General features: G+C 64.9%; 51 protein-coding genes, 1 tRNA gene and 1 pseudogene (1 of these 53 cut by a window edge). 30 read left to right on the top strand and 23 right to left on the bottom strand.

The genetic code is table 11. The features are described 5' to 3' along the window. Positions 1–219, top strand: partial view of a hypothetical protein gene (locus U1738_RS06735; RefSeq protein WP_332788282.1) — the 3' portion only. Its footprint begins 198 nt before the window's first position; only the last 219 of its 417 coding nucleotides appear in the window; its start codon lies off the left edge, out of view; it ends in the stop codon at positions 217–219. A 23-nt stretch (positions 220–242) separates the two neighbouring features. Here the strand turns inward: U1738_RS06735 and U1738_RS06730 are convergent, their stop codons facing one another. Then, positions 243–1,703, bottom strand: a complete 1,461-nt coding sequence (locus tag U1738_RS06730) for a PQQ-dependent sugar dehydrogenase (RefSeq protein WP_332788281.1) — start codon at positions 1,701–1,703, stop codon at positions 243–245. A gap of 233 nt (positions 1,704–1,936) precedes the next feature. On the opposite strand from U1738_RS06730, the gene U1738_RS06725 reads away from it, so the two are divergent. Beyond that, the gene (locus tag U1738_RS06725; RefSeq protein WP_332788560.1) at positions 1,937–3,748 is read left to right on the top strand and encodes a DUF885 domain-containing protein; all 1,812 of its coding nucleotides are present in this window, start codon (positions 1,937–1,939) and stop codon (positions 3,746–3,748) included. Between the two features lie 306 nt (positions 3,749–4,054). Here the strand turns inward: U1738_RS06725 and nusG are convergent, their stop codons facing one another. After that, positions 4,055–4,591: a transcription termination/antitermination protein NusG gene (gene nusG / locus U1738_RS06720; protein WP_055781586.1), complete on the bottom strand. Its 537-nt coding sequence runs from the start codon at positions 4,589–4,591 to the stop codon at positions 4,055–4,057. Between the two features lie 4 nt (positions 4,592–4,595). Next, positions 4,596–4,799: a preprotein translocase subunit SecE gene (gene secE, locus U1738_RS06715; protein WP_295666778.1), complete on the bottom strand. Its 204-nt coding sequence runs from the start codon at positions 4,797–4,799 to the stop codon at positions 4,596–4,598. 385 nt (positions 4,800–5,184) lie between these two features. On the opposite strand from secE, the gene U1738_RS06710 reads away from it, so the two are divergent. Further along, positions 5,185–6,741: a glycosyltransferase family protein gene (locus tag U1738_RS06710; RefSeq protein ID WP_332788280.1), complete on the top strand. Its 1,557-nt coding sequence runs from the start codon at positions 5,185–5,187 to the stop codon at positions 6,739–6,741. A gap of 36 nt (positions 6,742–6,777) precedes the next feature. Here U1738_RS06710 and U1738_RS06705 read toward each other — a convergent pair. Together U1738_RS06705 and U1738_RS06700 are read right to left on the bottom strand one after the other, a co-directional pair. Next, positions 6,778–6,854: transfer RNA gene (locus U1738_RS06705), tRNA-Trp, on the bottom strand. An 86-nt stretch (positions 6,855–6,940) separates the two neighbouring features. Next, positions 6,941–9,283 carry a family 20 glycosylhydrolase gene (locus U1738_RS06700; protein WP_332788279.1) on the bottom strand — a complete coding sequence of 781 codons (2,343 nt, stop codon included), beginning with the start codon at positions 9,281–9,283 and terminating at the stop codon, positions 6,941–6,943. Positions 9,284–9,481: 198 nt separating this feature from the next. Between U1738_RS06700 and U1738_RS06695 the strand changes: the two genes are divergently transcribed. Continuing rightward, positions 9,482–11,401 carry an alpha-L-fucosidase gene (locus U1738_RS06695; protein ID WP_332788278.1) on the top strand — a complete coding sequence of 640 codons (1,920 nt, stop codon included), beginning with the start codon at positions 9,482–9,484 and terminating at the stop codon, positions 11,399–11,401. A gap of 170 nt (positions 11,402–11,571) precedes the next feature. On the opposite strand, the gene U1738_RS06690 is transcribed toward U1738_RS06695, so the two are convergent. Both U1738_RS06690 and U1738_RS06685 read right to left on the bottom strand, forming a co-directional pair. After that, complete coding sequence (locus tag U1738_RS06690; RefSeq protein ID WP_332788277.1) at positions 11,572–14,592, bottom strand: TonB-dependent receptor domain-containing protein; 3,021 nt, start codon at positions 14,590–14,592, stop codon at positions 11,572–11,574. A gap of 260 nt (positions 14,593–14,852) precedes the next feature. After that, on the bottom strand, positions 14,853–16,121 hold the full coding sequence (locus U1738_RS06685; RefSeq protein WP_332788276.1) for an alanine racemase: 1,269 nt from the start codon (positions 16,119–16,121) through the stop codon (positions 14,853–14,855). A gap of 99 nt (positions 16,122–16,220) precedes the next feature. Between U1738_RS06685 and U1738_RS06680 the strand changes: the two genes are divergently transcribed. Genes U1738_RS06680 through U1738_RS06660 form a run of 5 tightly spaced genes read left to right on the top strand, consistent with a single transcriptional unit; the run spans position 16,221 to position 21,660 of the window. Then, positions 16,221–17,711, top strand: a complete 1,491-nt coding sequence (locus tag U1738_RS06680) for an N-acyl-D-amino-acid deacylase family protein (protein ID WP_332788275.1) — start codon at positions 16,221–16,223, stop codon at positions 17,709–17,711. Then, positions 17,708–18,121 (top strand): RidA family protein, encoded by a 414-nt coding sequence (locus U1738_RS06675; protein WP_332788274.1) that lies wholly within the window; start codon positions 17,708–17,710, stop codon positions 18,119–18,121. Before U1738_RS06680 ends, U1738_RS06675 begins: the two co-directional genes overlap by 4 nt. Before the next feature lie 4 nt (positions 18,122–18,125). Beyond that, complete coding sequence (locus U1738_RS06670) at positions 18,126–19,487, top strand: GntT/GntP/DsdX family permease (protein ID WP_332788273.1); 1,362 nt, start codon at positions 18,126–18,128, stop codon at positions 19,485–19,487. Further along, a complete protein-coding gene (locus tag U1738_RS06665) occupies positions 19,487–20,620 on the top strand; it encodes a lactonase family protein (protein ID WP_332788272.1) in 1,134 nt (377 codons plus the stop codon). Before U1738_RS06670 ends, U1738_RS06665 begins: the two co-directional genes overlap by 1 nt. Positions 20,621–20,622: 2 nt before the next feature. After that, a complete protein-coding gene (locus tag U1738_RS06660) occupies positions 20,623–21,660 on the top strand; it encodes a sugar kinase (protein WP_332788271.1) in 1,038 nt (345 codons plus the stop codon). Positions 21,661–21,662: 2 nt separating this feature from the next. Here U1738_RS06660 and U1738_RS06655 read toward each other — a convergent pair whose 3' ends face one another. Further along, entirely contained in the window at positions 21,663–24,020 is a 2,358-nt protein-coding gene (locus U1738_RS06655; RefSeq protein WP_332788270.1) for a putative bifunctional diguanylate cyclase/phosphodiesterase, read from the bottom strand. A 197-nt stretch (positions 24,021–24,217) separates the two neighbouring features. After that, on the bottom strand, positions 24,218–25,996 hold the full coding sequence (locus U1738_RS06650) for a fatty acyl-AMP ligase (RefSeq protein ID WP_332788269.1): 1,779 nt from the start codon (positions 25,994–25,996) through the stop codon (positions 24,218–24,220). Between the two features lie 108 nt (positions 25,997–26,104). Between U1738_RS06650 and U1738_RS06645 the strand changes: the two genes are divergently transcribed. From U1738_RS06645 to U1738_RS06635, 3 genes are all read left to right on the top strand, one after another. Beyond that, complete coding sequence (locus U1738_RS06645; RefSeq protein WP_332788268.1) at positions 26,105–26,668, top strand: regulatory protein RecX; 564 nt, start codon at positions 26,105–26,107, stop codon at positions 26,666–26,668. 67 nt (positions 26,669–26,735) lie between these two features. Next, positions 26,736–27,320 carry a cold-shock protein gene (locus U1738_RS06640; protein WP_443026988.1) on the top strand — a complete coding sequence of 195 codons (585 nt, stop codon included), beginning with the start codon at positions 26,736–26,738 and terminating at the stop codon, positions 27,318–27,320. 18 nt (positions 27,321–27,338) lie between these two features. Further along, the gene (locus U1738_RS06635) at positions 27,339–27,857 is read left to right on the top strand and encodes a DUF192 domain-containing protein (RefSeq protein ID WP_332788267.1); all 519 of its coding nucleotides are present in this window, start codon (positions 27,339–27,341) and stop codon (positions 27,855–27,857) included. 119 nt (positions 27,858–27,976) lie between these two features. On the opposite strand, the gene U1738_RS06630 is transcribed toward U1738_RS06635, so the two are convergent. Together U1738_RS06630 and U1738_RS06625 are read right to left on the bottom strand one after the other, a co-directional pair. Then, positions 27,977–28,156: a type II toxin-antitoxin system ParD family antitoxin gene (locus tag U1738_RS06630; protein ID WP_332788266.1), complete on the bottom strand. Its 180-nt coding sequence runs from the start codon at positions 28,154–28,156 to the stop codon at positions 27,977–27,979. Positions 28,157–28,184: 28 nt separating this feature from the next. Continuing rightward, entirely contained in the window at positions 28,185–28,319 is a 135-nt protein-coding gene (locus U1738_RS06625) for a hypothetical protein (protein WP_332788265.1), read from the bottom strand. 159 nt (positions 28,320–28,478) lie between these two features. Here U1738_RS06625 and U1738_RS06620 point away from each other — a divergent pair, with 159 nt between their 5' ends. Continuing rightward, complete coding sequence (locus tag U1738_RS06620) at positions 28,479–29,318, top strand: DUF535 family protein (RefSeq protein ID WP_332788264.1); 840 nt, start codon at positions 28,479–28,481, stop codon at positions 29,316–29,318. A 21-nt stretch (positions 29,319–29,339) separates the two neighbouring features. On the opposite strand, the gene U1738_RS06615 is transcribed toward U1738_RS06620, so the two are convergent. Beyond that, positions 29,340–30,095: an SAM-dependent methyltransferase gene (locus tag U1738_RS06615; protein ID WP_332788263.1), complete on the bottom strand. Its 756-nt coding sequence runs from the start codon at positions 30,093–30,095 to the stop codon at positions 29,340–29,342. A 120-nt stretch (positions 30,096–30,215) separates the two neighbouring features. Here U1738_RS06615 and U1738_RS06610 point away from each other — a divergent pair, with 120 nt between their 5' ends. Further along, entirely contained in the window at positions 30,216–30,608 is a 393-nt protein-coding gene (locus tag U1738_RS06610) for an NADH:ubiquinone oxidoreductase subunit NDUFA12 (RefSeq protein WP_332788262.1), read from the top strand. A 212-nt stretch (positions 30,609–30,820) separates the two neighbouring features. After that, positions 30,821–31,054 (top strand): annotated as a pseudogene (locus U1738_RS06605) (DUF2155 domain-containing protein); the annotation flags it as partial. A 35-nt stretch (positions 31,055–31,089) separates the two neighbouring features. On the opposite strand, the gene aat reads toward U1738_RS06605, so the two are convergent. From aat to U1738_RS06590, 3 genes are all read right to left on the bottom strand, one after another. Next, entirely contained in the window at positions 31,090–31,863 is a 774-nt protein-coding gene (gene aat / locus U1738_RS06600; RefSeq protein WP_332788261.1) for a leucyl/phenylalanyl-tRNA--protein transferase, read from the bottom strand. Beyond that, complete coding sequence (locus U1738_RS06595) at positions 31,860–32,573, bottom strand: ParA family protein (protein ID WP_332788260.1); 714 nt, start codon at positions 32,571–32,573, stop codon at positions 31,860–31,862. The genes aat and U1738_RS06595 overlap by 4 nt, the downstream gene beginning before the upstream one ends. A 118-nt stretch (positions 32,574–32,691) precedes the next feature. Beyond that, positions 32,692–33,081, bottom strand: a complete 390-nt coding sequence (locus U1738_RS06590) for a hypothetical protein (RefSeq protein ID WP_332788259.1) — start codon at positions 33,079–33,081, stop codon at positions 32,692–32,694. A 212-nt stretch (positions 33,082–33,293) separates the two neighbouring features. On the opposite strand from U1738_RS06590, the gene U1738_RS06585 reads away from it, so the two are divergent. After that, the gene (locus U1738_RS06585) at positions 33,294–33,707 is read left to right on the top strand and encodes an acyl-CoA thioesterase (RefSeq protein ID WP_332788258.1); all 414 of its coding nucleotides are present in this window, start codon (positions 33,294–33,296) and stop codon (positions 33,705–33,707) included. Between the two features lie 21 nt (positions 33,708–33,728). On the opposite strand, the gene U1738_RS06580 is transcribed toward U1738_RS06585, so the two are convergent. From U1738_RS06580 to U1738_RS06570, 3 genes are all read right to left on the bottom strand, one after another. Beyond that, positions 33,729–34,658 carry a helix-turn-helix domain-containing protein gene (locus tag U1738_RS06580; RefSeq protein WP_332788257.1) on the bottom strand — a complete coding sequence of 310 codons (930 nt, stop codon included), beginning with the start codon at positions 34,656–34,658 and terminating at the stop codon, positions 33,729–33,731. A gap of 151 nt (positions 34,659–34,809) precedes the next feature. After that, a complete protein-coding gene (locus U1738_RS06575; RefSeq protein WP_332788256.1) occupies positions 34,810–36,138 on the bottom strand; it encodes a DUF418 domain-containing protein in 1,329 nt (442 codons plus the stop codon). Between the two features lie 66 nt (positions 36,139–36,204). Further along, positions 36,205–36,693 (bottom strand): DNA-deoxyinosine glycosylase, encoded by a 489-nt coding sequence (locus tag U1738_RS06570; RefSeq protein ID WP_332788255.1) that lies wholly within the window; start codon positions 36,691–36,693, stop codon positions 36,205–36,207. A 45-nt stretch (positions 36,694–36,738) separates the two neighbouring features. Between U1738_RS06570 and U1738_RS06565 the strand changes: the two genes are divergently transcribed. Further along, the gene (locus tag U1738_RS06565) at positions 36,739–36,891 is read left to right on the top strand and encodes a hypothetical protein (RefSeq protein WP_332788254.1); all 153 of its coding nucleotides are present in this window, start codon (positions 36,739–36,741) and stop codon (positions 36,889–36,891) included. An 18-nt stretch (positions 36,892–36,909) separates the two neighbouring features. On the opposite strand, the gene U1738_RS06560 is transcribed toward U1738_RS06565, so the two are convergent. From U1738_RS06560 to U1738_RS06550, 3 genes are read right to left on the bottom strand one after another with little or no spacing between them, the layout of a single operon-like run. Further along, positions 36,910–37,416 carry a DUF1993 domain-containing protein gene (locus U1738_RS06560; protein ID WP_332788253.1) on the bottom strand — a complete coding sequence of 169 codons (507 nt, stop codon included), beginning with the start codon at positions 37,414–37,416 and terminating at the stop codon, positions 36,910–36,912. Positions 37,417–37,463: 47 nt separating this feature from the next. Next, positions 37,464–37,838 carry a type II toxin-antitoxin system VapC family toxin gene (locus U1738_RS06555; protein ID WP_332788252.1) on the bottom strand — a complete coding sequence of 125 codons (375 nt, stop codon included), beginning with the start codon at positions 37,836–37,838 and terminating at the stop codon, positions 37,464–37,466. A gap of 20 nt (positions 37,839–37,858) precedes the next feature. Continuing rightward, complete coding sequence (locus tag U1738_RS06550) at positions 37,859–38,125, bottom strand: type II toxin-antitoxin system VapB family antitoxin (protein WP_332788251.1); 267 nt, start codon at positions 38,123–38,125, stop codon at positions 37,859–37,861. A 113-nt stretch (positions 38,126–38,238) separates the two neighbouring features. Here U1738_RS06550 and U1738_RS06545 point away from each other — a divergent pair, with 113 nt between their 5' ends. Next, a complete protein-coding gene (locus tag U1738_RS06545) occupies positions 38,239–39,231 on the top strand; it encodes a cysteine synthase A (RefSeq protein WP_332788250.1) in 993 nt (330 codons plus the stop codon). 50 nt (positions 39,232–39,281) lie between these two features. Next, positions 39,282–39,590, top strand: coding sequence for a hypothetical protein (locus U1738_RS06540; RefSeq protein WP_332788249.1), 309 nt, complete (start codon positions 39,282–39,284; stop codon positions 39,588–39,590). A 44-nt stretch (positions 39,591–39,634) separates the two neighbouring features. Here the strand turns inward: U1738_RS06540 and U1738_RS06535 are convergent, their stop codons facing one another. Further along, positions 39,635–41,077, bottom strand: coding sequence for an SPASM domain-containing protein (locus tag U1738_RS06535; protein ID WP_332788248.1), 1,443 nt, complete (start codon positions 41,075–41,077; stop codon positions 39,635–39,637). A gap of 173 nt (positions 41,078–41,250) precedes the next feature. Then, the gene (locus tag U1738_RS06530; RefSeq protein ID WP_332788247.1) at positions 41,251–42,333 is read right to left on the bottom strand and encodes a glycine-rich domain-containing protein; all 1,083 of its coding nucleotides are present in this window, start codon (positions 42,331–42,333) and stop codon (positions 41,251–41,253) included. 548 nt (positions 42,334–42,881) lie between these two features. On the opposite strand from U1738_RS06530, the gene U1738_RS06525 reads away from it, so the two are divergent. The 11 genes from U1738_RS06525 (at position 42,882) to murC (ending at position 55,857) form a co-directional block, all read left to right on the top strand. Next, positions 42,882–43,382, top strand: a complete 501-nt coding sequence (locus U1738_RS06525; RefSeq protein ID WP_332788246.1) for a division/cell wall cluster transcriptional repressor MraZ — start codon at positions 42,882–42,884, stop codon at positions 43,380–43,382. Further along, on the top strand, positions 43,379–44,335 hold the full coding sequence (gene rsmH, locus U1738_RS06520; RefSeq protein ID WP_332788245.1) for a 16S rRNA (cytosine(1402)-N(4))-methyltransferase RsmH: 957 nt from the start codon (positions 43,379–43,381) through the stop codon (positions 44,333–44,335). The genes U1738_RS06525 and rsmH overlap by 4 nt, the downstream gene beginning before the upstream one ends. Further along, positions 44,332–44,955 carry a hypothetical protein gene (locus U1738_RS06515; protein WP_332788244.1) on the top strand — a complete coding sequence of 208 codons (624 nt, stop codon included), beginning with the start codon at positions 44,332–44,334 and terminating at the stop codon, positions 44,953–44,955. Before rsmH ends, U1738_RS06515 begins: the two co-directional genes overlap by 4 nt. Beyond that, the gene (locus tag U1738_RS06510; protein WP_443026987.1) at positions 44,952–46,691 is read left to right on the top strand and encodes a peptidoglycan D,D-transpeptidase FtsI family protein; all 1,740 of its coding nucleotides are present in this window, start codon (positions 44,952–44,954) and stop codon (positions 46,689–46,691) included. Before U1738_RS06515 ends, U1738_RS06510 begins: the two co-directional genes overlap by 4 nt. Continuing rightward, positions 46,688–48,103 (top strand): UDP-N-acetylmuramoyl-L-alanyl-D-glutamate--2,6-diaminopimelate ligase, encoded by a 1,416-nt coding sequence (locus tag U1738_RS06505; RefSeq protein WP_332788242.1) that lies wholly within the window; start codon positions 46,688–46,690, stop codon positions 48,101–48,103. Before U1738_RS06510 ends, U1738_RS06505 begins: the two co-directional genes overlap by 4 nt. Before the next feature lie 127 nt (positions 48,104–48,230). Continuing rightward, positions 48,231–49,607 carry a UDP-N-acetylmuramoyl-tripeptide--D-alanyl-D-alanine ligase gene (locus U1738_RS06500; protein WP_332788241.1) on the top strand — a complete coding sequence of 459 codons (1,377 nt, stop codon included), beginning with the start codon at positions 48,231–48,233 and terminating at the stop codon, positions 49,605–49,607. Next, positions 49,607–50,677: a phospho-N-acetylmuramoyl-pentapeptide-transferase gene (gene mraY / locus U1738_RS06495; protein ID WP_332788240.1), complete on the top strand. Its 1,071-nt coding sequence runs from the start codon at positions 49,607–49,609 to the stop codon at positions 50,675–50,677. The genes U1738_RS06500 and mraY overlap by 1 nt, the downstream gene beginning before the upstream one ends. Further along, complete coding sequence (gene murD, locus U1738_RS06490) at positions 50,674–52,071, top strand: UDP-N-acetylmuramoyl-L-alanine--D-glutamate ligase (RefSeq protein WP_332788239.1); 1,398 nt, start codon at positions 50,674–50,676, stop codon at positions 52,069–52,071. Before mraY ends, murD begins: the two co-directional genes overlap by 4 nt. After that, positions 52,068–53,297 carry an FtsW/RodA/SpoVE family cell cycle protein gene (locus U1738_RS06485; RefSeq protein WP_332788238.1) on the top strand — a complete coding sequence of 410 codons (1,230 nt, stop codon included), beginning with the start codon at positions 52,068–52,070 and terminating at the stop codon, positions 53,295–53,297. The genes murD and U1738_RS06485 overlap by 4 nt, the downstream gene beginning before the upstream one ends. Then, the gene (gene murG / locus U1738_RS06480) at positions 53,294–54,445 is read left to right on the top strand and encodes an undecaprenyldiphospho-muramoylpentapeptide beta-N-acetylglucosaminyltransferase (protein WP_332788237.1); all 1,152 of its coding nucleotides are present in this window, start codon (positions 53,294–53,296) and stop codon (positions 54,443–54,445) included. The genes U1738_RS06485 and murG overlap by 4 nt, the downstream gene beginning before the upstream one ends. Beyond that, a complete protein-coding gene (gene murC / locus U1738_RS06475; protein WP_332788236.1) occupies positions 54,442–55,857 on the top strand; it encodes a UDP-N-acetylmuramate--L-alanine ligase in 1,416 nt (471 codons plus the stop codon). The genes murG and murC overlap by 4 nt, the downstream gene beginning before the upstream one ends. Positions 55,858–56,077: the final 220 nt, after the last annotated feature.

Here is a 56,077-nt window from a genome sequence, read left to right as displayed (position 1 = left end):
AGCAGCGAGGCGCGATCCTATCGCATGGGCGAGATGTATCTCGAGCAAAAGCGGCGCGACCGCGAGGCGTTCGAGATCGCCGAGGCGGCGCGGGCGGGCGAGCGGGCGAACGGGGGCGCGCGATCCCCCCACGAACCGCCGCCGCCCGTCCTGCCGGCGCTGGACCAGGTGACGGGGTGGAGCAAGGCGGGCGGGCGACGGGGAGGGGGCGGGACTTGAGGGTGGCGGGTTGCCGTGTGCCGTCAGCTCGCGGTCGCCCGGAAGATGTCGCCATTGTCGCAAGCGATGTAGATCGCGCCCGTGGCGTCCTGCACCACCGATACGGGTTGTGTGATCGTGCCGCTCGCCGGGGTGAAATCCAGGTCGCGTCGTTCGAATACGCTCGTCGCCGCGGTGGTGCCGCGTTGCAGATTGGCGAGCGGGGCGGTGAAGATGGCACCGGTGCTGTCCAGGACCACGTACGTGCCAGCGAGCGACGCGTTGCCGCCCTGAAAGACCAGACCGCCAATGATCTGCTGCCCGGCAAATTGGCCGGTACCATGCGGATATTCCAGCACCGGCGGGACGAGACCGGCGGGCTCGCCCGCGACGACGATGCTGGTACCTTCCCGGAACGGCCAGCCGAGATTGTCGATCGTGCCAGCGACGAGCGGCAGCGTGCTGACCTCCTCGCGTTGCGATTGGCCGCGATCGGGCAGCAATAGTCCGCCGGTGTAGAAGGTTGCGCCGATCGGATAATGCAGCCCACGCGCAAGCACCGTCGGCACGATCGGGGGCGGAACGGCGGCACCGGAAAAGGCGTCGAAGCTTCCCGGCGAGAAAGACAGCAGCTTGCCGAACAGCGAGGTCGAGCTTTGTGCACTGCCGCTTGGATCATTGGTGCCGCCGGCGTCGCCGGTCGCTACATAGAGCAACCCGTCCGCGCCAAACCCCATCCAGCCGCCGATATTATTCGGAAACTGCGTATGCAGACCAATGGCGAAATCCAGGAAGCTCGTCGGACCGCCATTATTGAAGATCTGCCGGACGGCGAGCCTGCCGTTGCGGGCCGACAGCGCATACACGATGCGACGGGTCGCAAAGTTCGGCTGGACGGCGATGCTGAAGATGCCCTGCTGCTCGGCGTTGGTGAGCCCTTCGATGGTGGCGAACAGCGTCCGCGCCTGGGTCGCCGGATCGTAGATGTAGATCGCGCCGGACCGCTCGGCCACCATGAGCTGGCTTTGGCCCGGGATGGTCACGATCGCGACCGGGTGGCTGAAGCCGCTGGCGATCCGCTCGACGCTGACGCCTTCCTTGCTGTTGGTGACGGTGATCGTCACCGCCTGGCTGACGGTCGCCTTGCCGTCGCTCGCCGAGAGTTGCAGCGTGTAGACGTTGTCGGCGTCGGCGTCGGTCGGCTTTTCGAAATTGGGGGGCGATACGAAGCGCACCTCGCCCGCGCCGCTGATCGTGAAGCGCGCCGCGTCGGTGCCGGCGAGCGAGAGCGTGACCGAGTCGCCGTCGCGATCCGTGGCGCTGGCCTGATAGGCGACGCCGGTGCTGTTCTCCACGACGCTGGCGGCGGCGGAGGAGGTGATGGTGGGGGCGTTGTTGACGGGGGCGGGGGCGGGTGTATCGGACCCGCCGCACCCGCTCAAGGCCAGGCCAAAAATGGCGGTCGATATCAGGCGCGTGCCCGCGCGTGTTCGTACGTTTTTCATGCTTCCCCCCGGTAACGAAGTTGGCCCTATCAGCGTGTCGAACGTCGCGCCAGTGGTGATGGGGATGAGAATCCCGGCGCTGGGGATCCGGGGCGTCGGCGCGAGGCCGGTTTGAGCGGAACACGCGCCAGTCGCTTTGAAATCGGCGGAAATTCCGGGCCAGCGATCCACACTAGTATCGGTATGCCGGGCGTGGCTAAGATGCGGGCATAATCAGAATGAGGGATGCCGCCATGGATCGTCGCCAATTGCTTGCCACCGGGGGCGTTGCCGCGCTTGCCGCCACGTTTGTTCCGCGCGGATCGCTGGCCCAGGGCGCCAGCGGGGATGCCGCGTTGAATGCGGAGTTCGAGCGGATCTTCCAGGATGCGGTGGCGCGGTCGCCGGAGCTGGCGACGTCTTTGGGGCTGGATAAGGGCGCGCTGGCGGCGTCGAAGGGGATGCTGTCGCCGCGCACCGCCGCCAGGCGCGCGGCGGATGTCGCGCAGACCAAGGCGGCGCTGGCGCGGCTGGCCAAGGTGCCGGCGGCGGGGTTGTCGGCGGCGGCGAAGCTCAATCTGGAGGTGGTGCAATATTCGCTGGGGACGCAGATCGCGTCCGCCGATGCGTTCGGGATCGACAGCCCTATCCGGCCATATCGTATCTTCCAGCAGGGCGGCGCGTATTTCTCGACGCCGGATTTCCTGAACACGGCGCACACGATCAACGCGAAGCCGGATGCCGATGCGTATCTGTCGCGGCTCGACCAGTTCGGGACCGTGCTCGATCAGGAAAGCGCGATGCAGGAGGCCGAGGCGAGGCGCGGGTATCTGGCGCCGGGGTGGTCGCTCGACCTGACTTTGGGGCAGATGCGCAAGCTGCGCGAGCAGCCGGCGGCGACGTCGAGCATCGTGCAGTCGCTGGTCAAGCGCGCGGCGGCGAAGGGGATTGCGGGCGACTGGCAGGGGCAGGCGGCGAAGATCGTCTCCGAGAAGGTCTATCCGGCGCTCGACCGGCAGATCGCGTTGATCGAACGGCTGAAGCCGACGACCAAGGCGGGCGACGGCATCTGGCGCGTGCCGAACGGCGATGCGGTGTATGCGATGGCGCTGGCGCAGGCGACGACCACGACGATGAGCCCGGACGAGGTGCATCGGATCGGGCTGGCGCAGGTGGCGGAGATCACGGCGCAGCTGGACACGATCCTGAAGTCGCAGGGCTATTCCGGCGGCACGGTGGGCGAGCGGCTGGCGAAGCTGAACGTCGCGCCGGATCAGGTCTATGCCAATGATGCCGCCGGGCGGGCGGAGCTGATCGACGGGCTGAACGCCGGGGTGAAGGCGATGTACACGAAGCTGCCGCAGGTGTTCGCGACCGTGCCGACGCAGCCGCTGGAAATCCGCGCGGTGCCGGTGGAGATCCAGGATGGCGCATCGAACGGCTATTACAATCGCGCCTCGCTGGATGGCGCGCGGCCGGCGATCTATTTCGTCAACCTGAAGGATGTGGGGGACTGGCCGAAATACACGCTGCCGGCGCTGACCTATCACGAGGGCGTGCCGGGGCATCACCTGCAGATCAGCCTGGCGCAGGAATCGAAGGATATCCCGACGCTGCGCAAGATCGGGTTCTTCTCGGCCTATTCGGAAGGCTGGGCGCTGTATGCCGAGCAGCTGGCGGACGAGCTGGGGGCCTATGCTACGCCGCTGGAGCGGGCGGGGTATCTGCAATCGTTCCTGTTCCGCGCGACGCGGCTGGTGGTGGATACGGGGATCCACGCCAAGCGCTGGAGCCGCGAGAAGGCGACGGATTACATGGTCGCGACGACCGGCTTCGCGCGGCCGCGCACACAGCGCGAGGTGGAGCGGTATTGCACGCAGGCCGGGCAGGCGTGCAGCTACAAGGTCGGCCATATGGCGTGGACGCGGGCGCGCAAGAAGGCTGAGGCTGCGTTGGGGGCGAAGTTCGACCTGAAGCAGTTCCACGAGATCTTGAAGGAGGGGGCGATGCCGCTGACCGTGCTGGAGCGGCGGATCGACGAGCGGATCGCGGCGATGCGGGGGTAGGGGTTTGGGGCGCTTAGGCACCCGGCATGGCGCAGGCTGTTCCCCGGCGGAGGCCGGGGTCCAGGCGCGGAGGTCGAGGTTACTTCGCGCAGCGCCTGATTACGCCTGTTTCCCGACTGGGCCCCGGCCTTCGCCGGGGAACAGGGTTTTAGTTTGGACGATGCGATTGTCGGGTTTGCTTGGCGGACGCGGGCGAAGCCCGCGTCTTTCGTCGGACGGGTTCGCTGAAGCGACCCGCCGGCCGGTCTAGCGTCGTCTTACATTTAGCTTCGCTAAATGTATGCGATCGCTAAATAAGGCTTGGCCTTATTTAGCTCGCTCGACTTGCTCAAATTCCAGCTCAACCGGCGTAGCACGGCCGAAGATCGAGACCGAGACCTTGACGCGGCTGCGGTCGAAATCGAGTTCTTCGACGATGCCGTTGAAGCTGGCGAACGGGCCGTCCAGCACCTTCACCGAATCGCCGATCTCGTAATCGACCTTCATCTTCTGCTTCGGCGCGGCGGCGGCTTCTTCCTTGCTGTTCAGCATGCGCGCGGCTTCGGCTTCGCTGATCGGCTGGGGCTTGCCCATGCTGCCGAGGAAGCCGGTGACCTTCGGCGTATTCTTGACGAGGTGATAGACGTCGTCGTTCATGTTCAGCTTGGCGAGCACATAGCCCGGCATGAACTTGCGCTCGACCGCGATCTTCTTGCCGCGGCGGGCTTCCGTCACGGTCTCGGTCGGGACTTCGATCTGCTCGACGAGTTGTTCGAGGCCCATCCGGGTCGCCTCGGCCATGATCGAATCGCGGACTTTGCCCTCGAAACCCGAATAGGCATGAATGATGTACCAGCGCGACATGATCTCAACCCTTGGCAGCGAGCGACAGCAGCAGCGTGACCAGCGCGTGGAAGATCTTGTCCACGCCGAAGAAGAACACCGCGAGCAGCGTGGTCATGATCATCACCATGACGCCGGTCATGATCGTTTCCTTGCGCGTCGGCCACACGACCTTCTTGGTCTCGGCCTGAACCTGGCGGATGAACTCGATCGGGGTCGTTTTCGCCACTGTGCTGTAAATCCGTTTCTAGAAAAGCCCGTCAACGGGGCAGAGGCCGCCGCCCGGTTCTTGGTAGAACCGGCGCCGTCTCATCCTCGCTGTCGGATGGGCGCTGCATCTAGCGATTCGTGTGCGCGATGGCAAGCTGGGGTGGGGGCGTGGGGGTCGGATGCTTATTCGGCACCTTCATAGTCGCGCCGGGCGACGCGGAACCGGCTCGCGAAGATGGTTAAAGTCAGCCGGGCGTGGCGTCTCCTCCATAATCCTCGGCTTGCCGTCTAAGGGTGGGGATGAATGGCTGATCGGAACATTAAACTTAAAGGAGAGGGTTAACTTTTGGCTAAGAATTAAGCCTTAAATATTAACGCGATAAGCTTTTTGGGGGCTGAAGAGCATGACGCATGACCTGGTGGGGGACGAGCGCCGGCAGGATTTGCCGCAGCGGCTGGCGCTTCTGGTCTTGTGGTCTGCGGTGTCGGGCTACCTCATTTGGCACCATGTGTTCTGGCGCGACGAAGTGCGCGCGCTTTCGCTGGCGCTGAACGGCGACTCCTGGGTCGCGATGCTGCGTGGGGTGCAGGGCGACGGGCATCCGGGACTATGGTATCTTCTGCTGCGTGCTGCCCACGATCTCGTACCGGTGCGCGAGGTGTTGCCGGTAATGGCGGGGATCGTTGGTTTCGGCGCGGCCGCTATGCTGGTCATGAGATCGCCTTTCTCGCCGTTGCGGATCGCATCGATCCTGTTCGGCGCGTTTTTCGTGTTCGAATATACCGTCATGGCGCGCAATTACGGGATCAGCATGCTGCTGCTGTTCGTGATCGCGGATCGCTACACCAAGCATCGCGATTCGGGCGTGATGCTTGGGCTGCTGCTGTTTTTGTTGTGCAATACCAACGTGCATTCGGCGTTTCTGGCGGCGGCATTGCTGCTGTTCTGGGCCATCGAACTGCTGTCCGAAGACGGCTGGAGCTGGACCCCGAGGGTGACGACGTTCGCGGTCAACGCGGGAATCGCAGCGGTGGGCGCGGCACTGTGCGCGATTACGATCTATCCACCCGTCAATGATGCAGCGGTGAACGTGCATCCCGGGGGTGTTGGACCAACCGACATCGTCCACGCATTGCTTTTGCCGGCACAAGCGTTTCCAGACATGATGCCTTACTTCTTCAACGGCCAGTCGTGGATGGCACCGGTGCTTGCACTGGCGCTGATCGGCGCACCGTTCGGCTTGATCCGCTCGCCAGGCGCGTTCCTGTCATCGTTCGCCGTGATCGCGGTGTTCCAGGCGTTTTTCTACGTTGTTTATCCCGGGGGCTACCGCCACCAGTCGCTCTATCTGGTTTATCTGATCGTGATGTATTGGCTGGTCGCGCTCGGGCGCGGTGGACAATGGCGGAGTCAGACCGCGACGCTCGCCATGCCGGAGAAGATCGGGCGCGTTCTGTTCGCGCTGTTGCTGGTATTACAACTGATCAGCACCGTCGCGTATCTCAAGGCTTCAATTAATAATTTACCTGAAAGTCGGTCGCGCGATTTGGCCGCTGTATTGCACATTCATGGACTAGACCGCCGGGCGATCCTTATTGCTAACGCCGATCCGATACTTGAATCGATGCCGTACTACACCACCAACCGATTGTATTTTGTTCGTAGCGCACGGTTCGGCACGATATCTCCCATCAATAAGAGCACGATCAAGACAATTTCCCTAGGCGACATGACGACGACGATGCGGCAATTGCACGCGCGTTACGGCGTCCCGGTGGTGGCGGTGTTGCAATACCGGCTCGATCAGGCGGCCCCTGCGGTCGTCATTGACCAAGGCTATATCGGCAGCTTCGCGATCACCCCAGAACAGGTGCGCGCGTTTCGGGCTGCGACGACGCGGATCGCGTCGTTCGGGCCGACGATCAGCGACGAGAGTTACGATGTCTATGTGATGCGGTGACGCAAGCCAGCGGTCGCAACCGCCGTTTGACGAGAGTGGCAGGGGAGGTCGGACTCGAACCGACGGCCTTCGGTTTTGGAGACCGACGCTCTAACCAACTGAGCTACACCCCTGTGCGGTTTGCGCATCTAGCGCGATGGGCGCACCGGAGCAAGAGCAAGCGAGGTCCAAACGCGAGCATCCGGATTTTTACGCCGCCTCAATCGTCCTTTGGGTGAAGGGCGACGCTTTCGATCGCGTAGATCGGGCCGTTCTCGGGCGGGTTGGTGGTCAGGCACAGTTCGTGCACGCCGGTGATGCCGGGTGGCAGGGTGATCGCACTCGACAGTGTCAGGCGGTTCGCGCTGGTGGCGGGATCGGGGATCGCCGCGCTGGCGACGATCGGGCCGTCGCATTTGTCCAAATGCACCACCAGAGTGCCGTGCCGGGTGGCGTTGTAGCGCCATTTCACCGTGCGGCGCTGCGGTTCGCGCAGTGCGAAATTGCGCGCCAGCCTCCCGACCATCACGTCGATGCGATCGATCTGCGCCACCGGGGCCTGGGCGTAGGTCCAGCAGGTGTCGTAGATGTTGACGCTATAGGCCGGCCCGGCGACCTGATCGGGGGTGAGCGGCAGGCGGAGGCGGATGCCCGCGCCGGGGCAGATCGCCAGCGCGGCATTGTCGCGGGTCAGCAGGGCCGTGGGGGTCGCATCGAAGCTGCGCGTGGCGGCCAGCGCTGTGCCGTCGGCGGCGAAGCTGCGGGCGCGGATCGTCGTGCCGAACGGTGCCGTCAGCGGTTGAGTGTAGCGGCGTGATTTCGGGGTGGGGGCGCTGCCGTCGGTGGTGAAGGTGATCGTGCCGTGGCCGGCCTGGTTCGACAAAGCGACCGCCGCCTTCTTGTCGCGCAATACCGTGTCGAGCGGCTTGGCGACGGCGAAATCCACCGCGAAGGCGCTGTCGGCGACCGCGACGGACTGTTTGGCATAGCGCGTCATCTGCGGTTCGAGCCGGGTGAGGAAGCCCTTCCAGTCGCGCTTGTCCTTCGGCGACCAGGCGATCTCCGCCAGCGCATCGACGCGGGGGAACAGCGCATGTTCGGCTTCCGTCGGCGTCACGATATATTCGGCCCACAGATTGGCCTGCGCGCCGAGCACATGATGTGCCTTGTCGGCGGCGATGGCGCCGGGCATCGGATCATAGGCATAGACCTTTTCCAGCGGCGTCATGCCCTGCACGCGGCCCGGCTGTTCATCGCCGCGCGCACTTTGCAGATTGTCGAAATACAGCACCGGGCCGGGCGACAGCACCACGTCATGGCCCGCATTCGCCGCCGCGATCGCGCCCGCCTCGCCGCGCCAGGACATGACCGAGGCGGAGGCGGGCAGGCCGCCTTCGAGGATCTCGTCCCAGCCGATCAGCTTGCGGCCGTGCGCGGTGAGGTATTTGCCCAGCCGGTCGATGAACCAGCTTTGCAGATGCTCTTCGTCCGGAATGTTCAGCGCGCGCATCTTCGCCTGCACGGCGGGCGATTCCTGCCATTGATGCTTCAGCGCCTCGTCGCCGCCGACATGGATGAAGGTGGAGGGGAACACTGCCATCACCTCGTCCAGCACGCCTTCGATCAGCGCGAAGCTCTGGTCGTGCACGCCGAACAGATAGGGGTTGATGCCCCAATCCGGCGACACGACCGGTGTGTCGCCGAACACGCCGATCTCGGGGTATGCGGCGATCGCCGCCTGGGCGTGGCCGGGCATGTCGATCTCGGGGACGATCGTGATGCCGCGATCGGCGGCATAGGCGACGAGACCGCGCAATTCGTCCTGCGTGTAGAAGCCGCCGTAACGAGCGCCCTCGGTCGGGCTGCCGGTGACGGGCGCGTTGCGCCATGCGCCGATCGCGGTTAGTTTCGGATAGCGCTTGATCTCCATCCGCCAGCCTTGGTCGTCGGTGAGATGAAGTTGCAGCGTGTTGAGTTTGTGCTGCGCCATCATGTCGATGACGGTTCTGATCTCCGCCACCGGCTGCATGTGCCGCGCGACATCGAGCATCACGCCGCGCCAGGCGAAGCGTGGCCGGTCGCGGATCGCGAGTTGCGGCACGGATACCGAAGCGCCGGTGCCGGCCCCGGCGGGCGTCAGCAGCTGGACCAACGTCATCGTGCTGTGGCGTAGCCCGGCATCGTCGGCGGCATCGATCGCGATGCCGTTTGCCGTCACGTCCAGCCGATAGGCCTCTGCGCCGCCCGTTACGGTGGGGGTGCGTGACAGGGTGATCCTGCCCTTGCCGCCGGTATCGATCGTCAGTTTCGGGCCGCCGAGTTTGGCGAGGAGATCTATCGCCTGCTGCGTAGCGCGTTCGGCCGCCGGATCGTTTGCCGGAATGCCGATCCGGTCGCCGCTCGCGATACGGATCGCGCCGCGCCCGATCGTCATCTCGGCGGGCAGGGGTATCAGCGCCGGAGCGGAGACCGAGCGGGCGGCAGCGGGTAGTGCAGTGACCGAGAGCATGGCGGCCAACGGTGTCAGCGCGATGGCGTGACGGTTTCTTTTCATGGCGGCCATGCGGAATTGCCCTTTTCGACCATTTTGCTGATCTTCGGTCGGCAATGATGCTGGCATCGCGCAACAAAAAATGCCAGCATGAAGTGGTATTGTTTTTTAGAGACCAACTATGGACCTTTGCAGATCGATCGCTGTCGCCGTCGGGCATCCCCAATGGCGGTCAGGCGTTGTTTCCCTCCCGATGAAAAGGCATTGCTCATGACGCTCGAAATCAGCCGCCGCGCGCTCGTCGCCGGAACGGCCACGGCAACGGTTGCGGGAGCCGTCGCAGGCCCGGCGCTGGGCCGCACGACCGCGACGGCGGGCGCGCCACAGCCCTGGGGTGCGTTGCCGTCCAAGCGTCAGGTCGCCTGGCATCGGCGGCTGATGTACGGCTTCGTGCATTTCACGGTGAACACCTTCACCGACAAGGAATGGGGGTATGGCGACGAGGACCCCAAGCTGTTCAACCCGACCGGCTTCGATCCCGACCAGATCGTCGCGGCGGCCAAGGCGGGGAATCTCGACGGTCTGATCCTGACCACCAAGCATCATGACGGCTTCTGCCTGTGGCCTTCGCCGGGCACCGAGCATTCGATCAAGAACAGCCCCTACAAGAACGGCAAGGGCAATATCGTCCGCGAACTGGCCGATGCGTGTCGCCGCGGCGGCATTCCGTTCGGCGTCTATCTGTCGCCTTGGGATCGCAACCATCCCGATTACGGCAAGCCGGCCTATATCGACTATTTCCGCGCGCAGCTGACCGATCTGTGCACCAATTACGGCGATCTGTTCGAAGTGTGGTTCGACGGCGCGAATGGCGGTGATGGTTATTATGGCGGCGCGCGCGAACGCCGCAAGATCGATGCCGTCCCTTATTACAACTGGCCGTCGATGGTGGCGCTGGTCCACAAATTGCAGCCGATGGCCTGCACCTTCGATCCGCTCGGCGCAGACCTGCGCTGGGTGGCCAACGAGGATGGCTATGCCGGCGATCCGTGCTGGCCGACGATGCCGAACAAATTATACGAGGATCATGCCGGGCATTTCGGCGTGCGCGGTGCCGAATTGTGGTGGCCGGCCGAAACCAACGTATCGATCCGGCCGGGCTGGTTCTATCACCCGGACGAGGATGCGCAGGTCAAATCGCCGGCCGAATTGACCAAGATGTACGACGAATCCGTCGGGCGCGGGACCAATTTCCTGCTCAACATTCCGCCGGATACGCGCGGGATCATCCCCGAGGCCGATGTCGCATCGCTCACCGCATTCGGCGACGGCATTCGCGCGACGTTCAAGACCGATCTGGCGCAAGGCGCGGTGGCGCATGCCTCGGCCGAGCGGGGGGCGAAGTTCGCCGCTGCCCGTGTGCTGGATGGCAACCCCGATACCTATTGGAGTGCGCCGGACGGGGTGACGACTCCGTCGCTGACGCTCGATCTGCCGCCGGGGCGGACGTTCGACCTGATCCGGATCAGCGAATATCTGCCGCTCGGCGTGCGCGTGACGCGGTTCGCGGTCGATATCGACGAAGGGAAGGGCTGGCGCGAGGTCGCCAACAAGGAATGCATCAGCGCGCAACGGATCATCCGTCTGCCCGCCCCGGTCACCGCACGTCGCGTGCGGCTGCGCATTCTCGAAGCGCCGGTGTGCCCGGCGATCAGCGGGATCGCGCTGTTCCGCAGCGTCGCGCCGAAGGCCGTGCCGCACCTTCGGTCGAAGAATCCGGCTTTGGTCGATCGGTCGGCATGGCGCGTGGTCACGGCCAGCGCGCCGGGAGCCGAAGCGGTCCTGGACGATGATGCGACCACGCCGTGGCGCTGTGCGCCTCCGGGCGGGCTGACGCTCGATCTCGGGCGGGTGGAGCGGATGTCGGGCTTCACGCTGACGCCGTCGCGCGATTTCGCCGACAATTCGGGGCCGCCGGGACGCTTCGTGCTGGAATCGAGCCTGGACGGGAAGAGCTGGACGCCGGTGAAGGAGGGCGAGTTCGCCAACATCGCCAATGCGCGGCAGACCAACCGGATCCGCTTCGACGCGGTCGTCTCCGCGCGCTTCCTGCGCTTCGCCTTCCCGATCGTCGCAAACGCCAAGCCGATGATCGCCATCACCGAGATCGGCGCCTTCGCCGCGAAATAAGCCCGGCCAAGGAAAGGCCCGTGCCGCCGCCCGACGGGCAAGCGGCACGGGCCTTTTTTGTTGGGCGGTGATCTGGCGCGCAGCATGATGCGGGCACAAAAAAATCGCCGCCCGCAAGCTCCAGGGGAAGAGCTTGCGAGCAGCGACGCTCGGATCGGCGAAAGGACCGATCAGAAGTTGGTGGTCACCCCGATGGTGATCGTGCGACCGAACGTGTCGTAGCGCTGCGGGATCGTGTTGCCGCGCGACAGGATCCCGGAATCATAGCTGTTGGTTATGATGGGTTGCTGGCGGTCAAAGATGTTGTTGACCGATGCGTTCAGCCTGAAGCGCTTGGCAATGTGCAAACCCACGGCCAAATCGAAGTAGTTATAGGCTGGAATTCGCGTGAAATCGGTCACGGTGGAGGTGGACGTAGAACCCAGCGCAGCTAGGCCACTGTTCTGCGCCGCGGTGACGGCCTCGATATAGCGCCATGCGACCGAGGTGGAGAAAACACCATCGTTGGTCGTGTAGGTGGAGCGGAAGTTGTGCACCCAACGCGGCATGGGCTGCGTGCATGCTCCGCCGAAATATCCGACGCAGTTGGTCCGGGGCAAATAGGGTGCAGCCTGAGCGCCACTATCCGTCGTCAGCGTACCGTTGATCAGAAAGTCGATATTGCCCGCAGTCCCGCCCAGCGACGCTGAATAGTGCGCCTGGAAGTCGTACCCGCTTGTGTAGAGGCGGTACTGGTTCTGGTTGCCGCTCTGAATATAGCCGGACGTCGTGCCGCTGCCGTTTAGCTGGTGGGTTACCGGATCGCGCACAAGGCGACTGCAATAATAGGCTTCCCCGGTCCGGGCGCAGCCATCCACGGCATCAGCTGCGGAGCTGTAGTTGATCACGTTGTTGACCTGGATTTTGTACCGGTCGACCGAGAAGCTGAAGTTCGGGATGAACTGCGGCGTCAACACCACACCGAACGTCTCGGTGCGCGCATCTTCCGGATTGATCTGGACGCCGTTGTTCCGCTGACGGCAGACGTCGTCGATGCATCGTATGCTGGTGACGCCATTCACGGTGGTGCCGGGCAAGAGCGCGTTGCCATAGAGATTGTCGGGAAGCCCGGTCAGGCGACATGCGGCGAGGCTGGCCCGGGGTGCGACACCGCTGATGCTCGCGCAGGGATCGATGATCGTGGCGTTTTGGTATCCGACCGTCTGATCGGCTTCGCGGAGGCCCGGTGCGCGTGCGGCGCGGTTCCTGCTGTAGCGGAATTCGATGTCGGGGGTCGGCGAATAGACGCCCTCGATCTTCCATGTGTTGAAGGTCTGCGAATTGGTGCTGTATTTCGACAGGCGATAGCCGCCGTTGACCTGCAACAGCTTCGCGAACGAAACGTTCTGGAGCAGCGGCAATTGCGCTTCGATATTGCCTTCGACCACGTCCTGTTTGGCGAAACGGTTGGCGACGCCGCCATAGACGTCGAGGAAGCGCTGGTTGCGCGTCTCACTCTCCTGCATCTTGCGATATTCGGCACCGACCGCCACCGCGAGACCCTGTTCGGCGAACGGCGAGCGGATGCCGTAGCGGGTGAAGTCGGCGGTCAGATTGGCGGTGGCATCCCAGAATTTGGCGCGCAAATCGCTGCGGCCCAATCCGGCGTTGAACAGATAGTTGCTGAGCGCCGCGCTGCCCGGATTGTTGGCCGTGAATATGTTGAGCGGAACGCAGGCCGGATCGGTGCCGTTGACCACCGAGCGGCAGGTCGGCACGCCGTTGACGTTCACGACATCCAGCGCCCGCTGGACGTTGGCGGTGACGTTGTTGCCGCCCGGCTGCCACAATTGACGGCTTTGATCGTAGACGCCGGCGACGTCATAGTGCCAGCCCTCGGCGATCTCGCCACGGACGCCGAGCGAGGCGCGCGTCTGCGTGTTGGTGAACGTTTCCCGATCACGATCGCCCGCCAGACCCGGGAAGCCGTAATTGACACCGACGGGCACGGTGACGGTGGTGCTGCCGGCGTTGGCGCCGCAGATCGTCTGGGCCTGCGAGGCGGACAGGAAGGGGTTGTTGCAATTGATCTGGTACGTGCCGCCCTGGATATAGGGGCCGAACAGCCGGTTGTAGGACTTGTCGCGCAGGTAGAGCAGGCTGGCGGAAATCTCCGCCGCCGGCGATGCCTTGAAGTTGACGAAGCCGCCGGCATTGTAGCGTTCGTACGGGCGCGCGGCGAAGCGTTGCGCCTGGTTCTGATACTGGGGAAGCGTCGATGCCAGGACGAAGGTGCCGGGGCTGCCGGGGAGGTTGGAATAGTTCTGGCCGTTGATCGACAACGTGCCGTTCGGCCCCTGGCTGGTGCCGCCGCAGATCAGATTGTTGACCCGGAGCGGGTTGCCGGTGTCGCGCCGGAGCTGGCAGCCCGAGGAATCACGCTCGGCGAAGGTGACGCCGTCGGCATGGCGATATTCGCCGAAGACCGAGATGTTGAGCCGGTCTTCGAGGAAGTTGTGGCCGAAGGTGGCGATGAGATCGGCACGGCCGCCGTCGCTGGTGTTGCCGGTGGGCGTGGTGATGCCGAACGCCCTTGCGACCGGCGTGGACGCGTTGTCGCGATTGGTGTGATTGTAGAAGCTGTAATTGGCCGTCAGTTGGAGGCCGGTGAAATCCTTCTTGGTGATGTAGTTCACCACGCCGGCGACCGCGTCCGAACCATAGACCGAGGATGCGCCGCCGGTCAGGATGTCGATACGCTCGACCAGCGAGGTCGGGATGAGGTTGATATCGACCGACTCCGCGCCCGCGATGCGCTGACCATTGAGGAGCGACAGGGTGCGGTTGAAGTCCAGCCCGCGCAGCTTTGCGCCGCGCTGCTGGCCGTTGCTCTGCTGATAATTCTGCTGCGCATCCGGCTGGACCTGGCCCAGGCGGTTCGTCACCTCTTCGAGGTTCAGCGCGCCCTGTGCCTTGATGTCGGCGGCGGTGATGGTGAGGATCGGGCTGGCGGATTTCAGGTTCGGGCGGTTGAGGCGGGTGCCGGTGACCATGATCTCGTCGGACGCCGCGGCATCGTCCTGCGTCGCCTTGTCGTCGCCGAGCGTCGGCTGCATCGCATCGTTCGCGGGCGCGGTCTGCGCGAATGCCGGGGAGATCGTGGCCAGGCTGGTCGCCAGCGCCAGAGTGGATACAAGATATCGCAATGCCATCGTCTCTTCCCCTTTTGCCCGTCGGCCGTGGCACGTATATTTTTACGTTGCCGGTGCGCCTCAGGATCGTCTGAACCAATTGGTCATAAGAAACACATCATTGGACTGCATGATAGCGCTCACATTGCGCTTCATCGACAAAATGGCACGCTTCGTCGCTATTTCTCAGATTATTTGTCCATTATGGACGATACCAAAGCGCCGTTCAACAGTGGGGAGGCGTCGCGATGCGATCGGGCTTGTGGCGCTGCCCGGTGAGATCAGAAAAACGTCTTCACCACGTCGATGCCGCGATACGCATCGTCGACCATGAGTAATTGCCGCCATTTGTCGAACGTGAGGCATGGGTGCGATACGTCGAAGCCGAGCAGGTCGCCGACCTGCACGTCATCGTCCCCCGCCACCGACATATAGGCATGCTGATCCATCAGCCCGTCGATCGTCCAGGTGGCGGGCGCGGCGACCGGTGTCGTGTCGCGGCCGGGGCGGAAATGCAGCCGGGGCATGGGCAGCCCCGCGTCGAACGCGACGTCGCGCTTACCCATCGCGACGACCGCCCGTTTCGGGTCGGGGCGGGACTGGACGCAGGCCCAGATCTGTAGCGCGGGGAGCAGTCCTTCACGCATGCGCGCCGCGATCGGATTGCTTGCGAGGATCCGATCCTGCGCGGTGCGATAGAGGCCGGCATCGTGGCTGAGGTAGCAGCCGGGGCGGAGGACAGTTTCGAGCGGTGGTTCGATGGGTGCGCGGGCGAATTCCTCGGCGACGATATCGTACCAAGCCGATCCCGCGCCGGACAGGATCGCCGGCGTGCGGGCGAAGCCGCCATCCCGGGCGATATCGGCGACCGTTTGCACGGCGCGGCGCAGGAACGTGCGGATTTCCGCTTCGTCGGCCAGCACGCCTTCATAGAGTTCGATCCCCGCCAGCCGGACGTAAGGGCCTGCCGCGGCGATCGCCGCGAGCACCGCCGCCTGTTCCGCTGCATCGCGCACGCCGGTGCGGTATCCGCCCTGATCGGGGGTCGGCGCGAGTTCGAGCAGCACGTCGATTGCCGCACCGTGTTCGCGCATCGCGGCGGCGAGTTGTTCGACCCCGGCGACCGAATCGACCAGGCAGAAGATCGTCGTTTCAGCGTCGCCGGACAGCCCCGCCAGGATCGCCAGATTGCCGCGTCCGACGACCTGATTGGCGATCAGAATCCGCCGTACGCCATGTGCGGCGGCGACCTGCGCCTGATGCGCGGTCGCTACGGTGATGCCCCACGCGCCGGCATCGAGCTGCCGTCGGAACAGCGAAGGGGCCATCGTCGTCTTGCCGTGCGGCGCGAGGTTCAGGCCGTAGGCATCGACGAATTCCTGCATCCAACGCAGGTTGTGGGCGATCCGCGATTCAAGCAGGATTGCGACCGGCATGGACACATCGCCGGCCAGGACATGGATTTGGACATCCTCGCCTCCGTGCGCAGAGGCTTTCGCCCCGACCGCATTGCCCTTGGCCAGCACGTCTTCGAAGAGGTTCGCATTCATCGCCGTTCCCGATCGCTGAGAAATAAGTAATTTGGTATGGTATATTGCTTATCTGGGATAGACCAATCTAATACATATCCGAGAAAGGGGCTTCGTAAGATGTCGGATCGCGCGGTGGATGCGGATCTGGTGATTGCCGGTGCGACCGTTCATGATGGATCGGGCAATCCCAGCTATCCCGCCGATATAGGGATCGAGGCCGGCGTGATCACGCTGATCGCGCCGCCGCATACGCTGTCCGGCCGGACCAGGGTCGCGGGCGACGGTCTGGTGCTGGCGCCTGGCTTCATCGACGTCCACACGCATGACGATCTGGCTGCGATCGCGCGCCCGCAGATGATCGAGAAATTGTCGCAGGGCGTGACGACGGTGATCGTCGGCAATTGCGGGATCAGCGCGGGTGCCGGGGTGCTGACGCCGGGAACGACGCCGCCCGATCCGATGAACCTGCTCGGCGCGGCGGAGGAGTTTCGCTATGCCGATTTCGCCAGCTACCGCGCTGGGATCGATGCGGCGCGGCCCGCGGTGAACGTGGCCGCTCTGGTCGGCCATACCGCCCTGCGATCGGCGCATATGGATCGTTTCGATCGCTCGGCCACCGCAGACGAGATCACGGCGATGCGCGGCGATCTGGCCGCGGCGCTCGATGCCGGAGCGATCGGCCTGTCGACCGGCCTTGCCTATGCCAATGCCCATGCCGCGCCGACGGACGAGGTACAGGCGTTGGCCGGTGTGCTGGCCGATGCCGGCGGCATCTACGCCACGCATCTGCGTGACGAGACCGCCGGCATCCTCGATGCGCTGGACGAGGCGTTCGCGATCGGCAAGCAGGCCGCCAGCCCGGTGGTCGTCTCCCATCTGAAATGCGCCGGCGCGGACAATCATGGCCGTAGCGCCGAAGTGCTGGCGGCGATCGAGCGGGCCGGGGCGGAGTCTCCGGTGGGGTGCGACTGCTATCCTTATACCGCCAGCGCCTCGACGCTGGATTTGAAGCAGGTCGTGCCGGAAACGCCGATCCTGATCACCTGGTCCGATCCCGAGCCGGGGCAGGCGGGGCGGATGCTGTTGGACATCGCCGCCGATTGGGACGTGGATCTGCTGGCGGCGGCGCGGCGGTTGCAGCCGGCGGGTGCGGTCTATCATTGCATGGCCGACCGCGACGTCGAACGTATTCTGGCGCACCCCGCGACGATGATCGGATCGGACGGCCTGCCCAACGATCCGCGGCCCCATCCGAGGCTGTGGGGCGCCTTTCCCCGAGTATTGGGCCATTATGCGCGCGATTGCGGTCTGTTCCCGCTGGCGACGGCGGTGCGCAAGATGACCGGCCTGTCGGCGGATCGCTTCCGGCTCACCGGGCGCGGCTATGTCCGCGAAGGCCATGCCGCCGATCTCGTATTGTTCGATCCCGAGACGGTCGGCGATGCCGCGACGTTCGAGGATCCGATGCAGGCGGCGCGCGGCATCGTCGGCGTGTGGGTCAACGGCGTGCTGTCGCTGGATCGTGGCGTGGCCACCGGAGACCGCGCGGGCCATTTCCTGCCGCGCTCTCCCCGTTCAACCCCATCCTATCAGGAGACAATGCAATGACCCAGACTAATGGGACCGAGACCAATGGACTGAAGCGCTTCGGCGTCGAGGGCGGCAAGGGCACCGGCGGCCAGCATCTGCCGTTCGCGCGCGCGGTGGCCGCCGATGGCTGGCTGTTCGTCTCGGGGCAGGTGCCGATGGTCGATGGCGAGATCATCGAAGGCGGCATCGTCGCGCAATCGCATCAGGCGATCCGCAACGTGCTCGCGATCCTGGCCGAGGCGGGATACGGCCCGGAAGACGTCGTGCGCTGCGGCGTATGGATCGACGATCCGCGCGACTTCATGTCGTTCAACCGCGTGTTCATGGAATATTTCGGCGCCAACCCGCCGGCCCGCGCCTGCGTGGTGTCGCAGATGGTGGTCGACTGCAAGGTCGAGGTGGACTGCGTCGCCTGGAAGAAGGGCTGACCGCATGGAGCCGGTCACGGGATCGCTGCTGATCGTTTACGGCACGATCGCCGTGGTCGCGCTGATCGCGCTGATCGCGTGGGTCAGGCTCAATCCCTTCATCGCCTTGGTGCTGGTGTCGCTGCTGCTCGCGCTGGCGATCGGCATGCCGCCGGCCGGCGTGGTGAAGGCGTTCGAGGCGGGCGTCGGCAATACGCTCGGGCATCTCGCGCTCGTCGTCGCGCTGGGCACGATGCTTGGCAAGATGATGGTCGAGTCCGGCGGGGCGACCCGCATCGCCGATACTTTGGTCGCCGCGTTCGGGCCGAAGCGGATCGACTGGGCGATGATGACGATCGCCTTCCTCGTCGGGCTGCCGGTGTTCTTCGAGGTCGGGTTCGTGCTGCTCGTGCCGATCGTGTTCACCGTGGCGCGGCAGACCGGCACGCCGTTGATCAAGGCCGGGTTGCCGATGGCGGCAGGCCTGTCGGTGGTCCACGGCCTCGTCCCGCCGCATCCCGCCGCCTTGCTCGCCGTCACTGCCTATGGGGCGGATATCGGCCAGACGATCCTGTTTGCGATCATCGTCGGCGTGCCGACTGCGATCATCGCCGGGCCGCTCTTCACCCGGATCATCGCGCCCTATGTGCAGGCAAGCGAACCCGTCGCGATCGGTGGCGAGGCACCGGTGGCCGCAGCGCGGATGCCGGCGGGCGGGGCGCCCGGGTTCGGGATCACCGTGCTGACGCTGCTGCTGCCGGTCGGGCTGATGCTGCTCGGCAGCTCCGCCGAACTGTTCGCGGCCCCCGGCACGGTTATTCATGGCGCGTTGAAGCTGATCGGCAATTCGGTCGTCGCTATGCTGCTGGCGGTGTTGCTCAGCTTCTGGACGTTCGGCTTCGCGCGCGGGTTCGATCGCGAGACGATCCTGCGCTTCTGCAACGAATGCCTCGGGCCGACCGCCGGCATCACGCTGATCGTCGGGGCCGGGGCGGGCTTCGGGCGGATCCTGATGGACGGCGGCGTCTCCGATGCGATCATCGCGCAGGCCGGCACGGTGCACGTCCCGGTGCTGCTGCTCGGCTGGCTGGTCGCGGCGATGCTGCGCGTGGCGACGGGCTCCGCGACGGTGGCGATGGCGACCGCATCGGGCATCGTCGCACCGCTGGCCAAGGCGGTGGCGGGCACGCGGCCGGAACTGCTGGTGCTGACGACGGGGGCGGGATCGCTGGTGTTGAGCCACGTGAACGACGGCGGTTTCTGGCTGGTGAAGCAGTATTTCGGACTGTCGATCGCCGATACGCTAAAGACCTGGACGGTATGCGAAACCTTGATCTCGGTCCTTGCCCTGGGCTTCACGCTGGCGCTGTCCGTGGTGCTGGGCTGATGGCGATCGATTGCGGCGTCACGCGACGCGGTGTGATCGGGATAGGGGCGGCCGCCGTGCTGGCCGCGCCGCTTGCCGCCGCCGGCCCGCGCGATTCCGTAGTGCGGTTGATCGTCGGCACCTATCAGGGGGAAGGCGGCGGCGGGCTGTATCCTTTGTCCTACGATCCCGCCGCCGAAAGCCTGACGCTCGGCACGCCGCTTCCGGCTTATGCGAATGCGTCGTTCGGGGCGTATAATCCGCGCCACGATTGCCATTACCTGATCGATGAACAGAGTGCGGGAACGGTCGCGGCCTATCGCCCGGGCGATCCGGCGTGGAGCGGGGCGATGGCCACCGGCGGGGCCGATCCCTGCCATATCGCGATCGATCAGCGCCAGCGCCGGATCGCCGTCGCGCATTACACTGCGGGTAGCGTGGCGGTGATCGGCGTGGATCCGGTGAGCGGTGCGCTGGCGGGGCCTCCGGTGGTTCGCAACCATATCGGATCCGGCCCGAACGCACGGCAGCGCGGCACGCATGTGCATTGGGTCGGGTTCAGCCCGGATGGCCGCTGGCTGCATGCGGTCGATCTCGGGGCCGATGCGGTGTTCGGTTATGATCTGAAGAGCGGGATCGGCCAGCCGGTCGTGTCGTATCGCGCGCCGCCGGGCACCGGCCCGCGCCACATGAATTTCCATCCGCATCGTCCGCAGGCGTTCCTGCTGAGCGAACTTCGCAGCGAGGTGACGGTGCTGGACAGCGCGGGTGCCGGGCGGTTCGCTGCGCGCCAGACCGTATCGACGCTGCCGGCCGATTTCACCGGCACGAACTATCCCGCCGAGATCGCGATCAATCGCGCCGGCGATCGCCTGTACGTTTCCAATCGCGGGCATGACAGCATCGCGGTGTTCGCGGTCGCGCCGGACGGGCGGCTCGATCCGATCGAACACGTCTCGACCGGCGGGACATGGCCGCGCTTCTTCCTGCTGATCGAGGAGGCCGGGCGTCTGCTGGTCGCCAACCAGCGTTCGGGGAACGTGGCGGCGTTCGCGATCGCGGCGGATGGCCGCCTGCGCGCCACGGGGGCGTCGATCGCCATACCGGCGCCAGCGTTCATCGCCCGGACCCCGACGACACCGACCAAGGGCTGACCATGACCGAAGATACGATCTTTCCGCCGCGCAGTGCCGCGCATGTCGTATGTTTCGGCGAGATGCTCGTCCGGTTGGCGACGCAGGCGCAGGACGACCTCGCCTTCGCGACCGCGCTCGATCTGCATGTCGGCGGGGCCGAGGCCAATGTCGCGGCGGCGCTGGCGTGGCTCGGGCACCGGGCGGAGATGGTCACCGCGCTGCCGGGCGAAGCGATGGGCGAGCGCGCGCTGACGCATTTGCGCGCGCGGGGCGTGGGGATCGATCATGTGCGGCGGCGGGATGGCCGGATCGGGCTGTATTTCGCCGCGACGGGCGCATCCTTGCGGCCCACGACGATCCTCTACGATCGCGCAGCCAGCGTGTTCGCGGCGACCGACTGGGCCGATACCGACTGGTCGGTGGCGCTGGCCGGTGCCGATCTGCTGCATGTGTCGGGCATTTCGCTGGCGGTGGGGCAGGCGTCGGCGGATGCGGTGCTGGCGGCGGTCGCGACGGCGCGGGCGATGGGTGTGCTGGTGTCGTTCGACGGCAATTTCCGCCCGCAATTGTGGCGCGATCGCAAGGACGATCCGGCGGTCCTGCTCCGCGCCGTGCTGGGCCAGGCCGATATCTTCTTCGGCGATCATCGCGATGCCGCCCTGATCCTGGGAACGAGCTTCGATGACGATGCGGCGCGAAGCCGGACGGCGGCCGAGGCGGTGTTCGCGGCCTTCCCTCAGCTCAGGCTGATCGCATCGACGACGCGTCGGGCGGAAACGGTCGAACGCAATCTGCTCTCCGCGCGGATCGATACTCCGACACGCGTGGTGACCACGCCGACACAGGCGATCGAGGGCATCGTCGATCGCATCGGCGCGGGCGACGCCTTCGCCGCCGGCGTGTTGCACGCCCTGCTGACCGGCGAGACGATCGATCGGGCCGCCGCCGCCGGGCTTACGCTGACCTGTTTGAAACATAGCCAGAGGGGGGACGCCGCCACGGTCGATCGAGCGCAACTGGCGGCGTTCTCAAGCGGCGATGTCGATTTGCGTCGCTGAAATCAGGCCGCGGCCGCTGAGTCGTAGCCGCGATTGGCGAGGGCGCGGGCTTCCTCGACCGGGAGGGGGCGGCCGAAATAATAGCCCTGGACCTTGGTGCAGCCGAGGTCCTGGACCATGCGGTGTTCGGCCTCGGTTTCGACGCCCTCCGCCGTGGTCGCCATGTCAAGGCTCTGCGCCAGCGCGACGACGGCGCGGATGATCGCGATCGCCTCGCGCACGCCCTTCGATGCCTGGGTGACGAAGCTGCGGTCGATCTTGATCGAGGAGAAGCGCGTGCGGCTGAGATAGCCGAGCGAGGAATAGCCGGTGCCGAAATCGTCGAGGCTGAGGCGCACGCCGAGATCGAGGATCTTCTCCAGCACCTGCGTGGCGCAGGTGCCTTCCTTCATGAACACGCTTTCGGTCACTTCGAGTTCGAGCCGCTCGGCGGGCAGGCCGCTGTTCGCGAGCGCCGAGGCGACGATCGTGACGAAGGCGGGGTTGTGCAGCTGTTCGGGCGAGACGTTGACCGCGACGCGCACCGGATTGGTCCAGCGCGCGGCTTCGTCGCAGGCGGTGCGCAGGACCCATTCGCCGATCGGCGCGATCATGCGCGCATCCTCGGCGAGCGGGATGAACTTGACGGGGGAGATGGTGCCGAGCTGCGGGTGCGTCCAGCGGAGCAACGCCTCGAACCCGGTCAGCCCGCCGGTGTCGGCGGCGACGACCGGCTGATAATTGAGGTGCATCTCGCCGTTCTTCAGCGCCTGACGCAAGGCCATTTCGAGGACGCGGCGTTCCTCCGCCGCGACGTGAAGCTGAGGTTCGTAGGAATGATAGGTGCCGCCGCCGGCATCCTTCGACCGGTACAATGCGAGATCGGCCGAGCGGATCAGCATCTCCGCCGTGCGCCCGTCGCGTGGGCCGGTGGCGATGCCGATGCTGGCACCGATGAACAGGGTGTGGGCATCGAGTTCGTAGGGGCGGGACAGGGTTTCGATGATCGCGCGGGCGAGCTTTTCGACGCGGGCGGAATCGCTGGCGTCGCGCACCACGACGGCGAATTCGTCGCCGCCGAGGCGGCCGATCATCTCGTTATCCGTGATGAGCTGACCGAGCCGTTCGGACACGCGGCCGAGCAGTCGGTCGCCGATCGGGTGGCCGAGCGTGTCATTGATCGCCTTGAAGCGATCGAGATCGATCATCATGAAGGCGCAGCGACTGCCCCATTTGTCGGCCTCGGCCATGGCGCGGCCGAGCGTTTCGTGGATCAACAGGCGGTTGGGCAGGCCGGTGAGCGTATCGAAGCGCGCCATCTTGTTGATCTTGTCGGCCGAAGCGCGCTGTTCGGTGACGTCGGAGCCGACGCCGCGAAAGCCGATGAACGCGCCGCGTTCGTCGTAGCGGGGGGAGGCGGCGATTTCCCACCAGCGTTCCTCGCCCCGGACGGTGATCGGGAGAAGCAGATCGCGGAACGCCTCGCGCGCCTTCAGTTTCTCGGCGAGCGTGCGCAAGGCCGGGGTGAAATTGCCCTCTTCCCACGTCGCTCCCGCCAATAGTTGCAGGAACGGCATGCCGTTGATGGTGATCGGATCCAGCCCAACCGAAAAGGCGAAGCGTGGGGAGGCGCGGGCGATGCGGCGCTGGGCGTCGGTTTCCCACAACCAGTCGGCACCGGTTTCCTCGAATTCGCGCAGCAACATGCTGACGGTCTCGTCGCGTTCGGCGAGTGCGATCTCTCCGGCGCGGATCAGCACCAGCGCGCGACCCCGCGCGAAGCAGCCGACCATGAGCAGGGTGGAGAAGAACAGGGTGGCGGCGGCGAACAAGGGGCCATCGACCGACCAGAGCATCGCGGCGATCGAGAGGCCAAGGATGCCGAGGAAGCTGATCGTCGCGAGCGGGAGCGCGGCCATGGCGATGGCGGAGGAGGCCATGAGGATCGACAGCACGATCCACAGGCCCAATGCGGCGGTGGCATTGATCCTGAGCGCGAACGCGAGCGGCGGGACGGACCAGATGATCGCGAGCGCGATGCCGTCGAACACCGTGGCGCGCACGTCGCGCAGCGAAGCGCTGTTCTCGATGCGGTGGCGCGAGGACAGTCGGCGGAAGGCGACGGTGGCCGCGACGGCGGCGGTGAGCGCACCCCAGGTGGCGAGCTGCCAGAGCGGCACGAGCGGCGCGAGGATCAGCGTGACGATCGCCGCGCCGAAGACGTTGGCGGCGAGCAGGAACAGAGCAAGCTGGCGGCCGGAATTGAGCTGCGCGGCGCGAATCGGTCCCCAATCCGTCGAGTCCGCCGGATCGTAAAGGCCGAGAAGCGCGCGCGCATCGATACGAGGCGCGGCGAACTGGGGGGCGGACTTGGTGTTCACGGCGCGAGGGTAGGGCGCGGTTGGTTAGAATATCGTTAGAGGTTTGAGGTGCGGGGGAAATATTTACTGGGCGGGGCCTTCTCTTACTCCCCTCCCTGGAAGGGAGGGGGCGGGGGTGGGTCGCTCTCGGGGAGCGCCATCCCAGCCCCATATCGACCCACCCCCACCCCCCCTTCCAGGGAGGGGAGCAGGAGGAATCAGGCCGCCAGATCGTAGGGTTTGATGTCGCCGCTGAGGTACAAATTGCGGGCTTTCGCGCGGCTCAGCTTGCCGGACGACGTGCGCGGCAGGGTGCGCGGGGGGATGAGTTCGATCACGCAGTTCATACCGGTGACCGAGCGGACGCGCTCGCGGATTTCCTCGCGCAGGCGGACGCGTTCGGCGTCGTCGCTGCTGCGGCACTGGACCAGAACGGCGGGGGTTTCCTCGCCGCCCGGCGTGGTGATGGCGAATGCGGCGATGTCGCCGGCCTTGAAGCCGGGCAATTGCTCGACCGCCCATTCGATGTCCTGCGGCCAATGGTTGCGGCCGTTGACGATGATCATGTCCTTGGCGCGGCCGACGATGTAAATGTAGCCGTCCGACAGATAGCCCATGTCGCCGGTGTCGAGCCAGACGCTTCCGTCGGCATCGGGGGCCATGCAGGCGGCGGTGGCGGCGTCGTCGCGGAAATAGCCGACCATCAGCGACGGTCCGGTGCACCAGACCTTGCCGATCGCGCGTTCCGGCAGCGGCGTGCCGTCTTCCTCGCGAATCTCGATCTTCATGTCGCGCGCGGCCTTGCCGCAATTGACGATGGCGCGGAACCGCTGCGGGCGACCCTGACCGGCAGCGACGCCGGACAATTGCGTTTCCTCGACGAGTTCGACGCGGATGCCTTCACCTGGCGGCATGATCGACACGGCGAGCGTGGCTTCGGCGAGGCCGTAGCTCGGCAGGAAGGCGCTTGCCTTGAAACCGGCATCGGCGAAGGCATCGACGAAGCTCTGCATCACGTCCGGACGGATCATGTCGGCACCGTTGCCGGCGACGCGCCAGCGCGACAGATCGAAGCGGTCGCCGGCCTTGATCTGGGTCGAGATGCGGCGCGCGCAGATGTCGTAGCCGAAGGTCGGCGAATAGCTGAGCGTCGTGCCGGTATTGCGGCTGATGAGATCGAGCCAGGCGAGCGGACGGCGGGCAAAATCCTCGGTCTTCAGATAATCGGTCGAGACCTGATTGGCGACCGGCGACAGGAAGCAGCCGACCAGCCCCATGTCGTGATACCAGGGTAGCCAGGACACGCAGCGATCGCTGTCGACGACTTCCATGCCGTGGCTGTGTGCGGCGAGATTGTTGAGAAGGGCGTGGTGCGTGATCGCGACGCCGTGCGGGAAGCGCGTGGAGCCGCTGGAATATTGCAGGTACGCGACGTCTTCGCTGCGCGCCTTGGGCAGGGTGGCGTCGGGCGCGGGGCGCTTGGCGAATTCGGACCAGTCGATGCCCTCGACCCCGGCGATGCGCGCGGATTCGCCGGCCATTTCGGCGAGTTCGGGCGGATAGACGAGCATCGTGGGATCGCAGCTCGACAGCTGGACGCGGAGTTGTTCGATATAAGAATCGCGGCCGCCGAAGGAGGTGGGCAGCGGCAGCGGCACCGGCCAGGCCCCGGCATAGATCACGCCGAAGAACAAAGCGGCGAATTCAGCGCCCGTCTCGGCGACCAGTGCGATGCGGTCCTGCGGCGTGACACCGGCGGCGATCAGGCGGCGGGCCATGAGCAACGCATCGTCGCGCATCTCGGTGAAGGGATACGGGCGGACGAGCGTTCCGCGGGCATCGTGGAAATTCAGGCCGCGCGATCCGGTTGCGGCGTAATCCAGCGCATCGCCCAGCGTTTCGAAATCGGCGAAGCGGCGCGGCAACGAATCTTCGGTCGGCGTGGGCATGATCGCCACCGCCGCCTGATTGTCCTTCTGCAACACATGCATCGTCATCTTCGAGAGCCCTAGGTGGCGGCCAAAGGTGCCGCTCTTGTGGAGGCGTATTGGATTAACCAGCCCAAGCGTTCAAAATCCGTTCCGACTGTGGCACAATGATGGCACATGGCCAGCCCCACCGTCACGAGAGATACGAGAGAACAACGTAGACGGACGCCGAAGCCGCTGGATCACGCCGCGCTGGATCGCCTGGCGCTGCGCTATGTCGAGCGTTTCGCGACGACGCGCGGGCGGCTGGTGGACTATCTGAAGCGCAAGATTCGCGAGCGTGGCTGGGAGGGCGACGCGGCGGACCCGGCGGCGCTGGCCGAGAAATTCGCCGAGCTCGGCTATATCGACGATCGCGCCTTCGGCGAGGCGCGGGCATCGGCGATGGCGCGGCGCGGGCTGGGCCAGCGCCGTGTGGCTGGAGCGCTGCGTCAGGCCGGGATCGGCGAAGAGGATGCCGAGGCGCTGGCACCGGCGATCGAGGACCGTGCCGTCAGCGCCGCGCTCACCTATGCGCGCAAGAAGCGGATCGGGCCGTATGCGCTGACCGAGGCCGACCGGCCGGTACGCGAAAAGCAAATCGGCGCGATGATCCGCGCGGGCCATGATTTCTCGCTCGCGCGGCGCATCGCAGGCATGGCACCGGGCGAAGAATTCGATGTCGGTATAGGATTTGTATAGGAAAGGGCCATAATCAGGTGTTTCGCCGAAGCGCGAGCGTGCTAAGGGGGAATGGGGGACGTAACGCATGCGTATCGAAACGCCGCCGGGTGATTACGGCCGGCCTGATTCAGTAACCGACCAGCCGGCCGCGGACGACGAGGCCGATGGCATGGTTTATGCCGGCACGCTCAAATGGTTCGATGTGACGCGCGGCTTCGGGTTCCTGGTGGGCGACGATCCGCAGGTCGGCGATATCCTGATCCACTTTTCGGTACTGCAGCCGCACGGCCGGCGTAGCCTGCCGGAGGGCGCGCGGGTGCAATGCCATGCCACCAAAAGAGAGCGCGGGTTGCAGGCGACCGAGATCGTCGCGATCGACCTGACCGATGCGGTGGACCCGCCGCAGCGGGCGCGCGGGAGTGACCGGATCGACCCCGCCGCACTGATCGATCGCGCCGGACCGTTCGAAGACGTAACCGTCAAATGGTTCAACCGGCTGAAGGGCTATGGTTTTCTCGTGCGTGAAAGCGATTCGGCGGATATATTCGTCCACATGGAAACGCTGCGCCGCGCTGGCGTGATCGAGGTCGAGCCGGACCAGCGCCTGCGGGCCCGGATCGTCGAAGGACAAAAAGGTCCTTTGGCGGTCGACGTGGAAGCCGGGGACTAGGTCGAAAAAGGATAGCTGATGATCGGTACGACAAAAGGCGTGCTGGCCGCCGTGCTGCTGCTGGGAGCGGGCGCCGGCGGCATCGCGGTCGCGACCGGCGGTTTTCCGGGGCTGGGCGACACGGCCAAGACCAAGGCGGCCGAACCCCAATCGGGCAAGATCGCGCTGACGGTGAAGAGCGCCAACGGCGTGCACGCCTTCAAGGTGGAGGTCGCCAGGACGCCGGCCGAGCAGGAAAAGGGCCTGATGTTCCGCACCAACATCCCCAAGACCGAGGGGATGATCTTCACGCCCTATCCGGCCGAAGGCGGCCCGCCGCGCGACGCGAACTTCTGGATGAAGAATACGCCGAGTTCGCTCGACATCATCTTCATCCGCGCCGACGGCACGATCGCGCGCATCGCCGAGAATGCCGTGCCGTTCTCCGAAGCCCCGATCCCCTCGGGCGAGCCGGTGGCGGCGGTGCTGGAGATCAACGGCGGCCTTGCGGGCGAACTGGGCATCGCCGAGGGTGATAGGGTCAGCTGGGGCAAGTGAGGTGATGCGGGGCTAGCGTGCTTGCGTTGCGTGCGTGCGCCGATGCCCTCGTCTCGCTGCGATCATCGGTAGCGGGCACTTTCGATGACTACACCTCAAGATCGCGATGAATTTTGGGGTTAGGCCGATAGCCGGCCATGCTGCGCGGCCTTGCGATGCTTGAATGCCGTGAAGTCGAATTTTTCCGGTTCGCCACTCTCTTCGCCATCGATCAATTCCCGACGAATGTTGTCGATCTCGAGCTTCTGTCGCTCGGTGATGGTAATCGTTTTGCGTGTCTTCGAGATAACCCGCTCCATTCTGCTCTCGTCACACCATTGGTGCAATTCAAGCCCGCTTTATCCCCACTTGCAAGGTCCGCAGAATGCCGGGCGGCCTTTCGCGCTGCCGCTGCGACAAGATGATCAGGCTATAAGCCAAGATCAACTGCGACATCGCGCGAAGCAGGTTGGTCTCAGTCATCAAGACAGACCCCGGTCGCAACCACATCATTTGCAATGATCATTAAAATCGATCTAAATCGGCGAGGGTCGATGCGAATCAACGATAAATTTACGGGCGCGTCGTAGCTGTAGACGGTGACATCCGAGCTTTGAATTTTCGTGTTCGGGAAACTTACGGATGGGCGTCGACAAACTTGCCGGGCGGATGTTGCCTGACTGGCGCAGGCGATCCGCTTTGGGCGTCATCGAAAATCGCGTGCCCGATCTGTGGCTGATGGCAGCGCGTCCCCTGATCAGCAGCAATTGGAGTCTGGCGAAGCGTCTGTTGCACATCCGGAAGCATTTCGCCATCATCAGGCAGGCAAGTTTGCCGCTTCTTCTCGAACCAAATCAATATCTTGATCTATTCTCGTTCCAACTTGGCGAACATTCGTGCCGGGTCATGCTGGATCAGCCGTCCTGGTTGCTGCGCGATGGGCTGCTCACGATCAGCCTGTGGGTGGGGATCGATCGGATCTTCTCGATGTCGTTCTGCTTTTCGGATCGTGTGGGCGAGCGCGTCGTCTATGTCGGTGGAATTCAGGGGCGTCGGCATGCGACGTCGCTCGATCTGAACCGGACGCTGACCAAGGCCGCTTATGGTTTGCGGCCTCGCGATCTGATGTTCGAACTGTTCCGCGTGTTTTCCGAGAATATGGGGGCGAGGCGGATCCTGTGCGTGTCGAACGCGACCCGGTGCAACACGACGCATCTGGAAAGGACCGCGTCGGATGCGAGCGCTCCGCTGTTGAATTATGACGAGGTCTGGCGCGATCGTGGTGGCGTTCCGGGCCTCGAAGGTTTCTTCCGGATACCGATCGCGCGTCGCATTCGGAGCGAGGCGGAGATCCCGGCGCGAAAGCGCAGCCTGTATGCGAAGCGCTACCGCTTCATCGAGCAATTGCAGCCGGCGATGGCCGCCGCCTTGTCCTCGCCGTTGCAGGTGAAGACGCACGAACCGGATCCCCGCGCGCGATAGAATGGCTTCAGGCGCGGATTTTCAAACGGGCTTCAGGACGACGTGATAATGTTCCTGCGCAACGATCTCCCAGCCGGCGTCCGTCCAATCCTGCAGATATTGCGGGTTCACATAGACGACGCGCATCGGCCGCGGATTGGCCTGCCATGACGCGCGTGCATTGCGGGCGACCAGCCGCATGACCGACGAATCGAAGGGGTGGAAGAGGTAGAAGATGGTCGGTTCCGGCGGCAGATCGACCGTCGTGGCATCGTCGCAGAAGACTTCGATCCGCGTGGCGCGGTCGTCCTGCGATGTCAGCCGTGCCACGTTGGCCTGCGCGATCTCGTACAATTCACGGGCGAATTCGATGCCCACGATCCGGGCGAAGCCGAAATCGAGCGCCAGGATCAGCGCACGGCCCTTGCCCGAGCCGAGATCGATGAAGGTGGTGCCGGGAATCGGAATATCGACCGACCCCAGAGCGGCGGCGAATTCCGCCGGGTCGGACGCGATATGGCTCGTGCCGAAGCGCGAATTGCCGGATGCGATGGTCAGATCGTGGAGCCGCTGGATCCCGCCGGTATCGAGACCGAGCTGATCGTCGAATTTGCTGTCGACGTCCGCCTTGTAGGCCAGATAGCGTTTATAGTCTTCCGACGGAAAGCCGATCGCCGTGCGCAGTTTCCGCACGACCTTGCCGAAGAATTCGCCGGGCCCGTTGCTGAGCAATACGCTGAGGCTGCGGCTGATTTGTTTGAAAATTCTCTGCAAGACGATGCGGACCCCCGATTCCATCCAAGCTAGCCAAGATTTCCGTTCGGGCAACCGCGATTATGCGTGACCGCAAAGCGGTTCGCCACGCATCCGATTTGACGAATTGCCAGACGCCCCGTGGAGCGGCTATTGCGCTTGGCCATGGGCATAAATCTCAACCCCTTCACCTGGTGGAACGGCGCCACCATCGGCACCTGGTTCGGACTGCGCGGCAAGGCGCGGGTCGGCGAGGATGCGTTGGGCAACGTCTATTATCAGGGCGGCAGTGACACCGCCGGCAACCCGCGCCGCTGGGTGATCTATAACGGTGCCAACGATGCGAGCCGCGTCGCGCCGGAATGGTTCAGCTGGTTGCACCATCAGGTCGACGATCTGCCCGACCGGGCGCTGCCGGCGGCGCGCATCTGGGAGAAGCCGGCCGAGCCGAACCTGACCGGCACGATGCTGGCGTATCGCCCGGCGGGTGCGCTCGAAAAGGGCGGCAAGCGCGCCGCCGCCACCGGCGATTACGAAGCCTGGACGCCGGAGGCGTGAACCTGCGCCGCTGGCTGGGTGTGACGGCGCTGGTCGCCGGCCTCGGCGCGGGCGGTTGGTTCGGATACGAGCAGTGGCAGCAGCATAACACGGCGGCTCCGGTTGCGGACAAGGCCCCGATCAGGACTGCGCTGGACGAGGAGCCGGTGCAGACCGACATCACCACCGTGGACGTATCGGGCGGGGCGGACCCCTCGTTCGGGGCGACCCCGATGCGCGAGCGGATCGCGGTGCTGGGGGTGCTCAACAAGCGCAACGGCGTATCGCGCGATGTCACGCTGAAGCCCGGCGGCGCGGTGCGCGTCGGCGATGTCGTGGTGCGGTTGCGGGCGTGCGAGCGGACGGCACCGTGGGAGCAGCAGCCCTATACCGGTGCGTTCGTGCAGTTGGATGTGCAGGGCAACGACCGCAAGTTCCGCCGCGTGTTTTCCGGCTGGCTATACAAGGAACGGCCGGGCCTGAACGTGGTGCTGCACCCGATCTACGACGTGTGGGTCAAGAGTTGCGCGATGACCTTCCCCGAAGGCGGGCCAAATTCGGTGAGCGGCGGCGGCGGATCGGCGAACGGCACGGCCGCGCCGGAATCGAGCGCGAAGAAATCGCCGGCCGATCCGGGCGAGACGGGCGAGGAAACGCCGACCACCCCGGCGATCGCGGCGGACAGCAACGCGACGTAACGCTCGCGCGGGATTTCCACCGCGCCGAGCGAGGCGAGGTGGTCCGTCATGAACTGACAATCGAGCAGGGTGAAACCGCCGACGCGGAGGCGCGCAGCGAGCCAGGCGATCGCGATCTTCGAGGTATCGCGGGCGCGGCTGACCATCGATTCGCCGAAAAAGGCGCGGCCGAGCGCGAGGCCGTAAAGGCCGCCGACCAGATCGACGCCGTCCCACACTTCGATCGAATGCGCGAAGCCCTGGGCGTGGAGATCGAGAAAGGCGCGTTCGATCTGGCCGTTGATCCACGTATCCGGGCGATCCTCGGCCGATTCGGCGCACAGGCGGATGATCTGCGCGAAGGCGGTGTCGGCAGTGACGCGGTAACGATCCTGTGCCAGCGTCTTGCGCAAGGATTTCGAGAGGTGGAAGGCGTCGAGCGGAAGGATCGCGCGCTCCTTCGGCTCGACCCAATAAACGCTGTCGGCATCGCGCGCGTCCGCCATCGGGAACACGCCAACGGCATAGGCACCAAGGACGAGGCGCGGATCGAGCGGGACGACATCATCGAACGCCGCTTCCGGCGGCGTGCGGGTCATTTGGCGAGGCGCTTTTCGATCCGCATCCACAATTGCGCGAAGGCCTGCCCGCTTGGCGATTTCGCGGCGAAGCTGCCGACGGGCGCGCGGCGCACGGTCATCGATTCGATCACGCTCGCCATGGGCACGACCGGCCAATCGGGGTGGCGGGCCAGCGCTTCGGCATGTAATTTGCGGCGGCGATCGACCATGGAATGGACCGGCAACACCTCCGCCTTGTTGCCGAGATGTTTGATCACCTCGGCATAGGCGCGTTCGGAGAGCGGCGAGGGGATTACCGGCACCACGATCAGATCGGCGGCACGCATCACTTGGTCGCTCGTGTCGGTCAGCCCCGGCGGGCAATCGAGCAGGATGCGATCGTAGGATTTGCGCAGCCCCGACAACAATTTGGCGAGGCGTTTCTTCTTGTCGAGTTCGTGGAACAGAAGGTCGAGCCCGCGCAACGACGCATCGGCGGGGAGCAGATCGAGCCGTGGGATGGCGGTGTTGTGGATCAGCTTTTCGGGTTCGACGTCCTTGGAGAAAACCGCCTGCGCCGCCTCCTTCACCTTGCGGTCGCCTAGCAGATAGCTGGACGCAGCCTGCGGATCGAGGTCCCACAGCAAGGTTCGCCGCGACGACAGGGTCGCAGCGGACCATGCGAGATTGACCGCCAGCGTGGTTTTCCCGACGCCGCCCTTGAGACTGTAGATCGCAATCGTCGCCATAACCGTATCGTGGCGCAGTCAGGGTACGGGCGCAAGGCGGCGGCGCGCTACTCGAGGCAACAAAAAGGCCGGCGGATCGCTCCGCCGGCCGATGATGTCGTATCTGAGCGCCAGGCGTTTACGCCTTGCAGGTCAGCTTGCCCTTGCCCGGCAGAGTGAGCGTCGCGCCCTTTGGCGTGCCGGTGAGTTCGTAGCCGCCATCGGCCTTGAACGCCTGGCCCGCTTCGGCGGCGACCAGCTTGGTGGCGGTGCCGGTCTTCTCGGTCTTGACCAGTGCCTGCTTGTCGCCATCGAAGAAGGTGACGAAGGCGAGGCTGTTGCCGGGGTTGCAGCGGAACGTGACGTCCGCCTTGATCGACGGCGGCAGTTCGACCGGTGCGCGCTTGGCGATTTCCGCGCGCTGGGGATCGGGAGCCACCGAGGTGACCACTTCCGGGCCCTTTTTGTTGTCACAAGCCGTGAGCGCGAGGAGCGAGACGGCGACGAGGCTGGGGAGGATGATCTTCATAGCGTGGGCTGCTTTGCGCACGCGAAAGAATTCGTCAAGTATGTAGTCGGCCCGGGGGGTTCCGAATGGCGCAGTGCAACAAAATCGTCATTTCGTTGCGCGGGCGTGTCGAGCGGCTGACGGAGGGTCGATTTCTCGTGCGACGGCCGTGACAGGATGAAAATGCGACGCGCTGCCCGGGAAATTCATCGCCGGGAAGGGTTTGTCCTGCTATGGTCGTATCCGTGAGCCAGGCCATTCCACATAGCTTCCCGATCGGGATCGACCCCGCCGACATCGACTTCATGGGTCATGTCAACAATGCCTCGTACCTGAAATGGGTGCAGGACGCGGTGGTCAGCCACTGGCAGCGCTTCGCGCCAGCCGAGGCGATCGCGGCGAACCTGTGGGTCGCGCTGAAGCACGAGATCACGTATCGCAAGCCGACCTTTCTCGACGACGAAGTGATCGCCACCGTGTTGCTGGAAAAGGTGCAGGGCGCACGCGCCTTCTACCAGACGATCATCAAGCGCGGCGAAGAGGTGCTGGCCGAGGTGCAATCGAGCTGGTGTTGCGTCGATGCGGTGACTCATCGCCCGGCGCGGATCGCGCAGAGCGTGGCGGACCTGTTCTTCCACAAGGATTGAGCGTCGGGCCGGAACGGGTGTTCAGGCGTCCGGCGACACGCCGTCGAGCGAGGGTGTCGATGCACCCAGTACCAACCGCCGCGCCCGCAACGCCGCATCGAGATATGGCTTGTCGAGCGCGATGAAGCGCCGCGGCGTCATGCCGAGGAAGCGTTTGCCATCGCGGATGAAGTGTGACGCGTCGTGATAGGCCGGCGACAACAAGGCGTAATCCGAGCGATCGGGCCGCTTCATCATCGACAGTAAAGAGCCGAGGAAACGGGCGCGCATCATCAGCGTCTTGGGCGGAAAGCCGAAATAGCGGTTCGACAGGCGGCGCAAGGTCGACAGGCCGATGCCGATCGCGGCGGCGGCCGTCGCCAGATCGCGCGTGTTGTGATCGACGATCAGCGCCATGACCTGCGCGATCTGCGGCTCGTCCGGATGCGGCACGGCCATATGCTTCAGGAAAAATCCGTCGAGCAGATCCTTGACCTGGAGCGAGCGATCCGAATCGCGGATCAGGGTGACGAGTTCCTCGACCCATGCGGTGGGCAGCACCTGTTCGAGTGGCGTGACGCGATCACGCAACAGATCGGCCCGATCCGAAAACAGCCGCGCCCAGCCGAGCGGACTGACATCGATTGCGATCGAAACGCCGCCATGCGCCGTCACCGGCATCGCCCGACTGGTGACGCCATAGAGGATCGCGGTGGGCAAGGGATCGTAGCGACGATTACCGATCGCGACGCTGATCGGCCCATCGGTGATGACGATCCAGATCTGCGCCCAACCCGGCAGCATCCATTCCGACGTGCCGTTCGGATCGATCGCCTCGGAATCGAGCACGGCATAGCTGGTGAGATGATCGCGTAGCGCCGGGGCGGGGCGTTCGTAGCGCAGGGCGGTGTGCGGCGGCAGGCCGAAATCGGCAGCCGAAATGCCGGGCGTGTGCGTGCCGCTTTCGATCATGCGCAGATGGTTTTGGGGAAGGGCGATGGACGACGGGGTGAACGCAACGCAAGCAACTCCGGTGTAGCGATGATGCGGAATTGCCCAAGTTCGGGGCAAGGGCAAGCCGTGCTTTGGATACGCGGCGGCCCGGTGATGGGGTAGGGGTCGGTTAAAGCGCCTTCCGGAACGGTAGCCGCCGCCGTTCGACGATCGAGCGCCAGGCCCACTCCACCGGCGCGATGCGGTAATAACGCAGGTACGCGTTGGCCGCCCATAGCAGGGCGAGGTCGAGCGCGGCCGAGATCAGCATCATGGTCATCCAGCCGGTCTGGCCGTACAGGCCGAAGGCGAAGGGCGGGTAGAGGATCCACAGGCAGACGATCGTCTGCAGCACGTACAGCGTGAGCGCGGTGCGGCCGGCGGCGATGAACGGGCGGAACAGCTTCGCGCCGATCGCCGTGCCGAGCAGGAGGTGGATCAGGCCGATATGGCCGAGCGTGGCGGTGATGCGAGCATAGCTCTCGAAGGCCCAATTATATTCGTTGGCGTCGACGAACCGCGTCTGTTCCCATGCCCCGAAGGCGCGGAGCGACAGGCCGATGGCGTAATAGCCGAGCGTCATCGCGATATAGAAGCTCCGGCTGCGCAGTCCTTGCAGGATACCCATCTTGAACAGGGCCGCGCCGATCAGCATCATGCTGGCCGAATCCCAGATCGAGAACAGTTCGCCGACGCCGAGCCGTTGGACCGCCTTGCGCCATTGTTCGCGCACCCAGTTGACGCTCGTGCTGCTGCGCGCTTTGTCTTCGGCGGCGACGCGGGCGTCGTGCTTTCTGTCGTCCTTCGCCTCTTCGGCCTTGGCCTTGGCGTATTTGGCGACCTTCTCGGTTTCCGCTTTGGTCAATGTCCGGCCCGCGTCGCGCTTGGCGGTGAGCGCGGCAACCTCGGTGCGGCGTTCGTAGGGGCGGTAGATGCCGAAATAGCTCGCGCCGAACAATTGCATCGTCGCCATGATCAGCCCGATCGTGATCAGCCAGCGTGGCGGCAGGCGGCGGAACCAGAACGCGACCAACGCGGCGATGCCGTAGGTGTGCAGGATGTCGCCCGGCCACAGGAAGATGAAGATGTGCGCGAGGCCGAACAGCCACAGGACGATGTTGCGCCAGTAATAGCGCCTGAAGGCGATGCGGCGTCCGGCGGCGGTGGCGATGCGATCGGTGAGGATCACCATGCCCGCGCCGAACAGGAATTGCAGCATCGTTCGCGCGGTGCCGTTGGCGAGGATCTCACGGGCCCACCAGGCGATCTGGTCGTAGATCGTCCAGCCCATATGGCGCAGATCGGGGTCGGAGAAGGACGCGCCCATATCGTTGATGTTCATGAACAATATGCCGAGAATGGCGATGCCGCGCAGGATATCGAGCGTCGCGATACGGGGTGCGCCGTCGGGTTCGGCGGCTGGCGGCATCTGCTCCGCGATGATCGTCGTATAGGTCATGTCACAGCCCCCGCCGCCAAGTGATATATATACGTAATACAGTCGGCGGCGGTCGCCAAGCCGGAATCAGCGCGCGAGATGATCGCGTAGCGCGCGCCAGGCTGGGAGTTTGGCGTCGAGGCCGACCGTGTGCAGCGGGCTGCTGGAGGGCAGGGCGATCAGGGGCAGGCCGGTCGCCCCCAATTGGCGGACGCCGTGGCGGTGTGCGGTGGCACCGTTGAAGGCGATCGCGCGCAGATTCGGCAGGCTGGCGATCAGGCCGGGCAGATCGTTGCCGACATGATTGCGGATCGCGGCATCGGTGCTGCCGGGGCGGACCGCGCTGGCCACGACATCCCACAGGCCGACGCGTGCGGTGCGGAGAGCAGCGAGACGATCGTCATAAGGGAGGCCCGCGATGTCGCGATCGATCGCGGCGGAGATCAGTCGCCAGAACTGGTTCTGCGGATGCGCGTAATAGCGCGCCTCGGCGAGCGAGCGGTCCCCGGGCAGGCTGCCTAGGACAAGAAGCCGGGTGTCGGTATCGACGATCGGCGGGAAGCTGTGCTTGATCATATTCACGGATACCGAATCTTAACCGCCCATCGCTAAAGTGGCGAGGTGCTGAAATTCCTTGCCGCCTCGATCCTGATGCTAGCCCTCGTCGATATCGGCGTGGCGCGTGGCGAGCATGTGCTGGACGTCGTGGGCGTGATCGGCCATCTCTTCCACTTCGTGTCGCACATGGGCAGCGGATCGCTGTTCACCTGGTGATCCGCCGGGCGCGAACGTTTACACTCCGCCGAGATAATCCATCTTGCCTACCGGCACGCCCTTCATGCGCAGGATCGCGTATGCCGTGGTGACGTGGAAATAGAAGTTGGGCAGCACGAAGCCCAGCACATAGCTTTGCCCGGTGAATTCCAGCGTGCGGTTGGGCGTGGGCAGCGTGATCGCCTTGCCCTCCTGACCGTTCATGGCTTCCGGCGGGACCGACTTGAGCAGATCGACCGTCTTCGCGATGCGCGCCTGCAGATCCGCGAAGGTGGTTTCCTCGTCGGGCATCGCCACGCTGTCCACGCCGCCGATGCGGACTACGGTGAACTTGGCGGAATCGCTGGCGCGCTGCACCTGCGACGTGAGCGGGGCCATGTCGTCATAGAGCTTCGCGGTGAGCAATTCGGACGGATCCACACCATTGTCCGTCGCCCATTGTTCGCCCTTGGCGAGGAAGGCGGACATGGCAGCGAACCCGCGTAGAAAGGCAGGCACGGTGATGTCATACAGTTCGGTGGCCATGATTCATCCCCTCATCGTTGGAGCGTAGATGGGGACGGGGCCGGTGCTTACAACGTAAGGGCGGGCTTGATGTCGGTCTGGGAGAAATCGTTGCCCTTGAACAGGAGCGGTTCGCCGGTGGCTTTGGCGAGGGCGTAGGCGAAGCAGTCGCCGAAGTTGAGGTCCGACTTGTGGCCCGAACCGCGACCGTATCGGCGATATGCCTGATGACCAATTTCGGCCTGCTCGACGCTCACCGGCTCGATGAAGATCGAGACGACATCCGTGACGGTCCTCAGCCGTTCGAAAAGATCATTTCCGGGGCGTCGCGTCAGCACGGCGGAGAGTTCGATCCACGTCCCGGCCGAAATTGCATTCCGATCGGACTGCCCAAGCGCCTCGATCATGGCATGTCGCTCCGGTTCATTCAGGATGATGGCCATGATCGCCGACGAGTCGACGATCATCCTGGCAGACCATCCTCATCATAGATCGAATCCATGATTTCCTTGGATGTCTTGCCCTCCCATTCCGGCGGCAAATGCTTTCGGAATTCATCCACAGCTTCATTCATACGGGCGATCCTTTCGGCGACTTCGATCTTCCGCCGTTCCATCTGTGCGAGAAGCGCGGTCTTGATCGCGGCCGTCACCGATTGGCCGGTTGCATCGGCCAGATCGCGGGCCATTTGGACCGTTTCCGCGTCCTTGATGTTGAGTTGCACGCCCATGTTCTACCTCCGATCCTTATCATTCTACCATAAGCCCGATTTCACCGCACGCAAAAATGCGTGGCCAGAAATGCGTGGATTGCCGGATCGGGCTGGCGGGCTATCTAGGGGGCATGCACACGACATCCGATACGCTCGCTCTCATCGGCAATACTCCGCTCGTCCGGCTGAAGGGGCCGAGCGAGGCGAGCGGGTGCGAGATCTTCGCCAAGTGCGAGTTCGCCAATCCCGGTGCCTCCGTAAAGGATCGGGCGGCGCTGTATATCGTCGAGGATGCCGAGGCGCGGAATGCGATCCAGCCGGGCGGCACGATCGTCGAGGGCACGGCGGGCAATACCGGCATCGGGCTGGCGCTGGTCGCCAATGCCAAGGGCTACAAGACGATCATCGTCATGCCCGAGACGCAGAGCCGCGAGAAGATGGACACGTTGCGCGCGCTGGGCGCCGAACTGGTGCTGGTGCCGGCGGCGGCTTATTCGAATCCGGGGCATTTCGTACACACCTCACGCCGCATCGCCGAGGAGACGCCGAACGCGATCTGGGCGAACCAGTTCGACAATATCGCCAATCGCCGCGCGCATATCGTCGGCACGGCGGAGGAAATCTGGCAGCAGATGGATGGCAGGATCGACGGTTTCACCTGCGCGGCGGGGACGGGCGGGACGATCGCCGGAGTCGGGCTGGGGCTGAAGGCGAAGGACGAGACCGTCTGCATCGCGCTCAGCGATCCGCATGGCGCGGCGCTGTACGAATATTATGCACATGGCGAGTTGAAGGCGGAGGGGTCTTCGGTGGCTGAGGGGATCGGGCAGGCGCGGATCACCGCCAATCTGGAAGGCGCGCCGATCGACACGCAATTCCGCATCTCCGACGAAGAGGGGATGGATTGGGTGGTACGGTTGCTGGCCGAGGAGGGGCTTTGTCTCGGCCTTTCGTCCGGCATCAACGTGGCGGGGGCGGTGCGGTTGGCCAAGCATCTCGGGCCGGGCAAGCGCATTGCCACGATCCTGTGCGATACCGGCTTTCGGTACCTTTCGACGCTGTACAATCGCGAGTGGCTGACGGCCAAGGGATTGCCGATTCCGGCCTGGCTTGCTGCAAGTTAAGCCGTGGCATCGACAAGACGACCCGTTTACGTTACATTTATGCCACAGGCATGATGACATCACCGGAACCCAACCTCGATCGGGGCCAGACCACACAGCGTGTGAAGGTCGGCATGATCGGCCTAGCCGCCGTGCTGTTGCTGATCGGGCTGGCCGCTGCGATCTTCTCCACCGCCAGCCGCGAACATGCCGTGGCGGGTGGCGCGAATCCTTCGGTGGTGGCCAATCTGACGATCGGCAACGATCTTGCCGGGATCGGCGATGGCAGCGAACCACTCGCCGATCTGGGCGTCGCGCCGAGCACCGCGACCGAGAATGCCGATGCCGTGGCGAAGGCCAGAAAGACCGCCGCGCAATAGCTCCGGTTTTGCGGTCGCTCTTCGACCATTTTGCTGGGAATGGTTTAGCGCACGAATAGGCGGCTGGCGGTATCCTGCGTGCGAAAGCCCTGCAGATCGCCCAACAGGACGATCGGGTCTGCGAGACGTTCGTCCTCCATGGCGTGCCGAAATGCCGCATGGTCGGGATGGGAAGGCAGGAATATCGCTTTCCGGCGATAGGCTTCGGGCGAGAAGGTTCCCCAGTTCGTCAACCGCGCGAAGAAGATGCCGTTCGCGCCCACCCGGTGAGCCAGATCGACGGCGTCGCCCATTTCACGGAAGTTATCCTCCTGTACCGTGAACACCAATTCGAGATTGTCGATCAGCCCGTTGGCCAAAAGGGTGCCGGCGAAGGTCATGTTCTCCATGACGGTAGGCCAGTGCGCACCTAGACGGAGCACCTCATGCGTCGGGCCGGTTGCCGCATCGATGCTGATCTTGAGAAGCGCGACGCGGCGATGGAGTGATGGGAATGCATCCCATTGCCGAGCCGTGAAGAGCATGCCGTTCGTCATGATCTGGAATTTCAGGTCGGGATAATGCTCCGGCGTCAGCGCACTCATGAGCTGGCGGAAATTCTTGCTCGCGAACGGATCGCCCGAACCCGTGACGAAAACCGTATCCGCCGTCTTGAGCATCGGAAGGATGGCCCGCTCCTGGATCTCGGCATAGCGCGTCCGGGTGACATCGTCGGCCGCATAGCGCTCGACGCGACAGCTGGGGCAAGCAAGGTTGCAGGTTCTGTCGTAAGCGAGATTCACGACCTTCGGACCACTCGGCATGATGGTTGCCCGCTCGGCGACGACCTGGTCCCACTGCGGTGACGAATTCGCCAATTCGTTTTTGGTCGGCAAGGCGTTGCTCTGAATCTTGGGGCAGGCACCCTTGTTGCAGTAGCGGTAGGAGCCATCGTGGATGCTGGTCCGGATCGCCTCGGCGGTCGGGCTGTTCCACACATCCTGCCACATCCCGTCCGACAAGCTGCCGATCGACGTCCCGAGCCAACTGGCGCAGCACAGATGAGACGACCCGTCGAGCACGTCCAACTGCTCGAACGGCGTCTCGCACATCCGCCCTTCGAGGACGTATCTGGGATCGCCTGGATGCTGAAGACCGCGCATATGGAACAGCGCGCCCTGCACCAGCGGCGACTGACTGAAATCCGCGGAGAGGTCAGCAAGCACCTCGGTCATGTCTGCGACGTTACCAAGTGCCGCCCCGCACATCGCCAGCAGGATTTTAATCGGTGCTGCCTTGGCTCCGCGCACGGCTGCGAGCCGTTGCAGGAGAACGTCTGCGATCAGTGGATTGGCGCCGAGATAGTCGGGAATGTGCGGCCAGAGTTCGGGATGATCGAGCCCGTCCGCAAGAATGCCGAGCATGATATCGACCATTTCGTTCGCAGTGGCCACCATCGCGACATCGCGCGGCTCGTCCGCCCCAGCGATAGTGTGTTCCGCCAACATGGTTATTATTCTCCGGCTCCGATCCTCTCGCATTATAGCGGAAGGACCGGACCGGCGGTCGATTCGCGGGCGATATGGAAGGTATCGTCCCGCGAACCGGCCCTACTTATTTCTGTTATTTTGATGGCTCTCTTGCAAAGGAACCGGCCGATCTACGTGGTATACGGCCTTGTTCAGGCATATTCGTAGACGGTAACCAGGCCATTGCCCCCAGCACCGCCGGACCGAGCCGAAGCACCGGCGATCGAACTGGCACCACCCCCGCCCGCTCCGGGCGCACCAGCCGGTTGACCGGGCAGATTTCCTTCCCCGCGTCCGCCACCGCCATAAATCGATGTCGCGCCACATCCGCCTACGACCGCGGCTCCGCTAAAGATCGAGCCATACTGGCCCGCGCCTCCCACGCCATTTGCCAGGCTACCGCCGGTAGGGGCATTGCCCGGATACCCGCCCCCCACAACTGCAGGTGGCGTGTAGGCGGGGCCGGCGAAACCGCCGTTGCCGCCGGGTGTCACGATCACTGTGCCGAAGCTCGACGTTCCGCCCGGATTGCCGTTTACCGCAGCGGCAGATGTCGCGGCACCCCCGGTCCCCACAGTGATAGCCACATTGGAAAAATTGGCGGTCAAACGCGCACGTGCGAAGGAACCGGCGCTACCACCGCCGGCGGCCGAGCCTTGCGAACCGCTCGTGGCCGCACATCCGCCACCACTGCCATCACCACCGACCGCTTCGACGATCACGCTGCTCGTCCCCGGCGTGGGTACGTAGGTACCGTTGCTCGTGAACGTCTGCACGCCGACCAGTCCGCCGGTCGTGGAGGTGACGGCCGTCGTCGTGACGCGCTCGTCCGTGATCGCGGTGTTGGTGATGGCGCTCATCGCAGGGGCAAGCGCAATCCGGGCCAGTGGCAAATAGCCCGATGGTACCAGCGGAGGGGTCGGTGACGCCGCCTCGACACCCTGAACGACCAGGATCGCATCAGTCTGCGGATTTACGACGACGCGATCGATTCGGGGATTGTTTGCAGGTGCCGCGATCGTCGGCGTGGTCCGGGCCGGAAGGTCTACGACCGTGCCGTTGCGGAAGGCTGCGCCAGCGGCGACGACCACCGCCATAGCGGGTGGCGACGCTTCGCTGACCGCATAAGCAGCGGCGATGCGTCCCATCACCGCGACATCGCCGCCGAGCTGGGAGAAATAGGAGGTCAGATAGTCCTGGTACGGCCATAATTGCTGGAATGAATACGTGCCCATTTGATCGTCCTTTCGATTCGAAGGGACGGTCTAACTCCACACCAAAATCCAACTTAACAAGAACAAAAAAGGAACATTGAGTTAGGCTTTGTCAACTGGACTGGTCTGTGGGCGAACGAAGTGTCTTGCGTAGGCCTCACGGTTTTCATCCTAATTTACAGTGTTGGTCCGAATATGAGGTGCATTCGCAGGAGCGATCTGACGGCTCGCTCTCGTTGGCCTGCAAGTCCGCAAATGTCGTCGCATGCACCGACCCCGGATTCGCTTGCCAACCCTGAAATCCCCGGCAATCCCCGTACCTTCCAGCACCGATTGCGAACGGAAGAGGAACGCCCCGTTCTGGGTGCGATATAATTGGTGTTAATTAGCGACAGATAGCCGCAAATCCCCCTTGGTCCCCGGGTTTCCCCTTGAATCCCCGGTTAACCCAAGATAACCATCTTTATATAGAGGGGCATACTCTTTCGCCTGCGCCAGTCAGGAACCGGGAATCGACTCAGCGTCGTTTTCGGGAACGGGAGAGTCATGCCCGCTAGTGTGGGGACGGCGTGGGCGAACGGGTGGACTATCAGGGAGACGGTATCGGCCTTGTCGACGACAAGGGCCGGTGTGCCATCCCTGCGTCCCTCCGCCAGGCGCTGGCGGCGAACAGCCCACGCGCCGATGGCAAGGATGGCGGCACCGTCATCGTCGGCGTCCATCCCAAGCACACCTGCCTGCGCGCCTACGATCCGGCCTATGTCGCGATCCTGAAGGCGAAGCTGGATGCACGCGAGGCGCTGCACACCGGCGAGGACGGCGAGCCGAACTATAATTTCAAGCGTCGCGGCGCGAGCGGCGAAGCGGTGCCGTTCGACGGCAGCGGCCGCTTCATCATGCCCGGCTTCCCGCGCGATTATGCCGGGATCGACGAGACTGCGTTCTTCTGGGGCACGATGGACTGGATCGAGATCTGGGACCCGAAGACGCTGATGGCGGCGAGCGATGTCGATCCGGTGATGCAGGCGGCATGCCGTTATCACTGCAAGCAGAAGGGGATCGTCCTGTGATCCCTTATGCCGACGCCCCGCACATCCCCGTGCTGTACACCGAAATGCTCGATGCGCTCGCCATTGCCCCCGGCGAGACGCATGTCGATGCGACCTTCGGGGCGGGCGGGTATACGCGCGGGATGCTGGCGGCGGGCGCAAGCGTCTACGCCTTCGATCGCGATCCCGACGCGATCGCGGCGGGGCGTGCGCTGGAAGCCGAATACGATACGCTGACGCTCGTGCCGGCGACCTTCTCCGCGATGGAAGCGGAACTGGCGGCGCGCAATGCGGTGCCGGTGGACGGCGTGACGATGGATATCGGCGTGTCGTCGATGCAGCTCGACCAGGCGGAGCGCGGCTTCAGTTTCCAATCGGACGGTCCGCTGGACATGCGGATGAGCCAGGAGGGACCTACCGCTGCCGATTTCGTCAACACCGCCGACGAGAGCGACATCGCCGACGTGCTGTACGAATATGGCGACGAGCCGCGCTCGCGCCGGGTGGCGCAGTTCATCGTCGCGGCGCGCCCGATCACGCGCACGGCGGAGCTGGCGCATGTCGTGCGACGGGCGCTGGGTTACAAACCGCATGACAAGAAGGACCCGGCGACGCGGACCTTCCAGGCGCTGCGGATCGAGGTGAATCGCGAGCTGGGCGAACTGGCCGACGGTCTCGCCGCTGCCGAGCGCGTGCTGAAGCCGGGCGGGACGCTGGCCGTGATCACCTTCCATTCGGGCGAAGACCGGATGGTGAAGCGTTTCCTGAAGGAGCGCAGCGGATCGCTGCCGTCGGGATCGCGGCACATGCCCGAGGTGAAGGCGGCTGCCGCGCCGAGTTTCGAACAGGTCGCCCGCGCCATCCGCGCCGGTGACGAGGAGATCGCGCGCAACCCGCGGGCGCGATCGGCGACGTTGCGGGTGGCGAAGCGGACGTCGGCCGCACCCTGGACCAGTGTAGGAGTACGAAAATGATCGCGCTTGCGTGGAAGATGCTGGTCTGGTTCGGGATTGGCGTAGCGATGGCCCTCAGTGTGCTGATCGTGCCGCTGCATGTCGCCGCCGAGCGCAAGAAGCTGGACACGACCACCAGCGAGGTCGCGCAGGCCGAGCGCGATATCCGCGCGCTGGAGACCGAGTTCGAGACGCGATCGAACATCGCGCAGCTGGAGAAGTGGAACGGCGATACGCTGCGCCTGTCCGCACCGGTCGCCGCGCAATATGTGCGCGACGAAGCGGCGCTGGCGTCGCTCGATTTCCACCGTCCGCTGAACGGCAATGCCGCGGGGGCCGACGTGCGGATGGCGTCGGCGATCGTGCCGTCGCAGGCCGGCGGACCGGCCGTTGCGGTCGCCGCGACGCCGGCTCCTGCCGCGCAGGCTCCGGTGGCGATGGCCGCCGTCGTGACCACGACGCGCGCCGTGCCGGCGATCGCGCATGATGCGGCGATGGTGAAGACCGCCGCCGTGACCCGTCCGCGCATGCAGGCGATCAAGACCCAGACGGTGGCAATGCTCGACCGCAAGCTGCTGAGCGATTCGATGCTCGGCGATCTGACCAGCGGCGCGAACGCAGAAACGCGACGCCTGCATTGAGCGTCGTGGTCGCCCGTCCCATGCCGGGCCGCCGGCCAGCGGGGCAGCGCCATGCGCTGATCCAGACGGCACATATGCGTCTGATGATCCTGCTGCTGCTGTTCACGGCGGCGATCATCGTCGTGCTGATCCGGCTGACTGCGTTGGCGTTCGTGTCCGATTCCGGTAGCTCGCATATGGCGGTGATCGGCGAGAATTGGAGCCGGGCGGATATCGTCGATCGCAACGGCGAGCCGCTGGCGCGCACGATCGAGGCATGGGGCATCGGCGTGCACCCGGGCAAGATCCTGGGTGACAAGCGCGAGATCGCCGAAAAGCTGGCCCAGCTGATTCCGGGCCATGATGCGGAGTATTTCTACCAGCGGCTGACGATGGACGTGAACTTCACGTATCTGGAACACCATGTTTCCCCATCGCTGGTGACCCAGGTGCATGCGCTGGGCGAGCCGGCGCTGACGTTTGAGAAGGAAGCCGAGCGGCTGTACCCGCAATCGACGATGGCGGCGCACGTGCTGGGATATCTGGGTCATAACAAGGATGACCAGCGCATCATCGAGGGGCAGGGCGGGATCGAGCGCGCGTTCGAGGCGCGCCTGACCGATCCGGCGCAGCGCGGCACGCCGCTCGCGCTGTCGATCGACTATCGCGTCCAGGCCGCGATGGAGAGCGAATTGGGTGCGGCGATGACGACCTTCTCGGCGCGCGGCGCAGCCGGCATCGTGCTCGATGCGAATACGGGCGAGGTCATCTCGATGGTGTCGTTGCCCGTGTTCAACCCCAACCGGGTCGGTCTTTCGGGCAGCGAGCAATTGCGCAACAATACGACGCAGAGCGTGTACGAGCTTGGCTCGACGTTCAAGCCGATCACGGTGGCCGCAGCGATCGAGTTCGGGGTGGTGAAGGACATCAGCCGGCGGTTCGACGCAACCGCACCGCTCAAGGTGGGGCGGTTCACGATCCACGACGAGGCGGGCGATCCCAAGCGCTGGCTGAACATGCCCGAGACGCTGATCTATTCGTCGAACGTCGCCACCGCGCGGATCGCGGACGAAATCGGGCCGCAGCGCATGCAGACCATGTTCCGTCGGCTGGGGCTGGACACGAAGCCCGATATCGAGCTGCGCGAAAAGGGGCGGCCGCTATGGCCCAAATTCTGGGCTCGAACCACCACCATGACCACGGGCTTTGGCCACGGAATCGCGATCACCCCGCTGCAATTGGCCGCGTCCTATGCGGCCCTAGTCAACGGCGGCACGTGGCGTCCATCCACGCTGCTGAAAGTGGGGCCGGGGCATCCCGTTGCGGCGGGCCGTAAGGTGATCAGCGATGCGACGAGCTACCGCATGCGCCAGATGCTGCGTCTGATCGTGCTGAAGGGCACCGGTCGCAAGGGTGAAGCACCTGGCTATCGCGTCGCAGGCAAGACCGGAACCGGCGAAGTGCCGACTGCGGGCGGGTATGATCGGTCGCGCAATATGGCGACGTTCGTCGCTGCGTTCCCAATCGATCGTCCGCGTTACGTGGTGTTGGCGATGCTCGATTCGCCCCAGGGCACGAAGGAAACGGGCGGATGGAAGACCGCGGCCTGGAATGCGGCGCCGGTCGTGGGTCGTGTGATTTCGCGGGTCGGCGGGCTGCTCGGGGTGATCCCCGATACGACGCTCGATATCGACGAATCCGATCTGCTGCCCTTGCTGTGGCAGGCCCCCGGCGAGCGAACGGTAGACGCGCAATGAAGTTGGGCCAGCTGACAGGTGCCGGCGAGACCGACACGGTCAGCGGCTTCGCGATCGACCATCGCAAGGTGGCGGACGGCTGCGTGTTCGGCGCGTTCGAAGGTGCCAAGGTGAATGGCGAGGATTACATCGCCGATGCGGTGAAGGCCGGGGCGATTGCGGTGGTCGCGCGGCTTGAAGCTGTCGTGCAGGGCGCGGTGCATATCGCCGACGCGAATCCGCGCAAGGCGTTCGCCGGCCTAGCGGCGAAGTTCTTCGCGCCGTTCCCCGCCGTCGCGGTTGCGGTGACGGGGACCAACGGCAAGACGAGCTGTGTCGAGATGACGCGGCAATTGTGGCGCATGGCGGGGTTCCATGCCGCGTCGATCGGTACGCTGGGCGTGACGACCGGGGACGATCGCGTATCGACCGGGCTGACCACGCCGGATGTGGTGACGTTCCTGTCGAACACGGCAGGGCTGGCGCGCGAGGGTGTGAGCCATGTTGCGTTCGAGGCATCCTCGCATGGGTTGGACCAATATCGCACCGAGGGTCTGCCGGTGCGGGCGGCGGCGTTCACCAACCTGTCGCGCGATCACCTCGATTATCACGGCACGATGGAATCGTATTTCGACGCCAAGGCGCGACTGTTTTTGGAAGTGGTCGCGGCGGACGGCGCGGCGGTGGTGTGGGCCGACGATCCCTGGTCGGCGAAAGTGATGGAGATCGCCGCAGCGCGCGGGGTGCGGGTGCTTTCGGTCGGGACGCAGGGCGAGACGCTGAAGCTGGTGTCGCGCGATCCGACTCTGCTGGGGCAGGGGCTGGTGATCGAGGCCGATGGCAAGTCGCATAAGGTGAATTTGCCGCTGATCGGCGCGTATCAGGCGGCGAACGCGCTTGTGTCCGCCGGGCTGGTGATCGCGACGGGTGGCGAGGTTGCGGCGACGCTGGCGGCGGTGGCGCGGCTGCAGCCGGTACGCGGGCGGCTGGAACGCGCGGTGATCTGCCGCTCGGGCGCGCCGGTCTATGTCGATTATGCGCACACGCCGGATGCGCTGGAGGCGGCGATCTCGGCATTGACGCCGCATGCGAAGGGGCGGCTGATCGTGGTGTTCGGCGCGGGCGGAGATCGCGACCAGGGCAAGCGTTCCGCGATGGGCGCGATTGCTTCGGCGATGGCGGACGTGGTGATCGTGACGGATGACAATCCGCGTGGCGAGGATGCGGCGGCCATTCGCGCGATGGTGATGGATGGCGCACCGGGGGCGATGGAGATCGGGTCCCGGCGTGAGGCGATCGGCGCTGCTATCGGTATGGCGGGTCCGCAGGATATCGTGCTGGTTGCGGGCAAAGGGCATGAGCAGGGGCAGATCGTCGGCGATCTGGTGTTGCCGTTCGATGATGTGTCCGTGGCGCGGGAGATGGCGGCGTGAGTTTGGTAGGTCTTCTTGAGCCCCTCCCCTTTAGGGGAGGGGTTGGGGTGGGGCCGTGCGTTGGAAACCAACTGGCGTATCTGATCCCACTTCCCCACCCCAACCCCTTCCCTGAAGGGGAGGGGCTATGAAGAGTCTCTGGACCTCTTCCGACATCGCGGCTGCAACCGGTGGCGTTGCGTCTGCGCCGTTCGCCGCGACTGGCGTGACGTTCGATTCGCGCGAAGTGGGGCCTGGCGATCTGTTCGTGGCGCTGACGGGTGAGGCTACCGACGGCCATCGCTTCCTGACCCAGGCGTTCGAGCGTGGCGCGGCGGGGGCGATCGTTTCCGAGGATAGCGCACACCCGCACGTTCGCGTGGCCGATACGTTCGCCGCGCTTGAGGCGCTCGCTATCGCCGCTCGCGCGCGTACCGCCGCGAAGATCATCGGCGTGACGGGGTCGGTCGGGAAGACAAGTACGAAGGAAGCTTTGTTCGCGGCGCTCGACCGGGCGCAGCCGGGGGCGGCGCATCGTTCGGTGAAGAGCTACAACAATCATGTCGGCGTGCCGCTGAGCCTTGCGCGGATGCCGGCAGAGTCGCAATTCGCGGTGCTGGAAATGGGCATGAACCATGCCGGCGAACTGGCGCACCTGACCAGCCTGGTGCGCCCGCATGTCGCGATGGTGACGGCGATCGCGCCCGCGCATACCGCATTCTTCCCGGACGAAAGTGCGATTGCCGATGCCAAGGGCGAGATCTTCGCCGGGCTGGAGCCGGGCGGGGTGGCGATCATTCCGTATGACAGCCCGCACCGCGACCGGCTGATCGGCCATGCCGAGCCTTATGCCGCCAGAATCGTGACGTTCGGTCTCGAAGCCGGTGCCGATGTGCGGGCGATAGAGGCGATGCGGCTGGCGACCGGTGCGACGTTCGTGACGGCGCGGGTGGGCGAACGCGAGCTGAGCTTCACGATGGCGCAGCCGGGCATGCACTGGGTGTCCAACGCGCTGGGCGTGCTGGCGGCGGTGGATGCGGTGGGCGGCGATCTCGGCATGGCGGGCCTTGCACTTGCCGAACTCGGTGGTTTGCAGGGGCGGGGCGCGCGGTTCATGGCGAACGTCGCAGGCGGCGAAGCATTAGTGATCGACGAGAGTTACAACGCCAATCCCGCCTCGATGCGCGCGACGCTCGCCGTGCTGGGCGCGGAGGGGGCGGCGCGGAAGATCGCGGTGCTGGGCGAGATGCGCGAACTGGGCGATGGCAGTGCGGGTTATCACGCCGCGCTGGCTGATCCCGTCGCCGAAGCGGGCATTTCCCACGCCGTATTGGTCGGCCCGGAGATGGCTGCGCTAGCGGAAGCGCTTGAGGGGCGCGTGCAATTCGTCCATGTGGCGGATGCCGCCGCCGCCCGGACAAGCTTGCTTGAAATACTGGCACCGGGCGATGCGGTGCTCATCAAGGGATCGAACGGCGTAGGGCTGGCGGCGTTGGTCGCGGGCCTGAAGAGCGGGACAGCATAATGCTCTATTTCATCGCCGAACATCTGGGCTTTCCGGGGCTGCTCAACCTGATCCGCTACCAATCGGTGCGGACCGGCGGGGCGGTGACGATGGCGCTGATCGTCGGGTTGATCATCGGCCCGCGCTTCATCGGGTGGCTGCGCGTGCGGCAGGGCCGGGGCCAGCCGATTCGTGCCGACGGGCCGCAGACCCACCTCGCCAAGCGCGGCACGCCGACGATGGGCGGGCTGATGATCCTGACCAGCATGTGCCTGTCGATCCTGGTGTGGATGGACCTGCGCAATCCGTTCGTCTGGGCGTGCCTGTTCGTGACCTTGGGCTTCGGTGCGATCGGGTTCCTCGACGATTACGACAAGGTGCGCAAAGCCAGCACCGCGGGCGTTTCGGGGCGGACGCGGCTGATCGGCGAGTTCCTGATTGCCGGTATCGCCAGCTGGATCATCATCGGCGAGAACGGAACGCACCTGTACGTGCCGTTCTTCAGCAGCGTGTCGATCGATCTGGGCTATTTCTACATCCTGTTCGCGGCGTTCACGATAGTTTCGTTCGGCAATGCGGTGAATCTGACCGACGGGCTGGATGGCCTCGCGACGATGCCGGTGATCATCGCCTCGGTCGCGTTCATGATCATCGTGTATCTGGCGGGCAACATCAAATTCGCCGGATATCTGGGCATTCCGCACGTCAAGGGGGCGGGCGAGCTGGCGATCTTCTGCGGGGCGATCGTGGGGGCGGGGCTGGCCTTTCTGTGGTTCAACGCGCCGCCGGCAGCAGTGTTCATGGGCGATACCGGAAGTTTGGCATTGGGCGGGGCGCTGGGCGCGATCGCGGTGGTGGCGCATCACGAGATCGTGCTGGGCATCATCGGCGGGCTGTTCGTGATGGAGGCACTGTCGGTGATCATCCAGGTGTTCTTCTACAAGCGCACCGGCAAGCGCGTGTTCAAGATGGCACCGATCCACCACCATTTCGAACAACTCGGCTGGGCTGAGGCGACGGTGGTGATCCGCTTCTGGATCATCGCGTTCGTGCTGGCGCTGGCCGGGCTGTCGACGTTGAAGCTGCGGTGATCACGAGCGAGCTCTGGCGCGGGAAACGCTTTGCGGTGCTGGGGCTGGCGCGGTCTGGGGCTGCGACTGTGCGCTCGTTGGTGGCGTCGGGCGCCGAGGTCGTGGCTTGGGATTCGGATGCGGCGAAGCGGGAACTTCTTCTTCAAGCCCCTCCTCTTCAGGGGAGGGGCTGGGGTGGGGGAAGCCTCGCAGAGACCATCCCTGCCGCACGGCCCCACCCCAACCCCTCCCCTGAAGGGGAGGGGCTTTTGAGTTTCGCCGACCCGGAAGAGATCGACCTCGCGGGCTTCGATGCGTTGGTTGTGTCGCCGGGCGTGCCGCTCAACCGGCACCCGATCGCCGCTAAGGCGCGGGCGGCGGGGGTGCCGATCATCGGCGACATCGAATTGTTCGCCCAAGCGCGGGCGGGGCTGCCGACGCATAAGGTAGTCGGCGTTACAGGGACCAACGGCAAATCGACCACCGTCTCGTTGATCCACCACATCCTTCAGACGGCGGGGGTGCCATCGCGGCTGGGCGGGAATATCGGCCTGCCGATTCTGGAGCAGGAGCCGCTGCCGGAAGGCGGCGTCTATGTGCTGGAACTGTCGAGCTATCAGATCGACCTGACGCGGACCCTCGACTGCGATGTCGCGGTGTTGCTCAACATCACGCCGGATCATCTCGATCGGTATGATGGCTATGCCGCGTATGCCGCGTCTAAAGCACGCTTATTCTCGATGCAGTCCAAGGAGCATAACGCGGTAGTCGATGTTTTGTCAGCCGCAGAGGACAATGTGCTCGAAGGCGGGCCGGGGGTTACTGTAAGTTTCATTGAAGACGCGCTGGATTTCAAGGGGATGAACAAGCGCGAACAGAAGGATTGGCCATCATTGCAAGGGCCGCACAATCTGCGAAACGCGCGTGCTGCGATCGAAGTGTGCGATATTCTTGGAGTTGATGTCGAGATCATCAAAGTCGGCCTCCGCACCTTCACCGGCCTGCCGCACCGCATGGAACTCGTCGCCACCAAAAACGACGTCGCCTTCGTCAACGACAGCAAGGCGACCAACCCCGAGTCCGCTGCGCCCGCGCTGGCGGCGTTCGATCGGGTGCATTGGATCCTTGGCGGGCAATCGAAGAGTGACGATCTCGATGCCTGCGCGCCTAGCTTCGGACATGTCGTGCGCGCTTACACGATCGGAGCGGCGGGGCCGAAATTCGCCGGGATTTTGAAGGGCCGGATGCCGGTCGAGGAAAGCGGCACGCTGGCGGCGGCCGTGACCAGCGCGGCGGCGCAGGCGAAGCCTGGTGAGACGGTGTTGCTCTCCCCGGCCTGCGCGTCGTTCGACCAGTTTCGCGATTTCGAGGATCGCGGCGACCAATTCCGGCACGCGGTGGAGGCTTTGGCATGACCGATATGCGCGCGCAGAGTTCTTCGCAGGGCAGCGGCGTGTGGAGCCGGATGAAGGGCCGTGGCGGACGGGGCGATCGTTCCGCACTCGGCATGTGGTTCTGGGATATCGACCGGGTGCTGTTACTGCTCGCATTGCTGCTGATCGCGATCGGGCTGGTCGCGGTCGGCGCGGCCAGCCCGTCGGCGGCGCAGCGTTATTCGGGCGACAAGCATCATATTGCGCCGCTTTATTATCTGTGGTGGCAATTGGGCTGGGTCGGCGTGTCGTTGCCGGTGCTGTTCGTCACCTCGATGCTGCCCGTGTCCGCCGCGCGGCGGATGGCGCTGATCGGCACGGTGATCTGCCTGTTGCTGCTGATCGCGGTGCCGTTCATTGGGGTGACGCGCAACGGCGCGACGCGCTGGCTCGATTTCGGGCTGTCTCTGCTCCAGCCGTCCGAATTCCTGAAGCCCTGCTTCATCGTCACCACCGCGTGGTTGCTGTCGATGCGGGCGCAGGACGAGCAATTGCCGGTCGTGTTGATCACTGGCGCGCTCACCGCGTTCGTCGCGATGCTGCTGATGCTGCAGCCCGATTTCGGGCAGACGGTAGTGTTCTGCTCGGTGTGGATCGCGCTGCTGATGATTTCGGGCACGCCGGTGAGGACGATGGCGGCGCTGATCGGGTGCGTGCCGATCGGGCTGATGGCCGCCTATCTGTTCTACGATACCGCGCGAGTGCGGATCGATGCATTCCTGTTCCCGGGTGCGGAAGGCGGATCGGACAATTTCCAGACCAATGCGGCGTACAACACGATCACCAATGGCGGCTGGCGCGGCACGGGGCCGGGCGGTGGCACGATGAAGTTCCGCCTGCCGGAGGGGCATACCGACTATATCTTCTCGGTGATCGGCGAGGAATTCGGGCTGGTCGCCTGCGCGGTGATCGCGATCCTGTTTCTGGCGATCGTGGTGCGCGTGTTCGTGAAGCTGCTGAACGAGCAGGACGAGTTTCGTCTGTACGCCGCCGCCGGTCTGGCGACCCAATTCGGGGCACAGGCGCTGATCAGCATGTGCGTGAATACCGGCATGGCGCCCAGTAAGGGCATGACCTTGCCGTTCATTTCATACGGCGGATCGTCGATGATCGCGCTGTCGATCGGCATGGGATTGCTGCTTGCATTCACGCGGCGAAACCCCTTCGTATCCCGCTCCCCCTATATCGCGCGTTGGAGCGGCGAATGACTGGTCAAAAGCATTTCGTTTTGGCGGCGGGCGGCACCGGCGGGCACATGGTGCCGGCGGCGTCGCTGGCGGCGGAGCTTGGGCGGCGGGGGCATCACGTCTCGCTGATCAGCGACGATCGCGGCGTGCGGTTTCCGGGCCTATTCGACAAGGTGCAGACGCATGTGCTGCCCGCCGGGCGGCTGGCAGGCGGACCGATCGGCTGGGCCAAGGCGGCGAAGGCGATGATCGAGGGTCGCGCACAGGCGATCGAATTGTACCGGCACCAAAAGCCGGCGGCGGTGATCGGCTTCGGCGGATACCCCGCGCTGCCGGCGTTGCTGGCGGCGTTCAAGGCCGGCGTCCCGACCGCGATACATGAACAGAATGCGGTGCTGGGCCGGGTCAATCGGCTGGTCGCTGGCAAGGTGGATGCGATCGCCACCTCCTATGCCAATGTCGCGCGGCTGAAGGACAAGTATCGCGGCAAGGCGCATCTCGTAGGCAATCCGGTGCGCGACGCGGTGCTGGCGCTCAGATCGCAGCCTTATCCGCTGCTGGAGGAGGACGGCATCTTCCGCGTGCTGGTGACGGGCGGGAGCCAGGGTGCGAGCGTGTTGAGCCAGGTGGTGCCCGATGGCCTGTCACTGCTGCCGGTCGCGTTCCGGCGGCGCTTGCAGGTGACGCATCAGGCGCGGATCGAGGATATCGATGCCGCGCGGGCCAAATATGCTGAGTTGTCGATCGCAGCGGAACTGGCGACCTATCTGCCCGATATGCCGGAGCAACTGGCTTGGGCGCATCTGGTGATCGCGCGGGCGGGGGCTTCGACGCTAGCGGAACTGACCTGTGCAGGGCGTCCCGCGATCCTGGTGCCGCTGCCGAGCGCAACCGACGATCACCAGACGGCGAACGCGAAAGAAATGACCGAGGCGGGCGGGGCGCGGACGATCGCGCAGCCGGCGTTCACGCCGGTGGAACTGGCGAAGCAGATGCAGCGGCTGGGGCTCGATCCGTCGGCGTTGCAGAATGCTGCTGGGCGGGCGAGGAGTTGCGGGCGGCCCGATGCGGCGCGTGATCTTGCCGATCTGGTCGAGAGTCTCGATGCACCGCTGGGCACCATGCCGATCGGCGTGCCGTTGCCGGCCGGAAAGCCGAGCTTCGCATGAGGGGCGTGGCAACCGACATCGGAACGATCCACTTTGTCGGCATCGGCGGGATCGGCATGTCCGGCATTGCCGAGGTGATGAAAAATCTCGGCTATGACGTGCAGGGATCGGACGTGGCCGAGGGCTATGTCGTGCAGGGCCTGCGCGACAAGGGCATCCGCGTCGCGATCGGCCATGCCGCCGAGAATATCGGCGATGCGGCAGTGGTGGTGACGTCCACCGCGATCGTGCGCAGCAACCCGGAGGTCGAGGCGGCGCTGGAGCGGCGTATCCCGGTGGTGCGGCGTGCTGAGATGCTGGCGGAATTGATGCGGCTGAAATCGACCGTCGCGGTGGCGGGCACGCACGGTAAGACGACGACGACGAGCATGATTGCGGCGCTGCTCGATGCAGGCGGCGTGGACCCGACCGTGATCAATGGCGGGATCATCAACAGCTATGGATCGAACGCGCGGCTGGGCGCGAGCGACTGGATGGTGGTCGAGGCAGACGAGAGCGACGGCAGCTTCCTGCGTTTGGACGGCACGATTGCGGTGGTCACCAATATCGATCCCGAACATCTCGATCATTACGGGTCGTTCGATGCGGTGAAGGATGCGTTCGTCGAGTTCGTCGAGAACGTGCCCTTCTATGGCGCGGCGTTGCTGTGCCTCGATCACCCGGAAGTGCAGGCGATCATCCCGCGGGTGCGCGACCGGCGGGTGGTTACGTACGGATTCGCGGCGCAGGCGGACGTGCGCGGCGTGAACGTGACGCCGATTCCGGGCGGCAACCGCTTCGACGCGGTGGTGCGCTCGCGCGACGGATCGGTGCGGACGATCGAGCGGATCGAACTGCCGATGCCGGGGCGACACAACGTGCAGAACGCGCTGTCGGCGATCGGCGTGGCGCTGGAAATGAACATTCCGGACGCGACGATCTGTACCGGGTTCGCCAAGTTCGGCGGGGTGAAGCGGCGCTTCACCAATGTCGGAGAGATCGCGCTGGACGGCGGTATCGTCACGATCATCGACGATTACGGACACCATCCGGTCGAAATCCGCGCAGTGCTGGCGGCGGCGCGCGAGGGCGTGCAGAACCGCGTGATCGCGGTGGTGCAGCCCCATCGCTACACCCGGCTCGGCAATCTGATGGAGGACTTCCAGCAGGCGTTCAACGATGCCGATATGGTGCTGGTCACGCCGGTCTATGCGGCGGGCGAGGCACCGATCGAGGGTGTCGATGCGGAGGCGCTGGTCGAGGGGCTGAAGCGGCGCGGGCATCGCTCGGCGGCGACCGTGGCGGATGCTGGTGCACTGGCCGTGGCGCTGGCGGGTGTGGTGCAGGCCGGAGACATGGTGGTGTGCCTTGGCGCTGGCGATATCACGAAATGGGCGGCCGGGCTGGCTGCCGGGATCGAGGCGGCGCGGTGAGTGGCGGTGTGCCATCTTCTTCCCCCCTCCCCTTCAGGGGAGGGGCCGGGGGTGGGGCCGTGCCTCAGTCGGCAGCGCAAGTTTCTGCGGCTCGGCCCCCCCCCAACCCCACCCCCGAAGGGGGGGGGGGTTAGGGGGGTCTGACCCCCAAACCACCCCGAGCACCCCTCCTGGGGGTGAAAACGGGCGGGGGGGCGGGAATGCGGGTCGAGCCGCAGGA

The organism is Parasphingomonas caseinilytica (assembly GCF_036663755.1).
Lineage (GTDB): Bacteria > Pseudomonadota > Alphaproteobacteria > Sphingomonadales > Sphingomonadaceae > Sphingomonas.
The sequence above is the reverse complement of the archived record's forward strand: the minus strand, read 5'-3'. Positions and strand labels throughout refer to the sequence as shown.

What these genes read in the sequence shown, in the direction of transcription:
- U1738_RS06730 (WP_332788281.1), bottom strand. Translation starts at nt 1,703, where the DNA reads ATGAAAAACGTACGAACACGCGCGGGCACGCGCCTGATATCGACCGCC.
- U1738_RS06725 (WP_332788560.1), top strand. Translation starts at nt 1,937, where the DNA reads ATGGATCGTCGCCAATTGCTTGCCACCGGGGGCGTTGCCGCGCTTGCC.
- nusG (WP_055781586.1), bottom strand. Translation starts at nt 4,591, where the DNA reads ATGTCGCGCTGGTACATCATTCATGCCTATTCGGGTTTCGAGGGCAAA.
- U1738_RS06710 (WP_332788280.1), top strand. Translation starts at nt 5,185, where the DNA reads ATGACGCATGACCTGGTGGGGGACGAGCGCCGGCAGGATTTGCCGCAG.
- U1738_RS06700 (WP_332788279.1), bottom strand. Translation starts at nt 9,283, where the DNA reads ATGGCCGCCATGAAAAGAAACCGTCACGCCATCGCGCTGACACCGTTG.
- U1738_RS06695 (WP_332788278.1), top strand. Translation starts at nt 9,482, where the DNA reads ATGACGCTCGAAATCAGCCGCCGCGCGCTCGTCGCCGGAACGGCCACG.
- U1738_RS06690 (WP_332788277.1), bottom strand. Translation starts at nt 14,592, where the DNA reads ATGGCATTGCGATATCTTGTATCCACTCTGGCGCTGGCGACCAGCCTG.
- U1738_RS06685 (WP_332788276.1), bottom strand. Translation starts at nt 16,121, where the DNA reads ATGAATGCGAACCTCTTCGAAGACGTGCTGGCCAAGGGCAATGCGGTC.
- U1738_RS06680 (WP_332788275.1), top strand. Translation starts at nt 16,221, where the DNA reads ATGTCGGATCGCGCGGTGGATGCGGATCTGGTGATTGCCGGTGCGACC.
- U1738_RS06675 (WP_332788274.1), top strand. Translation starts at nt 17,708, where the DNA reads ATGACCCAGACTAATGGGACCGAGACCAATGGACTGAAGCGCTTCGGC.
- U1738_RS06670 (WP_332788273.1), top strand. Translation starts at nt 18,126, where the DNA reads ATGGAGCCGGTCACGGGATCGCTGCTGATCGTTTACGGCACGATCGCC.
- U1738_RS06665 (WP_332788272.1), top strand. Translation starts at nt 19,487, where the DNA reads ATGGCGATCGATTGCGGCGTCACGCGACGCGGTGTGATCGGGATAGGG.
- U1738_RS06660 (WP_332788271.1), top strand. Translation starts at nt 20,623, where the DNA reads ATGACCGAAGATACGATCTTTCCGCCGCGCAGTGCCGCGCATGTCGTA.
- U1738_RS06650 (WP_332788269.1), bottom strand. Translation starts at nt 25,996, where the DNA reads ATGACGATGCATGTGTTGCAGAAGGACAATCAGGCGGCGGTGGCGATC.
- U1738_RS06645 (WP_332788268.1), top strand. Translation starts at nt 26,105, where the DNA reads ATGGCCAGCCCCACCGTCACGAGAGATACGAGAGAACAACGTAGACGG.
- U1738_RS06640 (WP_443026988.1), top strand. Translation starts at nt 26,736, where the DNA reads ATGCGTATCGAAACGCCGCCGGGTGATTACGGCCGGCCTGATTCAGTA.
- U1738_RS06635 (WP_332788267.1), top strand. Translation starts at nt 27,339, where the DNA reads ATGATCGGTACGACAAAAGGCGTGCTGGCCGCCGTGCTGCTGCTGGGA.
- U1738_RS06630 (WP_332788266.1), bottom strand. Translation starts at nt 28,156, where the DNA reads ATGGAGCGGGTTATCTCGAAGACACGCAAAACGATTACCATCACCGAG.
- U1738_RS06625 (WP_332788265.1), bottom strand. Translation starts at nt 28,319, where the DNA reads ATGACTGAGACCAACCTGCTTCGCGCGATGTCGCAGTTGATCTTGGCT.
- U1738_RS06620 (WP_332788264.1), top strand. Translation starts at nt 28,479, where the DNA reads ATGGGCGTCGACAAACTTGCCGGGCGGATGTTGCCTGACTGGCGCAGG.
- U1738_RS06615 (WP_332788263.1), bottom strand. Translation starts at nt 30,095, where the DNA reads ATGGAATCGGGGGTCCGCATCGTCTTGCAGAGAATTTTCAAACAAATC.
- U1738_RS06610 (WP_332788262.1), top strand. Translation starts at nt 30,216, where the DNA reads ATGGGCATAAATCTCAACCCCTTCACCTGGTGGAACGGCGCCACCATC.
- aat (WP_332788261.1), bottom strand. Translation starts at nt 31,863, where the DNA reads ATGACCCGCACGCCGCCGGAAGCGGCGTTCGATGATGTCGTCCCGCTC.
- U1738_RS06595 (WP_332788260.1), bottom strand. Translation starts at nt 32,573, where the DNA reads ATGGCGACGATTGCGATCTACAGTCTCAAGGGCGGCGTCGGGAAAACC.
- U1738_RS06590 (WP_332788259.1), bottom strand. Translation starts at nt 33,081, where the DNA reads ATGAAGATCATCCTCCCCAGCCTCGTCGCCGTCTCGCTCCTCGCGCTC.
- U1738_RS06585 (WP_332788258.1), top strand. Translation starts at nt 33,294, where the DNA reads ATGGTCGTATCCGTGAGCCAGGCCATTCCACATAGCTTCCCGATCGGG.
- U1738_RS06580 (WP_332788257.1), bottom strand. Translation starts at nt 34,658, where the DNA reads ATGATCGAAAGCGGCACGCACACGCCCGGCATTTCGGCTGCCGATTTC.
- U1738_RS06575 (WP_332788256.1), bottom strand. Translation starts at nt 36,138, where the DNA reads ATGACCTATACGACGATCATCGCGGAGCAGATGCCGCCAGCCGCCGAA.
- U1738_RS06570 (WP_332788255.1), bottom strand. Translation starts at nt 36,693, where the DNA reads ATGATCAAGCACAGCTTCCCGCCGATCGTCGATACCGACACCCGGCTT.
- U1738_RS06560 (WP_332788253.1), bottom strand. Translation starts at nt 37,416, where the DNA reads ATGGCCACCGAACTGTATGACATCACCGTGCCTGCCTTTCTACGCGGG.
- U1738_RS06555 (WP_332788252.1), bottom strand. Translation starts at nt 37,838, where the DNA reads ATGGCCATCATCCTGAATGAACCGGAGCGACATGCCATGATCGAGGCG.
- U1738_RS06550 (WP_332788251.1), bottom strand. Translation starts at nt 38,125, where the DNA reads ATGGGCGTGCAACTCAACATCAAGGACGCGGAAACGGTCCAAATGGCC.
- U1738_RS06545 (WP_332788250.1), top strand. Translation starts at nt 38,239, where the DNA reads ATGCACACGACATCCGATACGCTCGCTCTCATCGGCAATACTCCGCTC.
- U1738_RS06540 (WP_332788249.1), top strand. Translation starts at nt 39,282, where the DNA reads ATGATGACATCACCGGAACCCAACCTCGATCGGGGCCAGACCACACAG.
- U1738_RS06535 (WP_332788248.1), bottom strand. Translation starts at nt 41,077, where the DNA reads ATGTTGGCGGAACACACTATCGCTGGGGCGGACGAGCCGCGCGATGTC.
- U1738_RS06530 (WP_332788247.1), bottom strand. Translation starts at nt 42,333, where the DNA reads ATGGGCACGTATTCATTCCAGCAATTATGGCCGTACCAGGACTATCTG.
- U1738_RS06515 (WP_332788244.1), top strand. Translation starts at nt 44,332, where the DNA reads ATGATCGCGCTTGCGTGGAAGATGCTGGTCTGGTTCGGGATTGGCGTA.
- U1738_RS06505 (WP_332788242.1), top strand. Translation starts at nt 46,688, where the DNA reads ATGAAGTTGGGCCAGCTGACAGGTGCCGGCGAGACCGACACGGTCAGC.
- U1738_RS06500 (WP_332788241.1), top strand. Translation starts at nt 48,231, where the DNA reads ATGAAGAGTCTCTGGACCTCTTCCGACATCGCGGCTGCAACCGGTGGC.
- mraY (WP_332788240.1), top strand. Translation starts at nt 49,607, where the DNA reads ATGCTCTATTTCATCGCCGAACATCTGGGCTTTCCGGGGCTGCTCAAC.
- U1738_RS06485 (WP_332788238.1), top strand. Translation starts at nt 52,068, where the DNA reads ATGACCGATATGCGCGCGCAGAGTTCTTCGCAGGGCAGCGGCGTGTGG.
- murG (WP_332788237.1), top strand. Translation starts at nt 53,294, where the DNA reads ATGACTGGTCAAAAGCATTTCGTTTTGGCGGCGGGCGGCACCGGCGGG.
- murC (WP_332788236.1), top strand. Translation starts at nt 54,442, where the DNA reads ATGAGGGGCGTGGCAACCGACATCGGAACGATCCACTTTGTCGGCATC.